Below are 55270 nucleotides of genomic sequence, written 5' to 3'. Positions count from 1 at the left end.
GCTCGCCGTCGAACGCGAGCGTGCCGCGCTCGAACGGGATCGCGTGCCACGTGCCCGGTTCGAGCCGCTCGCAACTGCGCATCACGACGCGGTCGACACGCCCCGGCGCGATCGGCGCGACGAGCGGCGTGCCGGCCGCGTTGCCGGCTTGCGCGAAGCGCATCGCGAGCCCGTGCGGCGCGCTGCGTTCGAGCGGCGCCCACGCGCCGCCGAGCGCGGACAGGCCGATGCCGTCCGGTTCCGCGAACGTCAGGTAGAGCGGATCGATGTCGTCGGAGCCAGAGATCGCGCGTGCGCCGATGAAGCGCTGCCGCGCGGCGCACACGTCGACGAGCGCGATCTCCTCGCGCCCCGGCTGCGCGCCCGCGACGCAGCGCACGACGAGCCGCTTGTTGCGCACGAACGCGACCTCGGCCGGCACGGCGCCGGTCGCGGCAAGCCCTGCGGCAACGCCGGCGACGGTCGCCTCGCGATGTTCGGGAAATGCGTTGTTGGTGCCGGTGGACAGCGCGACGAGCGGCGTCGCGCCGCAATGCGCGGCCACCGCGCGATGGGTGCCGTCGCCACCGAGCACGACGATCAGCGCCACTTCCATCCGGTGCAGATAGGCCGCGCCGGCCTGCGTGTCGGCGACGGAATCGGTGATCGGCAAGTCGACGAATTCGACCTGCGGCCAGCGCTCGTGCGGCGCGACCGCGCGATGCGTGTCGATCGCGCGCAGCAGCAGCGTCGCGATACCCGTGCGGTCGCGCAGCGTCAGCACGCGCTCGACGCCCATCGCGCCAAGGCCGGCCAGCAGGCGCACGATCATGTTCGCCTTCTCCGCGGTCGGGAACACGGATGCATGCGTCGTGAGGCGGCGGATGTCGCGCCCCGAAGCGGGGTTCGCGATCACGCCGACGGTAACGGGCGTCGTCACGGATTTGTCTCCATCCAGTGGGCGGGGCCGGCGCATTGGCGCACGCATCGGCCCTGCCTGTTTCGTCCGCTGCCATCGACGGGCGGCGGATCGTCGTCGCCGACGCGATCGCACCGGCTTGCCCGTCATCTCTGCAAGCGGCGTGCCATCGTGCATGCGATGGCCGCGAAACCCGCGTCAGCATTGGCGCGGCGGGCACACGCGAATTCGGGATGCTTGGCCGTGACGACGCAGCGCACATCGAATTCGCCACGGCGTCTCACGTCGTCGATACGGCGACGCGGTCGTCGCGGCGCCCGCGCATGGCCGGTATTCCGCCCGCCAACTCCGCGTTCGCGCGGCGCCGCGCATGCAGCGCCGCGCCGGCCGAGCGCCGCACGCCACGCATGCGGCCGTCTCAACCGCGCGAGACACGGCGCGACACCGGTGAGACGACCGTCTCACGCGCGCCGCGTGCTGCGATGCAATGTGATCCGCGGGACCGGATGTGCTACAAGAACAGCGACATCCCCGCCGTACGGAACCGGAGCCGACCATGCCCTATGCCGTCCCCCAGGCCCAGCACGCCGATCGTGTCCTCGGCGCGCTCGCCGGACGCCTGCCCGCGCCGGCGGATTCCGCGCGTCTCGTGTCGTCGTGGCAGCGGTCGCTGGAGCGCTACCGTCTCGACCCCGCTTCGTCGATCGGCCCGCGCGTGCTGACCGCGGCCGAACTGCGCGAAGTGCGCGACAAGGAAGAAGCCTTCCTGCGCGCGTCGGGCCAGTGCCTGACGCGGCTGCACGACATGATCCGCGTCGCCGACTACTGCGTGATGCTGACCGACGCGCACGGCGTGACGATCGACTACCGGATCGACCGCGAACGCCGCAACGACTTCCGTCACGCGGGGCTGCACATCGGCTCGTGCTGGTCGGAAAGCGAGGAAGGAACCTGCGGGGTCGCGAGCGTGCTGACCGATCTCGCGCCGATCACCGTGCACAAGACCGATCACTTTCGCGCCGCGTTCACGACGCTCACGTGCAGCGCGGCGCCGATCTTCTCGCCGGGCGGCGAGTTGATCGGCGTGCTCGACGCGTCGGCCGTGCATTCGCCCGACGGCCGCGACAGCCAGCGCCTCGTCTATCAGCTCGTGCGGCAGAGCGCGGCGCTGATCGAGGACGGCTACTTCGTGCACAGCACCGCGCAGCACTGGATATTGTTCGGGCATCCGAACCGTCACTACGTCGAGGCGCAACCGGAGTGGCTGATTGCGTTCGACGAATGCGGCAACATCGTCGCCGCGAACCGGCACGCGCGCGATGCGCTGCCGGCGCTGCGCGAGCCGCGCCATATCGACGAGATCTTCGACGCGACCGAGATGCCGCTGCGCGATGCGGCGCGGCTCGATGCGATCGTCGCGCTGCGGGTGCGCGCGACCGGCGCCCCGCTCTACGCACGGCTGCGTGCGCCGCTACGGCGCGCCGGCCGTGAACCGGCCGCGGCATCGCGCCGCCCGGGCACCACCGCGCCGCGCCACGTCGGCGCGCTGACGCCGTTCCTGCACAGCAGCGACGCGCGCATCGCGCAACAGGCCGAACTCGCGCTGCGCGTCGCGAGCAAGCGGCTGCCGATCCTCGTGCTCGGCGAAACCGGCGCGGGCAAGGAGGTGTTCGCCCGCGCGATCCACGACGCCGGCGCGCGGCGCGCGCGGCCGTTCGTCGCCGTCAACTGCGGCGCGCTGCCGGAGGCGCTGATCGAGAGCGAACTGTTCGGTTATGCGGCCGGCGCGTTCACCGGCGCACGCAAGCACGGCGCGCGCGGCAAGATCGCGCTCGCCGACGGCGGCACGCTGTTTCTCGATGAAATCGGCGACATGCCGCTCGCACTGCAGACGCGCCTGTTGCGCGTCCTGGCCGACGGCGAGGTCGTGCCGCTCGGCAGCGATACACCCGTGCGCGTCGATCTCGACGTGATCTGCGCGACGCACCGCGATCTCGCGCGGATGGTGGCCGACGGCACGTTCCGCGAAGACCTGTACTACCGGCTGAGCGGCGCGACGTTCGACCTGCCGCCGCTGCGCGAACGCGCGGACGTGCGCGACGTGATCGCCGCCGTGTTCGCCGAGGAAGCGCAGGCGACCGGCCACGTGCTCACGCTCGACGCGACGCTCGCCGAACAGCTCGCCGCGTATCCATGGCCGGGCAACGTGCGGCAACTGCGCAACGTGCTGCGCTATGCGTGCGCGGTGTGCGACGCCGCGCGCGTGACGCGGCGCGACCTGCCGGCCGACCTCGCCGCGCAACTCGGCGGCGCGCCGGCAGGCGCACTGCCCGACGACGAACGCAGCCGTATCGTCGCCGCGCTCACCATGCATCGCTGGCGCCCCGACGCGGCCGCCCGGGCGCTCGGCATGTCGCGCGCGACGCTGTACCGGCGCATCGCGAAGTACCGGATCGTCGCGCCGCACCGCGCGTGACGCACGGGCGCATGCCTGGTCATGCGGGCTGCCCGGCCGCTTCGTTCGGGTGGTCCGTCACGCCGGCCGCTTCGTCGCGCCGCGTGAACACCTCGTGCGCGGCGAACAGCGCGTTGAGCGCGGCGGGCATCCCCGCGTACACGGCCATCTGCATGAACACCTCGACGATCTCGTCGCGCGTGCAGCCGACGTTCAGCGCGGCCTCGATATGCACCTTCAGTTGCGGCTGCGCGTTGCCGAGCGCGGCCAGCGCGGCGATCGTCGCGATTTCGCGCGCCTTCAGGTCGAGCTGCGGCCGGCTGTAGATGTCGCCGAAGCTGAATTCGACCAGGAGCCGCGCGAAATCCGGCGCGATCGGCGCCAGCGCCGCGATCACGCGTTCGCCCGCTTCGCCGTCGATTTCCTTCAGTTTGTTCCAGCCGCGCGTGTAGCGATCCTCAACGAGTCGTTCCATCGTGTCCGTCCTGTTCCGATAAAGAGTGAGAAGGTTTCGCCCGTCGTTCCGTTTCCCGTTCCTGCGCCTCGTAGTACGCGATCTTGTCGCCGATCGCGTCGAGGCTCGCCTGCAGCTCCGCGATATGCGCACGCACCGCGTCGCGATGCGCGACCAGCAAGTCGCGCCGCGCGCCGAACGTCGACTCGCCCTGCTCGCGCAGCACCGCGAACGCCTGCATCTGCGCGATCGGCATGCCGGTCGCCTTCAGGCGCATCACGAAGGCCAGCCAGTCAAGGTCGGCCGGCGCATAGAGCCGGTGCCCGGCCGCCGTGCGCGAGATCGCGCGCAGCAGCCCGGCCTGCTCGTAATACCGCAGCGTGTGCGTCGACACGCCCGTCAGTTCGGCGACTTGCCCGATCGTCAGCGGACCGGCGGCGGAGGGTTGGGATACGGTTTTCGACATGGCAGGAACAAGGTTAGGAGTTAGAGTTCACTCTAAGTCAAGCATTGTCTGACGGCCAGTGCGGCGTTTTTCCGCGCGCCCCTCGCAATACGCCGGCGACACCGTAAAGAATCGTCAAAATCGGCGCCCGGCATCGGGTTCGGCCTTTACAGCACCGCAAGCCTTCAGCAAGATTCGGTCAGCCTGTCTCAAAAAGGGCACGCATTTGTCCTATGCTTAACGCGACGCCCGGCCAACTCGCACGTCGCCGTCCGTTGCAACAACCATTCATCCGTCAGAACCAGGGAGCCTTTGCCATGCTGAAAAAGCTGCTGATGCTGTTCGTCGCGCTATCGCTGTCGCTTGCCGCCGGCCTTGCCGCGGCCGTCGAAGTCAACACGGCCGACCAGGCCGCGCTCGAATCCGTGAAGGGGCTCGGGCCCGTGAAGTCGAAGGCGATCATCGACGAACGCACCAAGAACGGCCCGTTCAAGGACGCCGACGATCTCGCGAACCGCGTGAAGGGCCTCGGCACCAAGTCGGTCGGGCATCTCGAGGAAAACGGCCTGACGATCGGCGGCGCGTCGACGCCGCCGAAGGGTGTGAAGCTGTCGAAGCCGGCCGCGACGACGTCCGCGACCACGTCGACCACGACGTCGGCAGGCACCGCCGCGACGTCCACGACCGCGACGGCCGGCACGACGACCGCGGCGCCCGCGCCGGCGGCTAGCGCACCGGACGCGGCCGCCAAGCCGGCCAAGACCAAGCGCGCATCGAAGAAGGAAAAGGCGGCAGCGGCGGCAGCGGCATCCGCCGACGCGGGTGCGAGCGCACCGGCGGCCGCGTCGTCCACGAAGGCAACGAAGGGTTCGAAGAAGAAGAGCAAGAAGGACAAGGCAGCCTCCGCCGCCGCGGCGTCGGGCGCCTGATGTGCGCCGCGCGCGCGACGGCGTGCGCGCGGCATTCGTTCAACGGGCGCCGTCGTCACGGCGCCCTTTTCAGTGAAGGTGAAGAACCATGGGTCTCCTCGACATCGTTGGCGGTCTGATCGGCGGCCAGGCCGGCGGCAACTCGCAAAGCGCGCTGATCACGACCGCGCTCGAATTCATCAACAACCAGCCGGGCGGCCTGAACGGGCTGATCGAGAAGTTCAAGGCCGGCGGCGCCGGCGAGATCATCGGTTCGTGGGTCGGCACCGGCGAAAACCAGCCGATCTCGCCGGACACGCTGCAGAACGTGCTCGGCTCGGACGTCGTCGGCTCGCTCGCGAGCAAGGTCGGCATCGATCCGTCGCAGGCGTCGTCGATCCTCGCGCAGGTGCTGCCGCACGTCGTCAACGGCGCGACGCCGAACGGCGAAGTGCCGGCCAGCGGCCAGGTGGACACGTCGAACGTGCTCGGCACGCTCACGCAGCTTGCCGGCATGTTCGGCGGCAACAAGCAGGCGTAAGCCCGCCGCGCAGCGGCCGGCAGCCCGCATAGCGGTTTCGGCCGCTCCATATGCAAACACCCCGCCGAGGCGGGGTGTTCGTTTTTGTGCCCGGTGCGAACCGGGCACGCTGCCGACGGCAGGCGATCAGTGCACGACGCGGTCGAACACGAACTGGCCGTCGTTGACGTCGACCGGAATCACGTCCTTCGGACCGAAGCGGCCGGCGAGGATCAGCTTCGCGACCGGATTCTCGATCTCCTGCTGGATCGCGCGCTTCAGCGGCCGCGCACCGAACACCGGATCGTAGCCGACCTTCGCGATCTGTTCGAGCGCAGCGGGCGACACGTCGAGCGCCATGTCCAGCTTCGCGAGCCGGTCGTGCAGGCGCGCCAGCTGGATCTTCGCGATCGACTCGATGTTGCTGCGGTCGAGCGCATGGAACACCACGACGTCGTCGATCCGGTTCAGGAACTCGGGGCGGAAATGCTGCTTCACCTCGAGCCACACCGCGTCCTTGATCTCGTCCTGCGGCGCGCCCGTCATCGCCTGGATCACCTGCGAGCCGAGGTTCGACGTCATCACGATGACCGTGTTCTTGAAGTCGACCGTGCGCCCCTGCCCGTCCGTCATGCGGCCGTCGTCGAGCACCTGCAGCAGCACGTTGAACACGTCCGGATGCGCCTTCTCGATCTCGTCGAGCAGGATCACGCTGTACGGCTTGCGACGCACGGCTTCCGTCAGGTAACCGCCTTCCTCGTAGCCGACGTAGCCCGGCGGCGCGCCGATCAACCGCGCGACACTGTGCTTCTCCATGAACTCGCTCATGTCGATGCGGATCAGATGCTCTTCCGAATCGAACAGGAACGACGCCAGCGCCTTGCACAGCTCGGTCTTGCCGACCCCCGTCGGGCCGAGGAACAGGAACGAGCCGTACGGACGGTTCGGATCGGCGAGACCCGCGCGCGAACGACGGATCGCGTCCGCCACCGCGCTGATCGCCTCGTCCTGGCCGACCACGCGCTCGTGCAGCTTTTCCTCGATGTGCAGCAGCTTCTCGCGTTCGCCCTGCATCATCCGCGACACGGGAATGCCCGTCGAACGCGACACGACTTCCGCGATTTCCTCGGCGCCGACCTGCGTGCGCAGCAGGCGCGGACGCGTCGGGTTGTGCTGCTCCTGCTCTTCGGCCTGCGTGACCTGCTTCAGCTGGGCCTCGAGCTGCGGCAGCTTGCCGTACTGCAGCTCGGCGACCTTCTCGAGCTTGCCTTCACGCTGCAGGCGCGCGATATCCGCCCGCACCTTCTCGATCTCTTCCTTGAGCTGCGCGCTGCCCTGCACCGCGGCCTTCTCGGCGGTCCAGATCTCTTCCAGGTCCGAATATTCGCGGCCGAGGCGATCGATTTCTTCCTCGATCAGCTGCAGGCGCTTCTGCGACGCTTCGTCCTGCTCCTTCTTCACGGCTTCGCGCTCGATCTTCAGCTGGATCAGACGACGGTCGAGCTTGTCCATCTCTTCAGGCTTCGAATCGATTTCCATCTTGATCTTCGAAGCGGCTTCGTCGATCAGGTCGATCGCCTTGTCGGGCAGGAAGCGGTCGGTGATGTAGCGATGCGACAGCTCGGCCGCGGCGACGATCGCCGGGTCGGTGATGTCGACACCGTGGTGCAGTTCGTACTTCTCCTGCAGCCCGCGCAGGATCGCGATCGTCGCCTCGACGCTCGGCTCGTCGACGAGCACCTTCTGGAAGCGGCGTTCGAGCGCGGCGTCCTTCTCGATGTACTTGCGGTATTCGTCGAGCGTGGTCGCGCCGATGCAGTGCAGCTCGCCGCGCGACAGCGCCGGCTTCAGCATGTTGCCTGCATCCATCGCGCCTTCGGCCTTGCCCGCGCCGACCATCGTGTGGATTTCGTCGATGAAGACGATCGTCCGGCCTTCGTCCTTCGCGATGTCGTTGAGCACCGCCTTCAGGCGCTCCTCGAACTCGCCGCGATACTTCGCGCCGGCGAGCAGCGCGGCCATGTCGAGCGACAGCACGCGCTTGCCCTTCAGCGTCTCGGGCACTTCGCCGTTGACGATCCGCTGCGCGAGCCCTTCGACGATCGCGGTCTTGCCGACGCCCGGCTCGCCGATCAGCACCGGGTTGTTCTTGGTGCGGCGCTGCAGGATCTGGATCGAGCGGCGGATTTCGTCGTCGCGGCCGATCACCGGATCGAGCTTGCCCGCGCGGGCGCGCTCGGTCAGGTCGACCGTGTATTTCTTCAGTGCCTCGCGCTGGCTTTCCGCATCCTGGCTGTGCACCTGCGAGCCGCCGCGCACCGCGGCGATCGCGGCTTCGAGCGACTTGCGCGTGAGGCCGTGCTGGCGCGCGAGCTTGCCGGCGTCGCCCTTGTCGTCTGACACGGCGAGCAGGAACATCTCGCTCGCGATGAACGTGTCGTTGAGCTTCTGCGCTTCCTTGTCGGCCTGGTTCAGCAGCCCGGCGAGTTCACGGCCGATCTGGATGTCGCCGCCCGTGCCCGTCACTTGCGGCAGGCGCGAAATGGCTTCGTTCAGCGCGCCTTGCAGCGCCTGCACGTGAACGCCCGCGCGCGACATCAGCGAGCGGGCCGAGCCGTCCTGCTGCGCGACCAGCGCCGCGAGCACGTGAACGGGTTCGATGTATTGATTGTCGCGGCCTGCCGCAAGGCTTTGCGCGTCCGCGAGTGCTTCCTGGAACTTGGTGGTGAGCTTGTCGATTCTCATTTAGTCGAGACCTCCAATTTTCGATTAGCACCAAGATGAGGATGGTTATGCGGCTTTCAAGCGAAATTCGGGTTGATTCAGCGCAAAAATTGCCGGATCGCCTGAAAACGGTCCGGAGGGCGCGACGGGATGGGCGCGCGGCGCCCGCGTGTCAGTGGGTCTTGGACGCCGGCTCGGCTGCCGGCGCTTCGTCCTGCACCGGCGCGGCACGCACGAGCACGGCCGGGCGGATGCCGAGCAGCGACGCGAGCGGCGATGCCGGTTCGGCCAGTTCGCCGAGCGTATGACGATCGAGCTCCGCGAAGAAGGCATCGCGCGCGGCCGCCAGCACGCCCTTCAACCGGCACTGCGGCTCGATCACGCAGCCGCGCGACTCGCCGCCGTCCGCCGAAAAGCAGCCGACCAGCGCGAAGTCGTTTTCGGTGGCCCGCACGACCTCGCCGACCGTCAGTTGCAGCGAATCGGCGAACAGCCGCAGCCCGCCGTTGCGGCCGCGCACGGTGTCGACCCAGCCCAGTTCGCCGAGCTGCTGGACGACTTTCATCAGATGGTTCTTCGAGATGCCGTAGGCGTCCGAGATCTCCTGGATCGTCGCGAGCCCTTCGCTGCGCACCGCCAGGTACAGCATCACGCGCAGCGAATAGTCGGTGTAGTCGGTGAGTCTCATGAGCGAATACGGAAAATATCGATCGTATCCCGATTATGTGAACCGGGCCGATCGATGGCGCCGTTGCGCGGCCCCGGGTTGCCGGGATCGCGGGCGCGCAATAAGATGCGTGACATCCACACGTTTTCCAGGGGTTGTTGGACGCTATTTTGCGTCAAAATCCGGCCGGCGTCCTGCTCGTCACCCGCGCCGCCCGCCCCGCTGCTGTCCCGCCGCTGCTCCGATCTACCGGCCCTTTTTGTCATGACTGCCCTGCCCGCCTCGACCGAACCCGCATCGGCCCGCCCCCGCGACGCCGAGCCGACCGAAGACAACATCCGCGATCTCGTCTACGCGTTCTACGACCGCGTGCGCGCCGATCCGCTGCTCGGGCCGGTGTTCGACGCGAAGCTCGCCGGCCGCTGGGACGATCATTTGCCGAAGATGGTGACGTTCTGGTCGAGCCTCGTGCTCGGCACCAAGGGCTATCGCGGCAACGTGCAACAGGCGCACCAGCCGCTCGACGGGGTCGAGCCGGCCCATTTCAGCCGCTGGCTGTCGCTGTTCCTGAAAACGGTCGAAGCGCGCTACGCGCCGCCCGCGGCGATCCGCTTCATGGAGCCCGCGCTGCGGATCGCGCAGAGCCTGCAGTTGAGCCGGTTCGGCTGGGACTACCGGATTCCGCCCGAGCAGCAGGCGCTGCTCGACGCGATCGCGCCGCGCCGCCGCGACGCGGGCGACGACCCGCACGCGTTGCCGTCGCGCGCCCGCGGCGAGCCGTTTCCGACGAAGATCATCGGGCGCGGCGTCGACCCGGACGCGTAACGCCCGTCGTGTGCGGCACCAGCGCGCATGCAGCACATCGCCGCACTGCCCGCGCGCCGCGCTCAGCTCAGCGCAGCGTGTTGCCCGACTCGACGCCCCAGCGCGCGAGCGCGGCGTCGTCGGTACTGCGCGCATCGACCCAGCGCTCGCCGTCCGGCGTCGTTTCCTTCTTCCAGAACGGCGCTTCGGTCTTCAGATAGTCCATCACGAATTCGCACGACGCGAACGCATCGCCACGGTGCGACGCGACCGTCGCGACCATCACGATCTGGTCGAGCGGCAGCAGCCTGCCGACGCGATGCACGATCGCGACGTCGATGCCCGGCCAGCGCCGGCCGGCCTCGGCCGCGATCCGCTCGAGCGCCTTCTCGGTCATGCCGGGATAGTGCTCGAGCTCCATCGCGGCGACCGCATCGCCTTCGTTCAGGTCGCGCACCGTGCCGACGAAGCACGCGACCGCACCGATCTTCGGGTTGCGCGCACGCAATGCCGCCACTTCGGCATTCAGGTCGAAATCGTCGGTCTGGACTCGTATCGTCGCCATGACAGCCGCCTCAACCACCCGTCACCGGCGGAAAGAACGCGACCTCGCAGCCCTCGGTGAGCCGCGTGTCGGGATCGGTCATCTCGTGGTTGCACGCCATGCGCAACGCGCGCCCTTCGGCGAGCGTCTCGGCCCACGCGCCACCGCGCACGCGCAGCCATGCGCGCACGTCGCCGACGGTCGTCACGCTGTCCGGCACGTTGGCTTCTTCGTCGGCCACGCCGAGTGCTTCACGCACGCTTGCAAAAAATTTCAGTTGAATCTTCATGGTTCGGGAAGCCGTCGCGTTACGACAGCAATTCGGAAAACGGGATGAAACGCACGGTCTCGCCTGCGCTGATCACATGCTGCGGCGGATTGTCGATCAGGCCGTCGCCCCAGACCGTCGACGTCAGCACGGCCGAGCTCTGGTTCGGGAACAGGTCGAGACCGCCGGCCGCGTTGACGCGCGCACGCAGGAATTCGTTGCGCCGGTCGCCCTTGCTCTGCGAAAAATCGGCACGCAGCGACAACGCGCGCGGCGCAACGTCGCGCACGCCGGACAGGCGCAGCAGGAACGGCCGCACGAACAGCAGGAACGTGACGAAGCTCGAGACGGGGTTGCCGGGCAGCCCGATGAAATGCGCATCGGCGCGCTCGTCGCCGCGCCGCACCGCGCCGTACGCGAGCGGCTTGCCGGGCTTCATCGCGATCTGCCACAGCGCGAGCCGCCCTTCGGCCTCGACGGCCGGCTTCACGTGATCCTCGTCGCCGACCGACACGCCGCCGCTCGTCAGGATCACGTCGTGATCGCGGGCGGCCGCGCGCAGCGTGTCGCGCGTCGCGGCCAGCGAGTCGGGCACGATCCCGTAGTCGGTCACGTGGCAGCCGAGCCGCTCCAGCAGCCCGCGCAGCGTGAAGCGGTTCGAGTTGTAGATCGCGCCGGGCTTCAGCGGCTCGCCCGGCATCGTCAGTTCGTCGCCGGTGAAGAACACCGCCACGCGAATCCGCCGCGCGACCGACAACTGCGCGCAACCGACCGACGCGGCGAGACCCAGCGCCTGCGGCGTGAGCCGCGTGCCGGCCGGCAGGATCACCGCCCCCTGGCGGATGTCCGCGCCCTGCGCGGTGATCCATTCACCGGCCTTCGGTGTGTGCAGGATCTCGACCGCGTCGCCGTCGGCCGCTGCCTGCTCCTGCATCACGACGGCGTCGGCGCCGGGCGGCACCGTCGCGCCGGTGAAGATCCGCGCGGCCGTGCCGACCGCAAGCGGCTGCGCCGGATGGCCGGCCGGAATGCGCTGCGACACCGGCAACCGTCGATCGCCGTGCAGCAAATCGGCGACGCGCACCGCATAGCCGTCCATCGCGCTGGTATGCATCGGCGGCACGTCGAGCGGCGAGCTCACGTCGGCCGCCAGCACGCGGCCGAGCGCGTCGAGCGTGGCGACGGTTTCGGCGCCGGGCAGCGGCTTCGCGGCGTCGAGCAGCGCGGCGAGCGCCTCGGCGGTCGACAGCATCGGCGCGCGCGGCGCCGCGGGATTCGGGTTCGACATCGATGGAATCGGGGATCGTTGGAATCAATACGTCATTGTAGCGACGCCGTCATGCGGACGCGCGATATGGCGAACATGCGAAGACTGTGATCGGCGCGAACGCACGGGTCTGGCACTTGTTTCGCGCGACGGACGATGGGCGCGTGCCAAACCTGAGTACCAAACGAAACGGCCGGAACCCCGATCCGTTCGACGAATCGGCATTCCGGCCGGCCTGCGCAACCGGGCCCGCGGGCCCGGCCGTGCGTCATGCGCCCGTATGGGCGGCGATGAAGTCCTTCACCTGCTGCGCGTCGGCCTTCACGACCTCGAAGCGCTGCGGCAGCGCCTCGAGCCCGTCGAAGGCGGCCGGCCGCTCGGCTTCGCGATCGAGCGCTTCGCGGATCGTCTCGCCGAACTTGATCGGCTGCGCCGTCTCGAGCACGACCATCGGCACGCCGGCCTCCAGATGCTCGCGCGCGACCTTCACGCCGTCGGCCGTATGCGTATCGATCATCGTGTCGTAGCGCGAGAACACGTCGCGGATCGTCGCGATGCGGTCGGTGTGGCTGCTGCGGCCCGACACGAAACCGAACTCTGCGACGCGCGCGAAATCGCCGCTTGCCGCGAGATCGAAGCCGCCCTTCTCCTCGACGTCGCGGAACAGTTGCATCACGCGCGCCGGATCGCGGCCGAGCAGGTCGAACACGAAGCGCTCGAAGTTCGATGCCTTCGAGATGTCCATGCTCGGGCTGCTCGTGTGATAGGTGTGCTCGGCGCTGCGCACGCGATACGCGCCGGTGCGGAAGAATTCGTCGAGCACGTCGTTCTCGTTGGTCGCGACCACCAGCTTCGCGATCGGCAGCCCCATCATCCGCGCGATGTGGCCCGCGCAGACGTTGCCGAAGTTGCCCGACGGCACCGTGAACGACACGCGCTCGTCGTTGGACTGCGTCGCCGCGAAGTAGCCCTTGAAGTAGTACACGACCTGCGCGACGACGCGCGCCCAGTTGATCGAGTTGACGGTGCCGATCTTCTGCTGCGCCTTGAACGCGTGATCGTTCGACACGGCCTTCACGATGTCCTGGCAGTCGTCGAACACGCCTTCGACCGCGAGGTTGAAGATGTTCGGGTCCTGCAGGCTGAACATCTGCGCCGTCTGGAACGCGCTCATCTTCTTGTGCGGCGACAGCATGAACACGCGCACGCCGGCCTTGCCGCGCATCGCGTATTCGGCCGCGCTGCCGGTGTCGCCGGACGTCGCGCCGAGGATGTTCAGCGCTTCGCCGTGCTTCGCGAGCGTGTACTCGAACAGGTTGCCGAGCAACTGCATCGCCATGTCCTTGAACGCCAGCGTCGGGCCGTTCGACAGTTCGAGCAGCGACAGCGCCGCGCCGTGCTCGGTGCCGAGCGTCTTCAGCGGCGTGATGTCGGACGCGTTCTCGCCGTGGCGCGTGTTGCTGTACACGGCAGCCGTGTAGGTGCGGCGCGTGATCGCGCGCAGGTCGTCGGCCGGCACGTCGTCGCAGAACTTCGACAGGATCTCGAATGCGAGATCCGCGTACGACAGCGTGCGCCAGCGCGCGAGCTCGTCCTCGGACACCTTCGGATACTCGGCCGGCAGGTAGAGGCCGCCGTCCTTCGCGAGACCGCCGAGCAGGATGTCGGAGAACGTATGGCGCTCGCCGATGCCGGCGCCGCGCGTGGAGATGTAGTTCATGTCGTCAGCCTCAGTTCAGCGCTTCCATGCGCAGCTTCGTTACCTTCGAGACCACCGTCGCCAGGCTCTCGATCTGCGCGATCGCCGCGTTGACGTTCTTCTCGACCGTCTCGTGCGTGATCAGGATGATGTCGGTCTCGCCGTTCGCGCCGTCGATCTGCTCCGACTCCTTCTGCAGCAGCGCGTCGATCGAGATGCCCGATTCGGCGAGGATGCGCGTGATCGCGGCGAGCACGCCGGTTTGATCGGCGACGCGCAGGCGCAGGTAGTAGCCGCTCGTCACTTCCTCGATCGGCAAAATCGGCGTGTTCGACAGGCTGTCCGGCTGGAACGCGAGGTGCGGCACGCGATGCTCGGGGTCGGCCGTGTGCAGGCGCGTGACGTCGACCAGATCCGCGACGACCGCCGACGCGGTCGGCTCCGCGCCCGCGCCCTTGCCGTAGTACAGCGTCGTGCCGACTGCATCGCCGTGCACGACGACCGCGTTCATCGCGCCCTCGACGTTCGCGAGCAGGCGCTTTTCCGGGATCAGCGTCGGGTGCACGCGCAGCTCGATGCCGTTGGCGGCGCGGCGCGCGATGCCGAGCAGCTTGATCCGGTAGCCGAGCTCTTCCGCATAGCGGATGTCGGTCGCGTCGAGCTTGCTGATGCCCTCGACGTACGCGCGGTCGAACTGCACCGGCACGCCGAACGCGATCGCGCTCATGATCGTCGCCTTGTGCGCGGCGTCGACGCCTTCGATGTCGAAGGTCGGATCGGCTTCCGCGTAGCCGAGCTCCTGCGCGGCCTTCAGCGCGGTCGCGAAGTCGAGCCCGCGGTCGCGCATTTCCGACAGGATGTAGTTCGTCGTGCCGTTGATGATGCCGGCGATGTACTGGATGCGGTTCGCGGTCAGGCCTTCCCGCAGCGCCTTGATGATCGGGATGCCGCCGGCGACGGCCGCCTCGAACGCGACCATCACGCCCTTCTCTCGTGCGGCTTCGAAGATCTCGGTGCCGTGCACCGCGAGCAGCGCCTTGTTCGCCGTCACGACGTGCTTGCCGTTCGCGATCGCGCGCAGCACGAGCTCGCGCGCGATGCCCGTGCCGCCGATCATCTCGGCGATGATCGCGATCGACGGATCGTCGACGACCGCATTGAAATCGTCGGTGATCTGCGCGGTGCCGGCGTTACCGCCGAGCGCGGCCTGCGCCTTGGCGGGGTTGCGCACGGCAATGCGCGCGACCTCGATGCCGCGCCCCGCGCGTCGTTTGATTTCTTCCTGGTTGCGGTGCAACACCGTGAAGGTGCCGCTGCCGACGGTGCCGAAGCCCAACAGGCCAACTTTGATCGGTTCCATGCTGCGTGTGATCGATGAGTAAGAAGTAGTGAGTGCCGTGTGGCCCTGCCCGCTCAGACCGAATGGCGCTTGCGGTAGCCGTCGAGGAAGCGTGCGATCCGGTTGATCGAATCGGCCAGGTCGTCGAGGTTCGGCAGGAAGACCACGCGGAAGTGGTCCGGCGTCGCCCAGTTGAAACCCGTGCCCTGTACGAGCAGCACGCGCTCCTCGAGCAACAGGTCGAGAATGAACTGCTGGTCGTTCTGGATCGGGTAGAGCTTCGGGTCGAGGCGCGGGAACATGTACAGCGCGGCCTGCGGCTTCACGCAGGTCACGCCCGGGATCGACGTCAGCATGTCATACGCGAGTTCGCGCTGCTTGTACAGGCGCCCGTTCGGCACGATCAGCTCGTTGATGCTCTGGTAGCCGCCGAGCGCCGTCTGGATCGCGAACTGGCCGGGCACGTTCGCGCACAGGCGCATCGACGACAGGATGCCGAGCCCTTCGAGGTAGTCCTTCGCGCGCCGGCGGTTGTCGCCGCCGAGGCCCGACACGGCCATCCAGCCCGCGCGGTAGCCGCACGACCGATAGCTCTTCGACAGGCTGTTGAACGTGACGGTGATCACGTCCTCCGACAGCGAACCCAGCGCCGTGTGCTCGAGGCCGTCGTAGACGATCTTGTCGTAGACCTCGTCGGCGAACACGATCAGCCCGTGCTGGCGCGCGATCTCGAGCAGTTCAAGCAGCAATTCGTCGGAATAAAGCGCACCGGTCGGATTGTTCGGGTTGATCACGACGATCGCCTTCGTGTTCGGCGTGATCTTGCTGCGGATGTCGTCGGGATCGGGCATCCACGCGTTCTGCTCGTCGCACACGTAGTGCACGGGCGTGCCGCCCGACAGGCTCACGGCCGCCGTCCACAGCGGGTAGTCGGGCGCGGGCAGCAGCACTTCGTCGCCGTCGTTCAGCAGCGCCTGGGTCGCCATCACGATCAGCTCGGACGCGCCGTTGCCGATGTAGATGTCGTCGAGGCCGACGCCGACGACGCCCTTTTCCTGCGTGTAGTGCATCACCGCCTTGCGCGCCGAGAACACGCCCTTCGAATCCGAATAGCCGGACGACGCCGGCAGGTTGCGGATCATGTCCTGGATGATCTCGTCGGGCGCGTCGAAACCGAACGGCGCGAGGTTGCCGATGTTCAGCTTGATGATGCGGTGGCCTTCTTCCTCGAGGCGCTTCGCGTGCTCGAGCACCGGGCCACGGATGTCGTAGCAGACGTTGAGCAGCTTGTTCGACTTCTGAATCGGTTTCACGACGACACGGTTCCTGGGTTGGCCTTGCGGCCGGGGGGACGGGATCAAAACTGGAAAGCGGCCGGTCTGTGCGCGCTGTCTAGACTGGGAAAAAGCGGCGGTCGGACGCGGCTTGTGGCGACGCACGACGCAAGTGGCGCCCGGGGGCGACCAAAAAGTTATAATTTAGCGGATTTTGGCCGACTTTCGCAATGCACCATAGCCGCGCCGGGCCCGCGCCGTCAGGCGTCCGCGCGTGCCCCGGCGCGCGAAACCGGCCAGCGGGGCCCCTGCGGCCCGGCCAATCCATTCCCCTACGGAACCGCGGAATACCGATTTGAAACTGCACCAGGACACGAGCGGCGCGCTCAACACCGTCACCGGCTACGGCCCCGATTATGTCGACGTCAATCTCGAACGCCATGAAACGAGCGTCATCGTGCTGCCCGGCGCGCCGGTCCAGGCCTGGCCCGTGTCGTCGTTCGACGCGCTCGCGCCCGAGCATTTCGCGATGCTGCTCGACCCGACGCCCGAACTCGTGATCTTCGGCAGCGGCGCGCGGCTGCGCTTTCCGCACCCGCGCCTCGTCGCGGCGCTCACCGCGAAGCGGATCGGCGTCGAGACGATGGATTTCCAGGCCGCCTGCCGCACCTACAACATCCTGATGGCCGAGGGCCGCAAAGTCGCCGCCGCGCTCTTAATTGAACGTTAATCCCCGATGCGGTAAAACTCGGGCCGGCGCAGCGGGTCGATCCCCCGATCGGCCCGGCCAGGCCGCCCGCCCCGGCGCTGCCCGCCGGCGGCCCCGTCACAACAACCAACAGGCTGAAAACCCATGAACGATACGCCGTCGAGGCTACCGCTCAATCGCATCACGCTCGTCCTCCTGCTCGTCGCGCTCGCGATCGTCTGGTTCGCGCCGCTCGGGCTGCGCCACCTGATCCCGAGCGACGAAGGCCGCTACGCGGAAATGGCGCGCGAGATGTTCGTCACCGGCGACTGGATCACGCCGCGCTACAACGGCTACAAGTATTTCGAGAAGCCGCCGCTGCAGACCTGGCTGAACGCGCTGACGTTCGCGTGGTTCGGTATCGGCGAATGGCAGGCGCGCCTCTACACGGCCGTCGCGAGCTTCGCCGGCGTGCTGCTCGTCGGCTACACCGGCGCGCGCCTGTTCAACCCGCTGTCGGGCTTCCTCGCAGCCGTCGTGCTCGCCAGCGCGCCGTACTGGAACCTGATGGGCCACTTCAACGCGCTCGACATGGGACTCGCGTTCTGGATGGCGCTGTCGCTCTGCTCGCTGCTGCTCGCGCAGCGGCCCGGGCTGCGCCCGGCGGCGGTACGCGGCTGGATGTGGGCGTGCTGGGCCGCGATGGCGTTCGCGGTGCTGTCCAAGGGCCTCGTCGGGCTGATCCTGCCCGGCGCCGTGCTCGTGCTGTATACGCTGATCGCGCGCGACTGGGCGCTGTGGAAGCGCCTGTATCTCGTCAGCGGCCTCGTGATCTTCTTCGCGATCGTCACGCCGTGGTTCGTGCTGGTCCAGCAGCGCAACCCCGAGTTCTTCAACTTCTTCTTCGTCGTCCAGCAGTTCCGCCGGTACCTGACCCCGGAACAGAACCGCCCGGGCCCGCTGTACTACTTCGTGCCCGTGCTGCTGGTCGGCTTCCTGCCGTGGCTGTCGGTCGCGTGGCAGAGCATCCGCCATGCGCTGCGCATGCCGCGCCAGCCGAACGGCTTCTCGCCGATGCTCGTGCTGCTGATCTGGAGCGCGTTCATCTTCCTGTTCTTCAGCGCGTCGCATTCGAAGCTGATCTCGTACGTGCTGCCGGTCGCGCCGGCGCTCGCGCTGATCATCGGCGCTTACCTGCCGCTGATGACGGCCGAGCGCTTCCGTCGCCACCTGCTCGGCTACCTCGTGTTCTTCGTCGCCGCGGCGTTCGGGATCATCTTCCTCGCGTACCAGGGCGACGCCCGCACGCCGAACGCGTTGTACCGGGCGTTCCAGATGTGGCTGTACGCCGGCCTCGCGGTCTCGGCCGCGCTGACGCTCGCGGCCGCCTGGCTGAACCGCCGCGCGGGCGTGGCCGCCGCGCTCGCGGCGTTCGGCGCCGCGTGGCTCGCGTTCGGCACGATCGGCGGGACCGGACACGACGAGTTCGGCCGCTACAGCTCGGGCGCGTTGCTCGCACCGGCCGTGCGCGCCGAACTGGCGAAGCTGCCGCCCGATACGCCGTTCTACTCGATCGAAATGCTCGATCACACGTTCCCGTTCTACATGGGCCACACGACGATCATGGTCCAGCGCCAGGACGAGCTCGCGTTCGGGATCTCGGTCGAGCCGAACAAGTGGGTCCCGACCGTCGGCGAATGGATCACGCGCTGGAAGCAGGACACCCATGCGCTCGCGATCATGCCGCCCGGCCAGTACGACGCGCTGGTCAAGGAAGGCGTGCCGATGCGCGTGATCGCGCGCGACAACCGCCGCGTGATCGTCGAGAAACCGCAATCGTAAGGACGTCGCCCGCATGAACCCCGTTTCGTTCGTCTGCATCGTCACCGGCGTGATGCTCAACGCCTGTGCGCAACTTCTGCTGAAAGCCGGCGTCAACGCCGTTGGACACTTCGAATTCAGCCGTGCGAACATCCTCCCGGTCGGCCTGAAGATCGCGACCCAGCTGCCGATCATCGGCGGCCTCGGCTGCTATGTGCTGAGCGTCGTGGTGTGGATCGTCGGGCTGTCGCGGGTCGACGTGTCGATCGCGTATCCGATGCTGTCGCTCGGCTACGTCGTCAACGCGTTCGCGGCGTGGTACCTGTTCGGCGAGGTGCTGTCGGTCCAGAAGCTCGTCGGCATCGGCATCATCCTGATCGGTGTGCTCGTGCTGGCGCGCAGCTGAGCGCGGCCCGCGCCGTTAAGCGTCCGCCTACAAAAAATCACGGTACGAATCCGCCAACCGGTGTTTAATGCCGGTTTCGGGCGGATCGCCCGACCCTTTTATTACACGCCATTACAGGCCCAACGCGTTCATGAGCCAGACTACCGCTCCGTTTCTGCCGTTCACCCGCCCCGAGATCGATGAGGAAACCATCCAGGGCGTCGTCGACGTGTTGCGCTCGGGCTGGATCACCACCGGCCCGCAGTGCCAGAAATTCGAGGCCGCGCTGTCCGAGTACTGCGGCGGCCGTCCGGTCCGCGCCTTCAATTCGGGCACCTGCACGCTCGAGATCGGCCTGCGCATCGCCGGCGTCGGCCCCGGCGACGAGGTGATCACGACGCCGGCGTCGTGGGTCTCGACCAGCAACGTGATCATCGAGACGGGCGCGACGCCCGTGTTCGCGGACATCGACCCCGTCACGCGCAACATCGACCTCGACAAGCTCGAGCAGGCGATCACGCCGCGCACCAAGGCGATCATCCCGGTGTTCCTGTCCGGCCTGCCGGTCGACATGGACCGCCTGTACGCAATCGCCCGCGCGCACAAGCTGCGCGTGATCGAGGATGCCGCGCAGGCGTTCGGCTCGACGTGGAACGGCAAGCGCATCGGCGCGATCGGCGACATCGTGTCGTTCAGCTTCCACGCGAACAAGAACCTGACGACGATCGAAGGCGGCGCGCTCGTGCTGAACAACGAGGACGAAGCGGCACTTGCGCAGAAGTACCGGCTGCAGGGCATCACGCGCACCGGCTTCGACGGGATGGACTGCGACGTGCTCGGCGGCAAGTACAACCTGACCGACGTCGCCGCGCGCGTCGGCCTCGGCCAGTTGCCGCACCTCGAACGCTTCACCGCGCAGCGCCGTGCGCTCGCCCGTGCGTATTTCGCCGCGTTCGACGGCGGCGCGGCCGTGAAGCTGGGCCTCGGCCTGCCGGTCGCCGAATTCGAGAACGGCAACTGGCACATGTTCCTGGTCACGCTGCCGCTCGAGCGGCTGACGATCACGCGCGCCGAATTCATGGCGCAAATGAAGGAACGCGGCATCGGCACCGGCATCCACTACCCGGCGATCCATCTTTTCACGCTGTACCGTGCGCGCGGCTTCAAGGAGGGCATGTTCCCCCACGCCGAACGGTACGGCGCGTCGACCGTCACGCTGCCGCTGTTCACGCAGATGACGGAAGGCGACGTGCGTCGCGTGGTCGACGCCGTCAATCAGATTTGCGAACAATACGGAAAATAAGCGTACATGAGTCACCTTGAAGCACGCGCCGGGCATCCGGGCGCCGCGCATCTGGACGCCGGCCGGCCCGAAGTGTCGGTCATCATCCCCGTGTACAACGAGGAAGACGGCCTCGCCGCGCTGTTCGCGCGGCTGTATCCGGCGCTCGACGCACTCGACACGTCGTACGAAGTGATCCTGATCAACGACGGCAGCCGCGACCGCTCGGCCGCGATGCTCGCCGATCAGTTCCACGTACGGCCCGACACGACGCGCATCGTGCTGCTCAACGGCAACTACGGCCAGCACATGGCGATCCTCGCGGGCTTCGCGCAGTCGCGCGGCGAGATCGTCATCACGCTCGACGCCGACCTGCAGAACCCGCCCGAGGAAATCGGCAAGCTGATCGCGAAGATGCGCGAGGGCTACGACTACGTCGGCTCGATCCGCAAGCAGCGCCAGGACAGCCTGTGGCGGCGCAAGGCGTCGCAGATGATGAACCGGCTGCGCGAGCGCATCACGCGCATCAAGATGACCGACCAGGGCTGCATGCTGCGCGCGTACAGCCGCCGCATCATCGACACGATCAACGTGTGCGGCGAAGTCAACACGTTCATCCCCGCACTTGCGTACACGTTCGCGCAGAGGCCGACCGAAATCGAGGTCGCACATGAGGAACGCTTCGCGGGCGAATCGAAATATTCGCTGTACAGCCTGATCCGGTTGAACTTCGACCTCGTGACGGGCTTCTCGGTCGTGCCGTTGCAGTGGCTGTCGTTCATCGGCGTGATCCTGTCGCTCGGCTCCGCCGCGCTGTTCGTGTTGCTGCTGGTACGCCGCTTCATCGTCGGCGCGGAAGTGCAAGGCGTGTTCACGCTGTTCGCGATCACGTTCTTCCTGCTCGGCGTGATCATCTTCGCGCTCGGTCTGCTCGGCGAATACGTCGGCCGCATCTACCAGCAGGTGCGCGCGCGTCCCCGCTACCTGATCCAGGCCGTGCTCGAGCAGCACGACGGCGTGCCGCCGGTGCCGGCCGCCGCGAACCGCCCGGGAGCCGTGCAATGAAGCCGCGCGCGGTCGTCTTCGCGTATCACAACGTCGGCGTGCGGTGCCTGCAGGTGCTGCTCGCGCGCGGCGTCGACGTCGCGCTGGTCGTCACGCACGAGGACAATCCGAACGAGAACATCTGGTTCGGCAGCGTCGCATCCGTCGCGGCCGAGCACGGCATTCCGGTCGTCACGCCGGCTGATCCCGCCGATCCGGCGCTGCGCCGCGCGGTGTCCGACGCGCGGCCCGATTTCATCTTCTCGTTCTACTACCGCCACATGCTGCCGGTGGACCTGCTCGCGATCGCGCCGCGCGGCGCGTACAACATGCACGGTTCGCTGCTGCCGAAATACCGGGGTCGGGTACCGACCAACTGGGCCGTGCTGAACGGCGAGACCGAGACCGGCGCGACGCTGCACGAGATGGCCGCCAAGCCCGACGCGGGTGCGATCATCGCCCAGACCGCGGTGCCGATCCTGCCGGACGACACGGCCGCGGAGGTGTTCGACAAGGTCACGGTGGCCGCCGAGCAGACGCTGTGGCGCGTGCTGCCCGCGCTGCTCGCGGGCGAGGCGCCGCACCTGCCGAACGATCTCGCGACCGGCAGCTACTACGGCGGGCGCAAGCCCGAGGACGGCCGCGTCGACTGGTCGAAGCCGGCCGCGCAGGTCTACAACCTGGTGCGCGCGGTCGCGCCCCCGTATCCGGGCGCATTCACGGACGTCGACGGCGCGCGCTTCGTGATCGCGCGGGCGCGCCTCGCGGCGCCCGGCAGCGCGGCAGCGGCCGCCGCAGCAGATTTGCCGCCCGGCCTGCACGTAAGCGATAATGCGCTATTCGGCGTCTGCGGCGACAGCCGCGCCCTATCCATTCTCGAACTCCGGCAGCAGCGCGACGGCAGCGAAACCGTCGTGACGCCCGCGGAATTCGCGCAGTTCATTCATTCTTCCCGTCATTCATGAAAGCAAAAAAAGTCCTGATCCTGGGTGTGAACGGCTTCATCGGCCATCACCTGTCGAAACGCATTCTTGAAACCACCGATTGGGAAGTGTTCGGCATGGACATGCAGACCGACCGGCTGGGCGACCTCGTCAACCACGAGCGGATGCATTTCTTCGAAGGCGACATCACGATCAACAAGGAGTGGGTCGAGTATCACGTGAAGAAGTGCGACGTGATCCTGCCGCTCGTCGCGATCGCCACGCCGGCCACCTACGTCCAGCAGCCGCTGCGCGTGTTCGAGCTCGACTTCGAGGCAAACCTGCCGATCGTGCGCTCGGCCGTCAAGTACGGCAAGCACCTGGTGTTCCCGTCGACCTCCGAGGTCTACGGCATGTGCTCGGACGAGCAGTTCGACCCGGACGCGTCGGCGCTCACCTACGGCCCGATCAACAAGCCGCGCTGGATCTACGCGTGCTCGAAGCAGCTGATGGACCGCGTGATCTGGGGTTACGGGATGGAAGGCCTGAACTTCACGCTGTTCCGTCCGTTCAACTGGATCGGCCCGGGCCTCGACTCGATCTACACGCCGAAGGAAGGCAGCTCGCGCGTGGTCACGCAGTTCCTCGGCCACATCGTGCGCGGCGAGAACATCAGCCTCGTCGACGGCGGCTCGCAGAAGCGCGCGTTCACCGATATCGGCGACGGCATCAGCGCGCTGATGAAGATCATCGAGAACAAGGGCGGCGTCGCATCGGGCAAGATCTACAACATCGGGAATCCGAAGAACAACTTCTCGGTTCGCGAGCTCGCGCACAAGATGCTCGAACTAGCCGCGGAATTCCCCGAGTACGCCGATTCGGCCAAGCAGGTGAAGCTCGTCGAAACGACGTCCGGTGCCTACTACGGCAACGGCTACCAGGACGTGCAGAACCGCGTGCCGAAGATCGACAACACGATGCAGGAGCTCGGCTGGGCGCCGCAGGCGACGTTCGACGACGCGCTGCGCAACATCTTCGAAGCGTATCGCGGCCACGTCGCCGACGCGCGCGCGCTCGTCGAACAGCAAGGCTGACCGGGACGTTCGCTTGGCTCGTATCGTCCTCAAGATCGACGTCGACACGCTGCGCGGCACGCGCGAAGGCGTGCCGAACCTCGCGCGCATCTTCGATCGCTTCAATGCGCGCGCGACCTTCCTCTTCAGCCTCGGCCCGGATCACACCGGCTGGGCGCTGCGGCGCGTGTTCCGCCCGGGCTTCCTGAAGAAGGTGTCGCGCACGTCGGTGGTCGAACACTACGGCGTGAAGCAGCTGATGTACGGCGTGCTGCTGCCCGGCCCCGACATCGGCCGCCGCGCGATCGCCGACATGCGCGCGATTCACGAGGCCGGCTTCGAATGCGGGATCCACACGTGGGATCACGTGTATTGGCAGGACAACGTGCGTGCACGCGACCGCGACTGGACCGCGCGTGAAATGCAGAAGAGTCACGCGCGCTTCATCGAGATCTTCGGCGCGCCGCCCGTCACGCACGGCGCGGCCGGCTGGCAGATGAACGATGCCGCGTTCGAGCAGATCGACGCGTGGGGGATGCGCTACGCATCCGACGGCCGCGGCCACTCGCCGTACCTGCCCGTCGTCGGCGGCCGCACGCTGTCGCATGTGCAGATGCCGACCACGCTGCCGACGCTCGACGAAGTACTCGGCATCGACGGCGTCGACACGCACAACGTCGCCGCGCACATCCTCGCGTTCACCGCAACCAATCCGCACGACCAGGTGTTCACGCTGCATGCGGAGCTGGAAGGCCAGAAGCTCGCGCCCGTGTTCGAGCAACTGCTCGCCGGCTGGCGTGCGCAAGGCCACACGTTCGCGACGATGGGCGACTACCACGCGACGCTGGACCGCGACTCGCTGCCATCGTACCCTGTCACGTGGGGCGAAATCCCCGGCCGCTCCGGCGAACTGATCGTCCAGCCCGACTGAGTTCGCGCGCGAGCCGGCGTCGCCGCTCCGCCCTCGCGGCGCGCTGCCGCGACGCCCCGCCGAACCGCGCCGCCGCGGCGGCGCCCTTCCATAACAACAGGAGAAACACGTGTCTGTCGAAGTTGACCGTCAAGTTCCCGATTTCACCGCACCGGCCACGGGCGGCGACGTTTCGCTGTCCGACCTGAAGGGCAAGAAGCTCGTGCTGTACTTCTATCCGAAGGACAACACGCCGGGCTGCACGACCGAAGGGCTGCAGTTCCGCGATCTCTATCCGAAGTTCAAGAAGGCCGGTGCGGAAGTCATCGGCGTGTCGCGCGACAGCCTGCGCTCGCACGACAATTTCAAGGCCAAGCTCGAGCTGCCGTTCCCGCTGATCTCCGATGCCGACGAAGCACTGTGCGCGCTGTTCGATGTCATCAAGATGAAGAAAATGTATGGCAAGGAAGTGCGCGGAATCGAGCGCTCGACGTTCCTGCTCGACGCCGACGGCGTGCTTCGCCAGGCATGGCGCGGCATCAAGGTACCGGGTCACGTGGACGACGTGCTAAAGGCTGTACAAGCGCTTTGAGGCGCGTTATATTGGGCCGCAATGAATGCCAGTTCGCCCCATATTTCTCGTAGCTGCGCCCGTGCCCGTTGCAATGCTTCCCGGCACCTGACGCGCACGACGGCATCAGCCGAGCCGCATGTCCCTGTCGACGGGGCAGCGGCTTTTTTTATGGAACGCGCGCCGGCCCTCCCCGGTCCGGCCCTTACCGCATCGAGGAGCTGATCGACACTTAGGCGAACCGGCTAGACGAAATTCCTGTGCGCCACCGCGCGCAAACTGCATGCGTCTACGTCACGCAGGATGCGATCAGCGGCGCACGCCATGCGACACGATTCCTCCCGAGGGACACCATGCCTTTGCCTACTCCCCCCAGCAAGCTCGGCAGCCTGCTGCCGCCCGACGAATACAAGGCGAAAGCGCGGCCCGCGAAAGCCGCGAAGAAATCCGCCGAAGGGGACGCATCCACAGCCGGTGACTATGGTCCGGCCAGCGTGGCCCAACCGATGATCGAAGCCGCGAACACGGCCGCGCCGCTGCGCGCCGTCGCGTCTTCGGCGCCCGATGCCGCGAGCGCGCCCGCGCGCGGCCGCAAGACCCGACAGACGGCCGCGCTGCTGCAGCCGCTGCAGGCGCCTGCGGCCCCCGCGGCACCGGTCGTTGCACGCAACGACAAGCCGGCCGCCGGGAAACCGGCCGCCGCGCCCGCTCGCGATGCCGGCGCCGCGACGAAGTCGCGCAGCCGCAAGCCCGCCGAAGTCGAACAGCAGAAACTGTTCGTGCTCGACACCAACGTGCTGATGCACGACCCGAGCAGCCTCTTCCGCTTCGAGGAACACGACGTCTATCTGCCGATGATGACGCTCGAGGAACTCGACAACCATAAGAAGGGGATGTCCGAAGTCGCGCGTAACGCCCGTCAGGTCAGCCGCACGCTCGACGCGCTGGTCGCCGACGGCGGCCCGATCTCGGACGGCATCCCGCTGTCGCGTCTCGGCAGCCGCGAGGCGGTCGGCCGCCTGTACTTCCAGACGAAGCTCGCCGACATCGCGCCGGTCGAAGGCTTGCCCGCAGGCAAGGCCGACAACCAGATCCTCGGCGTCGTGCGCGCGCTGCAGCGCGACCGGCCCGACCGCCAGGTCGTGCTGGTGTCGAAAGACATCAACATGCGGATCAAGGCGCACGCGCTCGGCCTGCCCGCGGAAGACTACTTCAACGACCAGGTCCTCGAGGATTCGGATCTCCTGTACAACGGCGTGCGCGAACTGCCGCAGGACTTCTGGACCAAGCATGCGAAGGGCATGGAGAGCTGGCAGGACACGAAGACGGGCACCACGTACTACCGCGTGACCGGCCCGCTCGTCGCGTCGATGCTCGTCAACGAGTTCGTCTATCTCGAGCCGCAGAACGGCGAGCCGACGTTCCATGCGATCGTCCGCGAGCTGAACGGCAAGACGGCGCTGCTGCAGACGCTGCGCGACTACAGCCACCACAAGAACAACGTGTGGGGCATCACCGCGCGCAACCGCGAGCAGAACTTCGCGCTGAACCTGCTGATGAACCCCGAGATCGACTTCGTCACGCTGCTCGGCCAGGCCGGCACCGGCAAGACGCTCGTCGCGCTCGCGGCCGGCCTCGCGCAGGTGCTCGACGACAAGCGCTACAACGAGATCATCGTGACGCGCGCGACCGTGCCCGTCGGCGAGGACATCGGTTTCCTGCCCGGCACCGAGGAAGAGAAGATGCAGCCGTGGATGGGTGCATTCGACGACAACCTCGAAGTGCTGCAGAAGACCGACGACGCGGCCGGCGAATGGGGCCGTGCCGCGACGCAGGAGTTGATCCGCTCGCGCCTGAAGGTGAAGAGCATGAACTTCATGCGTGGCCGCACGTTCGTCGACAAGTATCTGATCATCGACGAGGCGCAGAACCTGACGCCGAAGCAGATGAAGACGCTCGTCACGCGCGCGGGCCCCGGCACGAAGATCGTGTGCCTCGGCAACATCGCGCAGATCGACACGCCTTATCTGACCGAAGGCAGCTCGGGCCTGACCTACGTCGTCGACCGCTTCAAGGGCTGGGGCCACAGCGGCCACGTGACCCTCGCACGCGGCGAACGCTCGCGGCTCGCCGACTACGCATCGGACATTCTGTAACGCGCACGCCGGCCGATCGGCCGGCTTTCGACGCCACGCGGCGCTCCATTCCCGGAGCGCCGTTTTTATTTGGGGTCGAAAACGAAGGTAACGCCCTGTCACGCAACAACGCAGTTTACGCGCGAAACTTCAAGTAAATTCTCAAGAATGGTTGCTTAAGCCCCGCTGGAGCGTCTACCATCGGGCCTATCTGTTGTCATACGATTCGCGAGCGCGCCGTGCTCGCCCGCCTTGCCATGCTTCGAATCTGGGTCCCCGTCGCCGTCGTTTCCCTGCTTGCGGCCTGCTCCAGCGTGCCGCCGCAGTCGGCATCGCGTTCCGCGTCGGGCATGAAGATCACGACGCCGCGCGCATTCCCCGCGCCCGCCAATTTCCCGAAATTCGTCGACCATAGCGTCGGCCAGGAAGAAATCTCGATCCAGGCGATGAGCCTCGTCGGCGTCCCGTATCGCTGGGGCGGCAACACGCCGACGAGCGGCTTCGACTGCAGCGGACTCGTGCGCTACGTGATCGGCCGCGCGGCCGATGTCAATCTGCCGCGCACGACTGCCGACATGAGCGGCCGCGGCGTATCGGTCGAACCCGACGAGATCGCGCCGGGCGACTTGATTTTCTTCAATACGACCGGACGGCCGCATTCGCACGTCGGCATCTACGTCGGCAAGCTGCGCTTCGTCAACGCGCCGTCGACGGGCGGCACCGTACGGCTCGACTACCTGACGAACCCGTACTGGGCCAAGCGATTCGACGGCATTCGCCGCGTCGCGCCGCCGCGCTCGGCCCCGACGCCGTTCGATGCGCCGACTTACGAGGCCAAGCGCGACGAGCCGCGTAATCCGCCGGCGGTCGCGGCCGCTCCGGTGGTCGTGACGGCTGCCGTCGCACAGCGGCGGCAGCCCGCGTATGCGTCGTCGCAAGCAAGAGCAACGCAGGCACAGGCACCGACCATCCCGAGCACACCGGTCGTGACGGCCGCCGCAGCTGCACCGGCAGCACCGGCCGCCGATCCGTACGAACCGCCGCCACAGAGGATACAGGCGGCCCAGCAGCAAGCCACGTCGGTGAATGACGGCGCAACCGCGATGGCGGCCAATGCAGCCCCGGCGGAGGTCGGCACGCAGATTCCGACGACTGCACTGACGGCCGCCCAGGCTGCCGCCTTCGATGCAGAGCCGCCGCCCGCCACCGCGTCGGCGCCGGCACGCAGTATCGAGCCCGCGCCCGTGCAGGTATTGCGTGCATCGACGCAATCCGCACCCGTCAGCCCGCGCACGAGTACGGCGGACGATCCGATTGCACGGTTTGCGACCGGCAGTTACTGACCGTTTCCGATCGTCACGACGCTGGCGGCACCTGCCACCCTCCACCGCTTCGCCGCAACCTTCCGCCTCCCCAAAAGAAAATGCGCCGCGGCCTTTCGGCTCGCGGCGCATTTCGCGTCGATCAGGCGGCGTCGGCGATCAGAAGATCTGGTGCCCGAGCCACCACCCGCCGGCCGCGAACAGCGCGGCCGCCGGCAGCGTCAGCACCCACGCCCACACGATGTTGCCGGCGACACCCCAGCGCACGGCCGACAGCTTCTGCGTGGCGCCGACGCCGACGATCGCGCCGGTGATCGTGTGCGTGGTCGACACGGGAATGCCGAGGAACGACGCGACGAACAGCGTGATCGCCCCGCCGCTTTCCGCACAGAAACCACCGACCGGCTTGAGCTTCGTGATCTTCTGGCCCATCGTGCGCACGATGCGCCAGCCGCCGAACAGCGTACCAAGGCCCATCGACAGGTAACACGCGCCGATCACCCACGCCGGCGGCGCATCGGCGGTCGCCGACGCGTAGCCGCTCGCGATCAGCAGCATCCAGATGATACCGATCGTCTTCTGTGCGTCGTTGCCGCCGTGGCCCAGGCTGTACAGCCCGGCCGACAGCAGCTGCAGCCGGCGGAAGCGCCGGTCGACCTTGCTGGGCGCGGTACGGAAATACAGCCACGACACGCCGAGCATGAACAGCGAACCGAGGATGAAACCGAGCAGCGGCGAAATGAAGATGAACGCGATCGTCTTCAGCAGCCCGTCGATGTTCAGCGAGCTCCAGCCCGACTTCGCGAGCGCCGCGCCGACGAGGCCGCCGATCAGCGCGTGCGACGAGCTCGACGGAATCCCGTAGTACCAGGTGATCACGTTCCAGCCGATCGCGCCGACCAGCGCGCCGAATATGACGTAATGGTCGACGATGTCGGGGTCGATCGTGCCTTTACCGACGGTCTGCGCGACTTTCAGGTGGAAGATGAAGTACGCGATCACGTTGAACGCGGCCGCGAACACGACGGCCTGCTGGGGCTTCAGCACCCCGGTCGACACGACGGTGGCGATCGAGTTCGCCGCATCGTGAAAGCCGTTCATGAAGTCGAATACGAGCGCGACGAGCACCAGTGCCGCGACCATCCATAGGGCGAGTTGTATCGAATGCATCGTGGTCCGCTCAGGCGTTTTCCAGCACGATGCCTTCGATGATGTTCGCGACGTCCTCGCACTTGTCGGTGATCTCTTCGAGCAGCTCGTAGATCGCCTTCAGCTTGATGAGCGTCTTCACGTCGTCTTCCTCGCGGAACAGCTTCGACATCGCCGCGCGCAGCACGCGGTCGGCTTCCGATTCCCAGCGATCGATTTCCTCGCATTGCTTGAGGATCTGCGCCGACTGTTTCATGTCGGACAGCAAACCGACGGCTTGCTGCACGTGTTGCGCCGACTGGGTGACGATGTGCGCGAGCTGGCTCGCCTCGGACGTGACGGACTGCACGTCGTACAGCGACACGGCCGTCGCGACGTCTTCCATCAGGTCGAGGATGTCGTCCATCGTCGTGATCAGCTTGTGGATCTCGTCGCGATCGAGCGGCGTGATGAAGGTCTTGTGCAGCAGATCGATCGCCTCGTGCGTGAGCTTGTCGGCGGCCTTCTCGGCGATTTGCACGTTTTGCTTGTGAATCTCGGCGTCGGCGAGATTGTCGATCAGCAGTTCGAGCTCGCGGCCACCGGAAACGATGTGCTTCGCGTGCGCGTTGAAGAGTTCAAAGAACTTGCCCTCGGTGGGCATGAATCGACCGAACATGGGATTCCTGAGAGATTGTCAAACTACTGTCACGAAAACGGGCGACATTGTACCGGTTTCGGTCGCGACGCGACGTGCGCATATGCGCACGCCGGGATTGGATACAACATTTGGCGAAATAGGTGTTTACAACCGGCTTTACTCGCCGTAGAAGGTCTGCGCCCCGGCAAAATTGTCGAACTTCGTGTATTGCCCCAGGAACGTGAGCCGAACGGGCCCGATCGGACCGTTACGCTGCTTGCCGATGATGATTTCGGCCGTCCCCTTGTCAGGGCTGTCCGGATTGTAGACCTCATCGCGATAAATGAACAGGATCACGTCCGCATCCTGTTCGATTGCGCCCGATTCGCGCAAATCCGACATCACCGGACGCTTGTTCGGGCGCTGTTCGAGGCCGCGGTTCAACTGCGACAGCGCGATCACCGGCACGTCGAGTTCCTTCGCGAGGCTCTTCAGCGATCGCGAGATTTCGGAAATTTCGGTCGCGCGGTTCTCGCCCTGCGACGAACCCGACATCAGCTGCAGGTAGTCGACGATGATCAGGCCGAGCTTGCCGCACTGCCGCGCCAGACGCCGCGCGCGCGAGCGCAATTCCATCGGGTTCAGGCCGCCCGTCTCGTCGATGAAGAGCTGCGCCTCGCTCATCTTCTGCACCGCGTGCGTCAGCTTCGGCCAGTCCTCGTCCGTCAGGCGGCCCGTGCGCATCCGGTGCTGGTCGAGCCGGCCGATCGAGCCGAGCATACGCATCACGAGCTGGGTGCCCGGCATTTCCATCGAGAACACCGCGACCGGCAATCCATACTCGACCGCGACGTATTCGCCGATGTTCATCGAGAACGCCGTTTTACCCATCGACGGGCGCCCCGCGACGATGATCAGTTCGCCGCCGTGCATCCCGGACGTCATCCGGTCGAGGTCGACGAAGCCCGTCGGCGTGCCGGTGACGTCGCTCGGGTTCGCGGTGTGGTACAGCGTGTCGATGCGCTCGACCACCTGCGTGAGCAGCGGGCCGATCTCGAGGAAGCCCTGGTTGCCGCGCGCGCCCTCTTCGGCGATCGAGAACACCTTCGACTCGGCCTCGTCGAGCAGCTGGCGGACTTCCTTGCCCTGCGGATTGAAGGCGTCGGCCGAGATCTCGTCGGCGACCGACACGAGCCGGCGCAGCACCGCGCGATCACGCACGATTTCCGCGTAGCGGCGGATGTTCGCCGCGCTCGGCGTGTTCTGCGCGAGCGCGTTCAGGTACGCGAGCCCGCCGACGTCGTCGGCCTTGCCGGACGTGGTCAGCGCTTCGTACACGGTCACGACGTCGGCCGGGCGCGTCGACGCGATCAGGCGGCCGATGTGCTCGTAGATGATCCGGTGGTCGTAGCGGTAGAAGTCGCCCTGCGACAGGAAGTCGGCAATCCGGTCCCATGCCGCGTTGTCGAGCAACAGGCCGCCGAGCACCGACTGCTCGGCTTCGACCGAATGCGGCGGGACTTTCAGCGATTCGATTTGGGGATCTTGCGGCGCGTTCATGGGTTGGGATTATCGCGAATAGATGGCGGCAGCGCTACCACCGCTTGCCGGCGAGCGGGCAATAAAAAAGGCAGGCCCCGGTTACCCGGGCGCCTGCCCTTGTCCGGACGGCGGAAGCCGCCCGGCAAGCTTGCGTCTACGCTTACGCGTGGTCGCCGATCACGTTGATCGTGACGTCGACGACGACGTCCGTGTGCAGCGCGACTTGCACGTTGTGCTCGCCAATCATCTTCAGCGGGCCTTCCGGCATGCGCACTTGCAGCTTCTCGACTTCGTAGCCTGCCTTCTTCAGCAGTTCAGCGACGTCGCCGTTCGTGACCGAGCCGAACAGACGGCCGTCGACGCCCGACTTCTGCGTGATTTCGAACGACTGGCCGTTCAGCTTCTCGCCGACTGCCTGCGATGCGGCCAGCTTTTCAGCGGCGATCTTTTCGAGTTCAGCGCGGCGCACTTCGAATTCGGCGATCGCTTCCTTCGTTGCACGGCGAGCCTTGCGGTTCGGGATCAGGAAGTTGCGAGCGTAACCGTCCTTGACCTTGACGATATCGCCGAGGTTACCCAGATTGGCGACTTTTTCCAACAGAATGATTTGCATTCGAATTCTCCTTATTGCGTCGCCTGATTACGCCTTGTGCTGATCGGTGTACGGCAGCAGCGCGAGGAAACGCGCACGCTTGATGGCCGTATCCAGCTGACGCTGATAGTGCGCCTTCGTACCCGTCAGACGAGCCGGCGTGATCTTGCCGTTTTCGCCGATGAAGTCCTTCAGCGTTTCCGTGTCCTTGTAGTCGATCTGCTCGACGCCTGCAGCCGTGAAACGGCAGAACTTCTTGCGCTTGAAGAGCGGGTTTTGTTGCTGACGACGCTTGTCGAATTTCTTACCAGTCGGGCGGGGCATGATTTCAGTCCTTTCCAATGTCCTGCAATGCTGTGATGTGAAACACCAAGGTTCTCGCGTTGCGGCTTTTCTTTGCCAGGAAGCCCGTGAACAGCGTTTCGACGCCCATTTCACGACTTTCCAGCTTGCCGCTCGCCTCACCGGCCGCCACCGCCTCGATCGTCATTTCGACCTGACGGGGAATGCCTGCTTCGACGACTTCCGTGCGGTGATGCAATGTGGCGCTTGCGATCGGAACACCGGCCGGCGTATATCGCACCGGTGCGCGTTCGACGACGCTCGCCGTCAATTGCAACCTGTTCACGTGAGTGGCGCGCTCCTTGATGGCTTAATGAGTGACGAACTTAAGCCTGCGCTTCGGCCGGCTGAGCTGCAGCCGCCTTCTTGGCTTCTTCGCGCTGAACTTCCTTCATCATCGGCGACGGGCCGGTTTCGGCCTTCTTCATCTTGACGATGAGGTGACGCAGCACGGCGTCGTTGAACTTGAACGCGTGTTCGAGTTCGTCGAGCGTCGTCTGGTCGCACTCGATGTTCATGCAGACGTAGTGAGCCTTCGCGAGTTTCTCGATCATGTAGGCCAGTTGGCGACGGCCCCAGTCTTCGACACGGTGGATCTGACCGCCGTGCGACGTGATCGTGGACTTGTAACGCTCGATCATCGCGGGCACTTGCTCGCTTTGATCGGGGTGCACGATGAATACGATTTCGTAATGACGCATTACACACTCCTTGTGGATTAAAGCCACCCGGGCGTCTGAACCGGTGTGGCAAGTGAGAAGCCGAAGATTCTAACCCGGTTACGGGGCGCATGCAAGGCCAATCGACGATTGGTCACCGGATTCGGCCGTGTTTTCAAAGACTTGAACGGGTCCGTCGGGCCACGCACCCTCCGCTCGGCCTCTCGGCAGCCGGGGTCGGAACGCCCACGCGCCCGCCCGCCGCCGCGGTCATTCGCCGGGCGTGCTGGCAAGTCGCGCGTCGAGCGCCGTCCGGAACGCCGCGAGCGCCGCCGGCTCGGCGTCGGTCACGGCCCACCACGTCATCCCGGCCGCGTTCCAGCGGTCGAGCGCATAGCCCTGCGACACGGTCGTGTACGGGGCCGCCGGCCGCTCCCCGGCCGGCTGCACGTAGACGTCGACCACGTGTTGCCGGTGGCGGTAGACGAGCACCGCGACGCGGCGCCGCCCGACGTAGTCGAGCCGGCCGCCGACCAGCGCGAAGCCGCTCTTGGCGAGATCCTCGACCGGCGGCGCATAGTCGAGCCGGCCGTTGAACCACGGCTTGACCGTGTGCTGGTCGGTCGAGATCACGTCGATGTCGCGCGCCGACAAGTCGGCCCGCACGTGGCTCGCGACCAGTTCGTCGACCGTCCGGTCGGTGTCGGCGTGACGGGTGGACCACGCCATGCCGCCCGCCGCCGCGACCGCCATCAGCAACGCGACGCCCCAACCGAGGCCCGGCAACGCGGCCACGCGCGGCCTGGTGCCGATGCCGGCCGGCCCCGGTCGGGCCGCCCCGCCGCGCCCGGTCAGCCAGGAAAACCAGTCGCGGCCGCGCGGCCGCCGCGGCTCAGCCCGCGACGGCTCGTGAGCAGGCGCGTCGGCCGCTGCCGGCAGGCTCGCGAGGATGCTCGCCCGCAGCGCGTCCGGCGCGCGGTGATAATCGGCCTGCCGTACGGCCTGCGCCAGCGTGACGATCCGCGCGCGTTCGCGGCGGCACGCGTCGCACCCTTCGACATGCAGCTGGACCCGCAACGCATCGGGCGCCGACAGCTCGCGGTCGACGTCCGCGTCCAGCAACGCTCGCGCTTCGTTACAGTCCATCGATAGCCTCCGATGCGGTTCCGCCCGCCGGCGCTCGGCCCGGCCGGCCTTCGGTCGCCGACGACGGCACGCCGCCCAGCAGCGCGGCGAGCTTGCGCCGGCCGCGCGCGAGCCGCGACATCACCGTGCCGACCGGCACGTCCGCGATCGCCGCAATCTCGCGGTAGCTCAGGTCCTCCATCTCGCGCAGCACGAGCACCTCGCGGTATTCGGGCGGCAGCTTCGCGAGCGCCGCATTCACGAGCCGCACGTTCTCGCCGCGCAGCAGGTGCGCGAGCGGGTCCTCCGTCGCCGGCTGCCAGTCATCGGGGACGTCGGCATCGTCGAGCGTGTCGGGCAGCGCGACCTCGTGCGCATGCGTGCGCCGCCGCCATTCGGTGTACCAGGTGTGGCGCACGATCGTCAGCAACCACGGCCGCGCGTTGTCGCCGCGACACGAATCGACGAAGCGCAGTGCGCGCATGCACGCATCCTGGACGACGTCGTCCGCATCGCCGGCGCTGCCGCTCAGCCAGCGCGCGAGGTTGTAGGCGGCGTCGAGATGCGGCAGCACGAGCGCGCGAAACCGCTCGCCGCGCGCGAGCGCATCGTCCGCCGCCCGTTCATCGACCGCCTGTCCGGCTTGCCCCACATGGCCTCCCTGGTCCCGGCGGCCCACGCCGCGCCCGTTCCGCGCACGGCGCCCGGACAGACCGGCAACGTGCGCGCTCGATGACCTTACCGCCGCTGCGTCGAGTTTATTCCCGCGCGGCACGCATGAAGCGTAAAAAAATCGCCGGACGGCCAGGCGGGCCGCCCGTTACGGCGTGGTGCTCCAGTAGCCGGGGCGCGCATACGCTTCGCGCAGGTAGTCGATGAAGTAGCGCACGCGCGCCGGCACGTAGCGCTGCTGCGGGTAGACCGCGAGGATGTCGTAGTCAGGCAGCGCATAGTCGTCGAGTACGGTCTCGAGCTCGCCCGTTTCGAGTTGCGCGGCGATTTCCCACGTCGAACGCCAGCCGAGCCCGAGCCCCTCGGCCACCCAGCGGTGCAGCAACTCGCCGTCGTTGCAGTCGAGATTGCCGGTCACCCGCATCGTCGCGATCTTGCCGTGACGCTGGAAGTACCAGCCGCGGTTCTGCCCGCCCTGCAGGTTGAACGCCAGGCAGTTGTGCTTCAGCAGGTCGTCGAGCGACTTCGGCCGACCGTGCAGGCGGAAATAATCGGGCGTGCCACACACCACGCGCCGGTTCGACGCGAGCTTCACCGCGACGAAATTCGGATCGACCGCGCCGCCGATCCGGATCGACAGGTCATAGCCCTCGCGCACGAGATCGACGACACGGTCGGTCAGGTTGAACGACAGCTGCATCTCCGGCTTGTCGGCGAGGAAGCCCGGCGCGTGCGGCGCGACGTGCTTGCGCCCGAACGCGGCCGGCGCCGACACGATCAGGTGGCCGCTGACCGCGCGCCGGCCGGCGGCCAGCTCGTTCTCGGCCTGATCCCATTCGGACAGCAGCCCGCGACAGCGCTCGAGGAACGCGGCGCCCTCCTCGCTGACGACCAGCCGCCGCGTCGAGCGGTACATCAGCTTCACGCCGAGGCGCTTCTCCAGCGCGTCGATGCGCCGCCCGAGCACCACCGGCGACACACCTTCCTCCAACGCCGCCGCCGCGAGGCTGCCGGCATCGGCCACCCGCACGAACGTCTCGATCTGCTTGAAACGATCCATCTCCTGTCTCCGTCCCGGCTCCGACACCGGCGGGAAGCCCCGTCCGGCCGTCATTCCATACTTTTAGTTTCGAAATAAGCGACTTCGGCTGATCTTATCAAACCTTTCCTGCATCCCTAAAGTGTCCTCAACAGACCGATTCGCAAGATTCCACCATTCAAGGAGACATTCATGGCCAAGATGAGAGCCGTCGACGCAGCCGTACTCGTGCTCGAGAAGGAAGGCATCCAGACCGCGTTCGGCGTGCCGGGCGCCGCGATCAATCCGTTCTACTCGGCCATGCGCAAGTCGGGCGGCATCAGCCACGTGCTGGCGCGCCACGTCGAAGGCGCATCGCACATGGCCGAAGGCTTCACGCGTGCCGCCCCCGGCAACATCGGCGTGTGCATCGGCACGTCGGGCCCCGCCGGCACCGACATGATCACCGGACTCTACTCCGCGTCCGCCGACTCGATTCCGATCCTCGCGATCACCGGCCAGGCACCGCGCGCGCGTCTCTACAAGGAAGACTTCCAGGCCGTCGACATCGAATCGATCGCGAAGCCGGTCACGAAGTGGGCCGTCACCGTGCGCGAACCGGCGCTCGTGCCGCGCGTGTTCCAGCAGGCGTTCCACCTGATGCGCTCGGGCCGCCCGGGCCCCGTGCTGGTCGACCTGCCGATCGACGTGCAGCTCGCCGAAATCGAATTCGACATCGACACGTACGAACCGCTGCCGGTCTACAAGCCCGCGGCCACCCGCGCGCAGATCGAGAAGGCGCTCGCGATGCTCAACGACGCGGACAAGCCGCTGATCGTGTCGGGCGGCGGCGTGCTCAACGCGGCAGCCGAAGACCTGCTCGTGCAGTTCGCCGAAACGGTCGGCGTGCCGGTGATCCCGACGCTGATGTCGTGGGGCGCGATTGCCGACGACCACCCGCTGATGGCCGGCATGGTCGGCCTGCAGACGTCGCACCGCTACGGCAACGCGACGCTGCTCGCATCCGACTTCGTGCTCGGCATCGGCAACCGCTGGGCGAACCGCCACACGGGCAGCGTCGAGGTCTATACCAAGGGCCGCAAGTTCGTGCACGTCGATATCGAGCCGACGCAGATCGGCCGCGTGTTCGGCCCGGATCTCGGCATCGTGTCCGACGCGAAGGCGGCACTCGAACTGTTCGTCGCGGTCGCGCGGGAATGGAAGGCCGCCGGCAAGCTCAAGGACCGCAGCGCGTGGGTCGCCGACTGCCAGGCACGCAAGCGCACGCTGCAGCGCAAGACGCACTTCGACAACGTGCCGGTCAAGCCGCAACGCGTGTACGAAGAGATGAACAAGGTGTTCGGCCGCGATACCTGCTACGTCAGCACGATCGGCCTGTCGCAGATCGCCGCCGCGCAGTTCCTGCACGTGTTCAAGGCACGCAACTGGATCAACTGCGGCCAGGCCGGCCCGCTCGGCTGGACGATCCCCGCGGCGCTCGGCGTGCGCGCGGCCGACCCGAGCCGCCCGATCGTCGCGCTGTCCGGCGACTACGACTTCCAGTTCATGATCGAGGAGCTGGCGGCCGGCGCGCAATTCAAGCTGCCGTACGTGCACGTCGTCGTGAACAACTCGTACCTCGGGCTGATCCGCCAGGCGCAGCGCGCGTTCGACATGGACTACTGCGTGCAGCTCGCGTTCGACAACGTGAACGCGCCGGAACTGAACGGTTACGGCGTCGACCACGTGGCCGTCGCGGAAGGCCTCGGCTGCAAGGCGCTGCGCGTGTTCAAGCCGGAAGAGATCGAGCCGGCGCTGCGCCAGGCGCAAACGCTCGCGGAAGAGTTCAGCGTGCCGGTGGTCGTCGAAGTGATCCTCGAGCGCGTGACGAACATCTCGATGGGCACCGAAATCGACGCGATCAACGAGTTCGAGGATCTCGCCGAGAAGGCCGAGCACGCCCCGACCGCGATCTCGATGCTCGACTGAACCGACTGAACCGACTGAACCGCAAGACTTTTTTGACTGACCGACCGAAGAGGCTTAGCTCATGCCGAAGTTTGCTGCAAACCTGACCATGCTGTTCAACGAAGTGCCGTTCCTCGACCGCTTCAAGGCGGCCGCGGACGCGGGCTTCGACGCCGTCGAGTTCCTGTTCCCGTACCCGTACGCGAAAGAAGAACTCGCCGAGCGGCTCGAGACGCACCGCCTGCGCCTCGTGCTGCACAACCTGCCCGCCGGCAACTGGGACCAGGGCGAGCGCGGCATCGCGTGCCTGCCCGATCGCGTCGGCGAATTCCAGGAAGGCGTCGGCCGTGCGATCGAGTACGCGAAGGCGCTGAAGGTGCCGCAGCTGAACTGCCTCGTCGGCATCCCGTCGGCGAGCACGGCGCGCGACAAGACGTTCGTGACGATCGTCGACAACCTGCGCTTCGCCGCCGACGCACTGAAGCGCGAAGGCATCCGCCTGCTCGTCGAGCCGTGCAACAGCTTCGACATCCCGGGCTTCGCGCTGAACCGCTCGTCGGAAGGGCTCGACGTGATCCGCGCGGTCGGCTCGGACAACCTGTTCCTGCAGTACGACATCTATCACATGCAACGCATGGAAGGCGAACTGGCCGCGACGATCGAACGCAATCTCGCGTCGATCGGCCACGTCCAGCTCGCGGACAACCCGGGCCGCAACGAGCCGGGCACCGGCGAGATCAACTATGCGTTCCTGTTCGCGCTGCTCGACCGGCTCGGCTATGCCGGCTACGTCGGCTGCGAATACAAGCCCCGTACCACCACGACGGAAGGCCTCAGCTGGCTGCAAAGCGTGGCCGGCTGCGCACCGGCCTCGGCGCGTCGCGCCGCCTGAATCGCACCCTTCCCGTTTTCAGCCCCATAGGAGACTTTCACATGGCAACCATCGGTTTCATCGGCCTCGGCATCATGGGCGCGCACATGGCGCGCAACCTGCTCAAGGGCGATCATCAACTCGTCGTGAACGGCGCGTTCCCGGTCCCGGACGACCTGCGCGCGAGCGCCAAGGTCGTCGCGAACTCGACCGAAGTCGCGCAGCACGCGGACATCATCATCTCGATGGTGCCGGACACGCCGGACGTGCGTAACGTGCTGTTCGCCGACGACGGCGTCGCGAAGGGCCTGACGGCCGGCAAGCTCGTGATCGACATGAGCTCGATCTCGCCGCTCGACACGCAGGCGTTCGCGAAGCAGATCAACGCGCTCGGCTGCGACTACCTCGACGCGCCGGTGTCCGGCGGCGAAGTCGGCGCCCGCGAAGCGACGCTGACGATCATGGTCGGCGGCCCGGAGAAGGCGTTCGAACGAGCGAAGCCGCTGTTCGAGAAGATGGGCAAGAACATCACGCTCGTCGGCGACAACGGCGCGGGCCAGACCTGCAAGGTCGCGAACCAGATCATCGTCGCGCTGAACATTGAGGCGGTCGGCGAAGCGCTGCTGTTCGCCGCCCGCTCGGGCGCCGATCCGGAGCGCGTGCGCCAGGCGCTGATGGGCGGCTTCGCCGCGTCGCGCATCCTCGAAGTACACGGTGCACGGATGACCAAGCGCACGTTCGATCCGGGCTTCCGCATCGAGCTGCACCAGAAGGACCTGAACCTCGCGCTCGACGGCGCGCGCAAGCTCGGCCTCGCGCTGCCGCACACCGCGAGCGCGCAGCAGCTGTTCAGCGTGTGCGCATCGCACGGCGGCAAGGCATGGGATCACTCGGCGCTCGTGCGCGCGCTCGAGATCATGTCGAACTTCGAGATCGGCCAGACGCCGGCCGCGTAACGCGGATGCCGCAACGCGCGTTTGTGCTGCGATCGCGGACGCGCGCGACGCATACACGCGATTCGGCCGCGGCCGGTCGCATCGATGCGCGACGCACGCGCGCATCACGGTGGGGCGCCCCGCCCCGCATCGCCAACGGCATGCGGGACGGGGCGAAAAACGCCGCTCTGGGCTGAGAGCGGCGTGGTGGGGTCCGCAGCGGCACCCGGCGGCGCCGGGGAAGCCTTGGTCGGTCAGACGTCGTCGTCGGGTGTCCGCCTGTCGGATTTCGCGTATTACATTTCTTTACGTTCGAGCGTGCGATTTTTCATGCAATCGTCGCGTTGAACGCCTACACTTTCGCCACGCCTTTCGAGAAAACCGCCGCGCCTGCGCGCCCCTTCCCGGGCCCGCACCCAGCGCGGTGTTTTTTTCGCCACTTCACGGCGCGTTTTCTTTTCAACCACCTAAGGAGTGCAACGATGGGTCTTCTTTCGTTTATTAAAGAGGCGGGTGAAAAACTGCTGGGTCACGCCGATGCGCAAGCAGCGGAAGATCCGAATGCCGCGAACCAGACTGCGGCCGACGCAATCAAGAATTACATCAGCTCGCAAGGTCTCGACACGTCGAACCTGACCGTCGCGTTCGACGGCGCATCGCGCACCGTCACGCTGTCGGGCAGCGTCGCCGATCTCGACACGAAGGCGAAGGTCAAGGTCGCGGCCGGCAACGTGCAGGGTGTCGCGGGCGTCAACGACGACGATCTGCAGCCGGACGATCCGGAAGTGCAGTACCACGACGTGAAGCCGGGCGACACGCTGTCGGCGATCGCCAAGGAAGTGTACGGCGATGCGAACAAGTATCCGGCGATCTTCGAAGCGAACAAGCCGATGCTGTCGAGCCCGGACCGGATCTACCCAGGCCAGAAGCTCGTGATTCCGCCGCAGTCCTGAGCATTCGCGCAGCACTGGCGCAAAAATGGCAGGCCGTTGGCCTGCCATTTTATTATGCCTTCTACGCGCCGCCCGAGCGGCGCGCCATCGGTCACAGCGTGTCGAATGCGCGTTGCAATGCGTCGCGCTCGCGAATGCCGTTCGCGAGCGCGAGCATCAGCAGCACGCGCGCCTTGAACGGGTGCAGCGAGCCCGCGCTCACGAACCCGAGCGCATCGTCGCTCGCGGCGCCGTTGCGCATCACATGCCCCGAACCGACGCGCGACGCACGAACCACCGCCACGCCCGCGTTCACCGCATCGGCGAGCGCCGTCTGCAGCGTCGCATGGATCGACCCGTTGCCGGTGCCCGCGACGACGAGGCCGCGCACGCCGGCCGCGACGAGCGCATCGACGGCCGTGCGCGTCACGCCCGCATAGCTCGCGACGACTTCGACCGGCGGCCAGGTCGGCGCGATCGCCAGCTGCGTGTCGCGCGTGCGCGTGACACGGCGGGCGAATTCGACGCGGCCGTCCTGCACCCAGCCGAGTGCGCCAAGCTCCGGCGACTGGAACGCGTCGACCGCATAGGTGCTCGTCTTCACGACGTCGCGCGCGCCGTGGATCCGGTTGTTGAACGCGACCAGCACGCCCTGCCCGCGCGCGGCCGGATGGGCGGCCACCGTCACCGCGTTCAGCAGGTTCAGCGGGCCGTCGGACGACAGCGCGGTCGCCGGCCGCATCGCGGCCGTCAGCACGACCGGCTTGTCGCCCCGAACGACCAGATGCAGTGCATACGCGGTTTCCTCAAGCGTATCGGTGCCGTGGGTGATCACGATGCCGTCGATCGCCGGGTCGGCCATCAGCGCGTCGATCCGCGCGGCGAGCGTGTTCCACAGCGGCAGCGCGAGATCCTTGCTGTCGATGCTGGCGACCTGCTCCGCGTCGATGCGCGCGACCGACGCAAGCGCCGGTACGGCGTCGACCAGGAAATTGACGCCGAGCGCGCCGGCCTGGTAGCCGGCTGTGCTGGCCGCGTCGGGCGCGGCGCCGGCGATCGTGCCGCCGGTGGCGAGTACGGCGATGCGCGGCAGCGCCGGCGCGGACGAAGGGGATGCGGTGTTCGGTGTATTCATGGCCGCGATTGTAATGGCTCGCGGCCGGCGTCCGGTAGGTCCGGCGCGAACACGCGCGGCGCGACCCCGTGTCATGGTTTGTCCCGATCGCCGGCGCGTGCACGCCGTCAACGGCCATGCCGCCGACTGCGTTATAGAAATGCCGTTTTGGTGTTTTCACATTGATTTGCCATAATCGGAGCGCGCGGCGCGATGCGACCCTGTTCACGTCGCGCCGGGCTTCGTGACGGCGTCGATATAAAACGCAATTCACCCCATGGGAGTGTCGAAATGAAAATCCAATCGCTCGTAGCCGCAGTGCTTCTCGGCGGCATGCTGGCTTCCCCCGCATTCGCGGCGAACAGCCAGCAGGACAAGATGAAGGCCTGTAACACCCAGGCAGCCGGCAAGACGGGCGATGAACGCAAGGCGTTCATGAAGGACTGCCTGTCGGCGAAGCCCGCGAAGGCGATGACGCAGCAGGAAAAGATGAAGGCGTGCAACACGCAGGCCACCGGCAAGAAGGGCGACGATCGCAAGGCGTTCATGAAGAGCTGCCTGAGCAACCAGCCGGCCGCCTGAGTTCGGCGCTCCCGCCTCGAATGCCGCGCCCCGCTTCGGCGGGCGCGGCATTTTCGTTTTCGTTGCACGCGCATCGACACGCGCCTGCCAGCCGCATGTCCGCCCGCATGCCCGCCTTTTCCCGCCCCGTTTTTCCGGCCCGCCACTCCGGTGCCGCCACATGGTGCGGCAATTCGCCGCGTTTTCTTCTATGATGGCTGCAACGCGGCCCACCCAAGACCAAGAAGCGCCATCGGGCCGCCCTCGAGACGGACGCGCACGCGCGTCAAACGGAGGCTTGGATGGCATGGAGACAACACCGCTGGTTCCGCCGCTGGCTGATCGTGATCGTGTTCTGGGCGGTGCCCGTCGCGATCATCGCCGTGCGCGAGATCCGCGAGGAAATGGCCTACAACAAGGCGGACCTGCAACTCGCGCTGACCACCTGGCAGCTCACCGACGCGCAGCAGGCCGCCGGCGCCGCCGCGAAGTGCCACGGGGACCCTGACGAGGCGCGCGCGACCGGCTGCCCGGCCGACGTGCTCGCCGCCAACGCGCCGCGCCAGCAAGCGGCCCGCGACGAATACGTGGTGCGCCGCAATACGCTCGCCGGCTATCTGTGGCATGCGTTCGTCGGCTACTGGGTCGTTCCGGCCGCGTTCCTGTTCGCATGCGGCGTCGTGATCGCGCTGATCCGCCGCGCGCTGCGCCGCCCGCCGATCAAGCCGCCCCTTCCCCCCGTCACACACTGACACCGGCGCACGCCGCAGGCGCCGCCGCCCGCTGCTCGAGCGCCGCGTTCCCCGCACGCCGACCACGCGCGACGCGCGCCTGGCGCGTGCGCGACATTTCATCCGTTGGCGCGCCGCGACACCCTTGCGCGATTTGACGCTTTTTCACGCGCCAACGAAAAGAGCCCCTGATCCGCTGTGATATAACTGCCGACGTGATCCGCTCCCTGAGCGAGACTCACTCCGAACATCATCCGATGGAGAACAACGATGCAAAAACGGAATCTTGTGCTGAAAGCCGCCGCTGCGCTCATCGTCGGTAGCCTCGCGCTCACCGGTTGCACCACCACGCCGGACAAGCCGGACAACGCCGCGACCAACGCGTCGAAGCGTCAGTCGATCGACGCGAGCGTCGACGCCACGCTGTCGCGCATGTACTCCACCGTCAAGGGTTCGCGCGAGCTCGTCGCGAAATCGCGCGGCGTGCTGGTCTTCCCCGAAGTGCTCCAGGCCGGCTTCATCGTCGGCGGCCAGTCGGGCAACGGCGCGCTGCGCGTCGGCGGCAGCACGGTCGGCTACTACAACACGTCGTCGCTGTCGGTCGGCCTGCAGGCCGGTGCGCAGTCGAAGGCGATCGTGTTCCTGTTCATGACGCAGCAGGCGCTCGACGAATTCCGCGGCTCGGACGGCTGGGCCGCCGGCGCCGGCGCATCGGTCGCACTCGTGAAGATGGGCGCGAACGGCGCGGTCGACTCCAACACGGCCACCGCGCCGATCCAGGTCGTCGTGCTGACCAACGCCGGCCTGATGGGCGACGTGTCGATCAACGGCACGAAGGTCACGAAGCTCAAGATCTGACGTTGACGCACTGCCCGCGCGCTGCGCGCGGGCCATGCGCAAACGGCGATGTCCTTGCGGGCATCGCCGTTTTTTTATCCGCCGCCCTTCTGCATCGGGACGATCAGGTCGTCGAATCGATCACCTTGAAGCGCGAGCGCTTCTGCGCGCGGATCACCGACTGGTACACGTCCACGTACTGCTGCGCCATCCGGCGCGACGTGAAGCGCTCCTCGAAGCGCTGCCGCACGCGCGCCCGCGGCAGCAGGTGCAGCCGGTTCACGGCGGCCACCGCACTGATTTCATCCTCGACGATGAAGCCCGACACGCCCTCGTCCACCACTTCGGGCACCGCGCCGCGGTTGAACGCGATCACCGGCGTGCCGCACGACATCGCCTCGATCATCACCAGGCCGAACGGCTCCGGCCAGTCGATCGGAAACAGCAGCGCATGCGCGCCCGACAGGAATTCGGCCTTCTCGTGATCGGCGATCTCGCCGATGTATTCGACGTGTGGCAACGCGAAAAGCGGCTTGATCTCGCGGTCGAAGTATTCCTGGTCGGCCGCGTCGATCTTCGCGGCGATCCGGATCGGCAGCCCGCACTGGCGGGCGATGCGGATCGCGGTATCGACGCGTTTTTCCGGCGAGATGCGGCCGAGGAACGCGAGATAGCGCGGCTCGACGGGCTGCGGCATGTACAGCGTATCGGGCAGCCCGTGATAGACGGTCGTCAGCCATTTCGCCTGCGGCAACGGCTGGCGCTGCGCATTGGAAATCGAGATCACCGGCGCCGTATTGAACGTGTCGAACACCGGTTGCTGCTCGGGCAGGTCGAGCCGGCCGTGCAGCGTCGTCACGTAAGGCGTTTCCTGCCGGTTGAAGACCGAGAACGAGTAGTAGTCCATGTGGAAATGGAGCACGTCGAAATCCTTCGCGCGGCGCGCGACCGTCTCCATCAGCAGCATGTGCGGCGCCACCCGGTCGCGGATCGACGAATCGAGCCGCAGCGCCCGCGGCCACACGGGCTCGAGCTTCGCCCGCGTCGTCGAATCGCCGCTCGCGAACAGCGTCACGTCGTGGCCGAGGTCGACGAGCGCCTCGGTGATGTAGGACACGACGCGCTCCGTGCCGCCGTACAGTTTCGGGGGCACGGATTCGGTCAGCGGGGCGATCTGGGCAATTCTCATGGTCCACGTCTCCTGTGTCCTGTCCGTTGCGGCGCGGCGGCGGAGCACTCGCTCATGCGAGCCCGCCCTGCGTCCATGCAGCGCCGGCCGGCATGGCATCCGCCGGATATCTCATTATTATTCGCGATCCCGATGAGCGGAACCGCAGGTCTTTCATTTTTTGGGGGTTGTTACAGACCGGATACATTCGGCCGATCGAGCGCGGACGCCTCGTCTCGCGCCCGGCCGGCCCCATTCGGCGCCGCCTGGCGCCGCTCACGGCCTCGAGCACGCAATCAGGCGGTCAACGCGACGGCCACTTCCAGGGCGGCAGGTCGCGCGAATCGGCATCGACGAGCGCGGTCGCGCCGAGCTGCTTGTCGAGCACCAGCGATTCGCAGCCGGCCTCGCGCTCGAGCGTCGCGATGAGCCGCGCCGCGTGCGACACGACTAGCACCTGCGAATGCCGGGCGGCCTGCGCGATCAGGCGACCGAGCGCCGGCAGCAGATCGGGATGCAGGCTCGTCTCCGGTTCGTTCAGCACCATCAGCGCCGGCGGCCGCGGCGTCAGCAGCGCGGCCGCAAGCAGCAGGTAGCGCAGCGTGCCGTCCGACAGCTCGGCCGCCGCCAGCGGCCGCAGCAGGCCCGGCTGGCGCATCGATACGTCGAAGCGGCCGCGGCCGCCCGGGTTGTCGATCTCGACCGACGCGCCGGGAAACGCGTCGTCGATCGCCGCGTCGAGCGCCGCCGCGTCGCCGATTTCGCGGATCGTCTGCAGCGCGGCGGCCAGGTCGGCCCCGTCGTCCGCGAGCACCGGCGTATGGGTGCCGATGTGCGACTGGCGCGCCGGCGCCTGCGCATCGGTCCGGAAATGGTCGTAGAAGCGCCACGAGCGAATCCGTTCGCGCACCGCGATCATCTCGGGTGCCCCGGTCGGATCGGCGAACTCGGTCATCATGCTGTCGAAGCTCGCGACCGGCTGCGGAATCGTCCGCCAGTCGCCCGACGCGGTACGCGCACGGATCTGCGCGCCCTGCCGGTCGACCAGCAGCGTGGACGGGCGCAGCAACGCGCCGCCCCAGATGCATTCGCGCTTGACCACCGGATCGAGCGCGAACTGTGAGCGGCTCGGCAGCGGCAGGCCGAGATCGATCGCATAGCCGAAATCGTCGCACGCGAAGCCGAGCTTCAGGCTCACCGGCCCCTTACGCACGGTGCCCGTCACCGGCACGTCGCCCGCCAGCATCGCGCGCGAGAAGCGCTCGGGGCCGGCCCACAACGTCGACGGCAAGCCGCCCTCGCGCGCGAGCGACGGGATCACGCGGCCCTGCGCGGTGTCGGCGAGCAGCCGCAGCGCGCGATACACGCTCGACTTGCCGCTGCCGTTCGGCCCCGTCACGACGTTGAGCGCCGCGAGCGGCACGATCAGCTCGCGCAGCGAGCGGTAATTGGCGATGGCGAGCGTCTTCAGCGCGGTCATGACAATGGGAAACAGGGAATGGCAGCAGGCGGCGGCCCGCGTTCAGCGGCCGTCGACGGCCTGCGGGTCGGCTGCGGTGTTGGCCGCCGTGCTGGCGGCGGGCGACCGCGCGTGCGGCCGTTCGGGATTCGGCGCGTCCGGCGCGGATTCGTGCGGATACAGTTCCATCCGGCTGCGCGGCAGGCACTGCGGATAGCGGTGCTGCAGATACGCGATCAACCCTTCGCGCACGCGGCAGCGCAGATCCCAGCACGACGACGAATCGGCCGCGCTGACGAGCGCGCGCAACTGCATCGTGCGTTCCGTCGCATCGGTCACCTGCAGCACCTGCACGCGACCGTCCCACTCGGGCGCGGCGTGGACGAGCCGCGCGAGTTCCTCGCGCAGCGGCGCGAGCGGCGTCCGGTAATCGACCGACAGGTAGACGGTGCCGATGATCTCCGCGCTGCTGCGCGTCCAGTTCGTGAACGGGTTCTCGATGATCCACTGCAGCGGCACGACGAGGCGCCGCTGGTCCCACAGCCGCACCGACACGAACGAGCCGGTGATTTCCTCGATGCGCCCCCACTCGCCCTGGATCACGACCACGTCGTCGAGCCGGATCGGCTGCGTGAGCGCGATCTGCAACCCGGCGATCAGGTTGCCGAGCACCGGCCGCGCGGCGATACCGGCGACCAGCCCTGCCACACCGGCCGATGCCAGCAGGCTCGCGCCGACCTGGCGCACGTTGGGGAACGTCATCAGCGCGGCGCCGGTGCCGATGATCACGATCAGCACCATCACGGTCCGCACGAGCACCTTGGCCTGTGTATGGACACGCCGTGCCTGAAGGTTGTCGGCCGTGTCGATCGGATGGGCCTGGATGATCGCGTCGCCGACGCCGGCCGCGAGCCGTACCAGCAGCCACGTGAGCGACACGATCGAGCCGACCGCGGCCGCGGTGCGCATGCCGCGCACGAACGACATGCCGTCGTCCGCCTGGACCCACACGAATTCGAGCGCCAGCAGCGCCAGCACGACGAGCGACGGCTTGTCGATGTAGCGCAGGATCGCGCTCATCAGCGGATACGGCTGCGCGATGCGCTTGACGATACGTGCGCCGAGGCGGTGCACGACCGCAACGACCAGTATGACGATGACCGACACGCCCAGCGTGCCGAGCCACGAATGCAACGGCGCATCGGCGATGCGCTGCAGTTCCTCGATTGAAATCATCGGCGCCCTCGAGTGATGAAGCGCACAGGCTTCGTCCTGGATGCGTCGGCGACGTCCGGGCCATGCATGCGCCCGGACACGGCGTCAGATCAGTTGCCGTTCCTGCAGGGAAACGCCTTGCCGAGACCGAGCGACACCGCGGTGCTCGCGTTGTAGTCGGCCAGCTTTGGATTCTCGGCGATGTACTTGCGCACCGCGTCCGTCATCTGTTGCGCCCGGATGTCGGGCGGCAGGCAGAAGTACTGGCCGACGCGCGGCCCCGTGGTGCCGCCGATCGCATCGATCGTGTTGTAGACGCCGTCGGCGGCGCCTTCGATATAGGCCGCGCACGACGCCCGCGACTTGACGTCCGTCTTCGCGCACAGCCGGTCGAGATCCGCGCCCGTGAAAGCCGCCGCCGACAACGGCACGGCAAACGCCGCGGCACAAAACATTGCGCGCAACATGGTGTTCCTTCTTATGTCAATGCGGCCCGAGACCGCCCGCTGCCCTGGCTGGTGCGGCGCCGGATGCCCGGCGCCGGCCGGAAGCCGGCCCGGCGGACAGGCGCCGCCGCACCAAAAAACGTTATTTTGCACTCTTTTGCGCATCTGCCGGCGTCGCCGCACCGATACGCGTCGTCCGCTTGCTCAGGATCTCGATCGCGTCCGGCGCGTTGTAGTGCTTCGCGAACTCGAGCGCGGTGATGCCGAGCTGGTTCTTCACCTGCGGATCGGCGCCCTGGTCGAGCAGCAGCGTGACCGTCGACGCGTGGTTGCCGCGCGCGGCCATCATCAGCGGCGTCGTGCCGTTCGGCGATGCGGTGTCGATGTACGCGTCGTGGTCGAGCAACACCTTGACGACCGCGTCCTGGCCGTTGGTCGCCGCGTAATGCAGCGGCGCCCAGCCCTTCTTGCTGACTTCCGCACCCTTGTCGATCAGCAGCTTGACGAGCCCGAGGTCGCCGTTCAGCGACGCGAGCATCAGCGCGTTTTCGCCGGCCTTGTCTTCCTTCTCGAGATCGACGTTCGGCGTCGTGGCGATCGCGGCCGCGACCTTGTCGGATTTCTCGCGCGCGGCGATCACGAGGATCGGGTCGCCGTTCGGCGCGAGCGTGTTCGGATCGAGCTTGCCGCTCTTGAGCTGCTTGCCGATATCGGCGATGTCGTCGAACTTGACGGCCTTGACGATCGCGTCGAGCGACTCGGCGTGCGCGCCGGCGGCGGCGAACAGCCCGCTCGCGACGAATGCGGCGGCAACGAGTGCGCGTTTGGGCAGATGGTTGGTCGGCTTCGTCATTGTTGTGGGCTCCTTCCCTGGGTTGTCGGCTGCGCGCCCGTCGTTAGCGGGCGATCTTGAACAGCCGGAAAAAGTTCTGCGTCGTCGCATCGGCGAGCGCCTCGACGGCGACACCGCGCTCGGATGCGATAAAGCGTCCGACATGGCTGACGTACGCAGGTTCATTCGGCTTGCCGCGATACGGCACCGGCGCGAGGTACGGCGAGTCGGTCTCGATCAGCAGCCGGTCGAGCGGCACGCGCCGCGCGACGTCCTGCACGTCGGTCGCGTTCTTGAACGTGACGATTCCCGACAGCGAGATATGGAAGTTCTGCGCGAGCGCCTGCTCGGCGACCGGCCACGGCTCGGTGAAGCAGTGCATCACGCCGCCCGGCACGTCCGCGCGCTCCTCGGCCATGATCCGCAGCGTGTCCTCCGACGACGAACGCGTGTGGATGATCAGCGGCTTCATCGTCGCGGTCGCCGCGCGAATGTGCGTGCGAAAACGTTCGCGCTGCCATTCCATGTCGGCGATCGAGCGGCCTTCGAGACGATAGTAGTCGAGGCCGGTTTCGCCGATCGCGACGACCTTCGGGTGCGCGGCCAGCTCGACCAGCTCCGCGAGCGTCGGCTCGCGCATGTCCTCGTGATCGGGATGCACGCCGACCGATGCGTACACGTTGTCGTGCGCTTCGGCGATCGCGAGCACCTCGGGCAGCGTCTCGAGATCAACCGACACGCACAGCGCATGCGTGACGTCGTGCTCGCGCATGTTCTCGAGAACGGCCGGCAAGCGGTCGGCCAGGCCCTTGAAATTGATGTGGCAGTGAGAGTCGACGAACATCGTGTTTCCTGAATACGTGAGACGGGCGCTCATGCGCCCGCCGGCATGCGGCACCGGGCAAGGTGGGCGGGCCGGCCGGCCACGGTCGCGCCCCCGCGTGATCCGCTCATCGTTTCGCAACCCATTGGAAACAATGCCGGATCAAGCGAATATTTCCCGATATCCGAGAAACAATTCCTCGAATACGAGCCGCGCGTTGAGCGGATGGTTCTCGACCGTCCGCTGCCGCGTCACGGCTTTCATGAAGCGCGCGAATGCGTTCGCGTCGACCGCTTCCGCGCAGCGCGCCAGGGCCGCCGCGTGCGTCGGGAAGTAGCGCGGCGCGCCGGCCATCCGCTGCGCGAGCAGATCGTACAGCCAGCGCTGCAGCCAGCCGAGCACCAGCGGCACCGGCAGCTTCTGCAGCGTCTCGCCGCAGGCGAACGGATCGCAGGCCGCACCGGCGGCCAGTTGCCCGAGCGTGTAGTCGCGCAGCGGGCGGTTCTCGTCGCTCGCGAGCGCCAGCGCGGCGAGCGGCGCGCCACCGGCTTCGGCGAGCAGCGCGCTGGCGTGGTCGACACCCTGCGCCGCGAGCCACGCGGCGGCGGCCTCCGGCGCCGGCACCGTCATCGGCCACTGACGGCAGCGGCTGATGATCGTCGGCAACAGGCGGTCGATGCGCGCCGACACGAGCAGGAACACGACGCCGGCCGGCGGCTCCTCCAGCGTTTTCAGCAACGCGTTCGATGCAGCGACGTTGAGCGCCTCGGCCGGATACAGCACGACGACGCGCGCGCCGCCGCGGTGCGAACCGACCCCGCAGAAGTCGAGCAGCGCACGCACCTGCTCGATCTTGATTTCCTTGCTCGGCGCACGGGTCTTCTTGCCGCCTTCGTCCGCGTCGGCCGGTTTCGCGTCATCGGCCGCGCCCGGCGCCTCGCCCGCCAGCGCCTCGGGCAGCACGATCCGGTAATCGGGATGGTTGCCCTGCGAGAACCAGTTGCAGGCCGCGCAGGCGCCGCACGGCTCGCCGTTCGGCTGCGGCGATTCGCACAGGAAACCCTGCGCGAGATGCTGCGCGAACTGCAGCTTGCCGATCCCGGCCTGACCGTGCAGCAGCAGCGCATGCGGCCATTGCGCGCGCAGTTGCTGCAGGCGGTTCCAGTCGTCGGTTTGCCACGGATAGATCATGTGGTGCGTTCCTTGCGGGTTACAGCGCGGCGAGCACGCGTTCGAGCTGCTGGCGGATCTCGGGAATCGATCGCGTCGCGTCGACGATCGCGAAGCGGTGCGGCGCCTCTTCCGCGCGCCGCAGGTATTCGGCCCGTGTACGCGAGAAGAACGCGTCGGACTCGCTTTCGAACTTGTCGGGCATGCGCGCGGCGCCGCGGCGCTCGCTCGCGACTTGCGGCGCGACGTCGAACAGCACCGTGAGGTCGGGCTGGAACCCGCCCTGCACCCAGCGCTCGAGCGTCTCGAGCTTGTCGCGCGGCAGCCCGCGGCCGCCCCCCTGGTACGCGAACGTCGCGTCGGTGAAACGGTCGGACACGACCCAGTCGCCGCGCGCGAGCGCCGGCTCGATCACGAGCGCGAGGTGCTCGCGCCGCGCGGCGAACATCAGCAGCGCCTCCGTTTCGAGATCCATCGGCTGGTTCAGCAGGATTTCGCGCAGTTTCTCGCCGAGCTGCGTGCCGCCCGGCTCGCGGGTGACGACCACTTGCCGGCCGGCCGCCGCCAGCCGGCCCTGGAGACGTTCGCAGAACCATTGCAGGTGGGTGGTCTTCCCCGCCCCGTCGATGCCTTCGAACGTGATGAATTTACCGCTCGCCATTATTGACCTCGTATGTATTTATCCACGGCCTTGTTGTGGTCGCCGAGCGTATCCGAGAACACGCTCGTGCCGTCGCCCTTCGCGACGAAATAGAGCGCGCTCGTCGGGGCCGGATTGATCGCCGCCTGCAGCGCGGCGATACCCGGCAACGCGATCGGCGTGGGCGGCAGCCCGCGTCGGGTGTAGGTATTGTAAGGAGTGTCGGCCTGCAGGTCGCGCTTGCGCAGCCGGCCGTCGTACGCGTCGCCGAGCCCGTAGATCACCGACGGATCGGTCTGCAGCGGCATGCCGATGCGCAGCCGGTTCGCGAACACGGCCGCGACGAACGCGCGGTCCGCCGCGTGGCCGGTTTCCTTCTCGACGATCGACGCGATCGTCAGCATTTCGTAAGGCGTCTTGTACGGCAGCCCCGGCGTGCGCGCGGCCCACGCCTCGTCGATGCGCGTCTGCATCAGGCGGTACGCGCGCCGGTAGATGTTCAGGTCGCTCGTGCCCTTGTCGAACAGGTAGGTATCGGGGAAGAACAACCCCTCGCCGCTGCCGCGCTGCACGGCGCCGTCCGACGCGCCGATCGCGCGCAGCAGCTCGGCGTCGCTCATGCCGGCCGTCGCGTGCGCCAGATCGGGGTTCGCGTCGAGCTCGGCGCGCATCCGCTTGAAGGTCCAGCCCTCGATGACCGTCGCGACGTACTCGTTCACGTCGCCGCGCGCGATCTTCTGCAGCACGTCGTACGGCGTGATGCCGGTCTTGAATTCGTAGTTGCCCGATTTGAGCCGGCTCGACAGCCCGAGCACGCGCGTCATCGCGACGAACGCGAACGGCTCGACCGGCACGCCGCCGCGCTTGAGCTGCAGCGCGACGCTCTTCACGCTGCTGCGCGGCTTGATCGTGACGTCGAGCGATGCCGAGCCCAGCAACAGCGGCCGGGTTGCCCAGTAATACCCGCCGCCCGCGCCGGCAGCGGCCACGACGACGGCCAGCGCCACGATCGTCGCGGCGCATTTCTTCAGTAGGGACATGGAAACGTGACTCAGGTAAGACCCATATAATACTTGCTCGCCTCCGTCAAAGTCAGGGTTGACTGTTCCCTCATTCCATGAGCACACCGTTCGCTTCACCGGCTGCCCAGGCCGCATCTGCCTCGCTCCCCGTTTTCCCCCGCCCGTCCGCCGCCGATTTCGATGCGCCGGCCGCCTGCATGCCGCTGCCGCAGTTCGGCGTGATCGACGTGGCCGGCGACGATGCCGCGACGTTCCTGCACAGCCAGCTCACCAACGACATCGAGCATCTCGATGCCGGCAGCGCCCGGCTGTCCGGGTACTGCTCGCCGAAGGGCCGCCTGCTCGCGTCGTTCCTCACGTGGCGCGCCGGCCACGATGTGCGCCTGCTCGTGTCGAAGGACGTGCAGCCGGCCGTGCAGAAGCGGCTGTCGATGTTCGTGCTGCGCGCGAAGGCGAAGCTGACGGACGCGAGCGACACGCTCGCGGTGGCCGGCTTCGCGGGCGACGTGCGCGACGCGCTGTCCGGCATCTTCGATGCGCTGCCCGACGGCGTGCACGTAAAGGTCGACGGCCCGGCCGGCGCGCTGATCCGCGTGCCCGATGCGGCCGGCCGCAAGCGCTATCTGTGGATCGGCCCGCGCGCCGAGGTCGACGCGCGCCTCGCCGCGCTGGCCGGCACGCTGCCGGTCGTGTCGCCCGCCGTGTGGGACTGGCTCGACGTTCGCGCGGGCGAGCCGCGCATCACGCAGCCGGCCGTCGAACAGTTCGTACCGCAAATGGTCAACTTCGACGTGATCGGTGCCGTTAACTTCAGGAAAGGGTGCTACCCGGGCCAGGAAGTGGTGGCGCGCAGCCAATACCGCGGCACGATCAAGCGCCGCACCGCGCTCGCGCACGTCGCGGGCGAAACCGATACCGTGCATGCCGGCGTCGAGTTGTTCCACAGCGACGACCCCGGCCAGCCGTGCGGGATGATCGTCAACGCGGCAGCCGCGCCGGCGGGCGGCGTCGACGCGCTCGTCGAGATCAAGCTCGCCGCGCTCGATGGCGGCACGGTGCACCTCGGTTCGGCCGACGGCCCGGCGCTCGCGTTCGACGCGCTGCCGTACGCGTGGCCGACCGAAGTCTGATGCACTGACAACCCGTTCGGGCGCCGGCTCGCGAGTCGCAGCCGGCGCCCGACGTTTCCTGCGAGAGATTCGCCCGATGTGTCTGATTGCCTTCGACTGGCAGCCCGATGCCGCCGCCGGTCCCGTCTTTACCCTCGTCGCGAATCGTGACGAGTTCTTTCGCCGGACCAGCGCGCCGCTCTCGTGGTGGGAGGACGTGCCGGGCGTACTGGCCGGCCGCGATCTCGAAGCGGGCGGCACGTGGCTCGGCGTCTCGCGCGACGGCCGTTTCGCCGCGCTGACCAACTACCGCGCGCCGTTCGACATCCGCGCGGGCGCACCGACCCGCGGCAAACTGGTCTCCGACTTTCTCGGCGGTACGCCTGTCGCGCCGCTCGACTATCTCGCGCAGCTCGCCGAGCATGCGGCCGTGTACAACGGCTTCAACCTGCTCGTCGGCGACTGGCGCCGCCGCGAACTCGCGTGGTTCTGCAACCGCGCCCCCGAGGGCGAAAGCCGTGTCGCCGCGCCCGTGGCGATCGCGCCGGGCGTGCATGCGCTGTCGAATGCACGGCTCGATACGCCCTGGCCGAAAGTGGTGCGCAAGCGCGCGGAGCTCGGCACGCTGCTGACCGACAACCCGACCCCGTCGCTCGACGAACTGATCGCGCTGCTGCGCGACCCGCACGTCGCGGACGACGATGCATTGCCGCACACGGGCATTCCGATCGAGCGCGAGCGCGCGTTGTCGGCCGCGTTCATCGAGACGCCTGAATACGGCACGCGCGGCACCACCGCGCTGCGCGTCACGATGAAGGAAGGCGTGCGGCTGACGGTGGAGGTCAAGGAGCGCAGCGACGACGACGGCTCGCACCGCACCGTCCGCCCGGGCGCGTTCGAGCGCGCGTTCACGTTCGATATCGACGCGGCGCGGCCGCGCTGAGCGCACACGTGGCGCGCTACGGCGCGCGCGCCATCTCGACGTGCGGCACGCCGGCTTCGACGAACGGTTCGCCGACCGCCGCGAAACCGTGCCGTAGATAGAACGACACCGCCGAATCCTGTGCGTACAGCCGCACGACGGCTTCGCCGCGGCGGCGCGCGGCGTCCAGCAGCGCATTCAGCACGGCCGACCCGACGCCCTGCCCGCGCATGTCGGCCAACACCGCGACGCGGCCGATCGTGCCGGACGGCAGCAGCCGCCCCGTCGCGACCGCGCGGCGCAGGCCGGTCGCCGCGTCGGTCCGGTAAGCGACCGCATGCAGCGACAGCGGATCGTCGTCGTCGAGCTCCCATTCC

At 67.4% G+C, this 55270-nt stretch carries 56 protein-coding genes and 1 pseudogene (2 of these 57 only partly in view); 24 read left to right on the top strand and 33 right to left on the bottom strand.

The genetic code is table 11. The features are described 5' to 3' along the window. Nucleotides 1-919, bottom strand: the 5' portion of a protein-coding gene (locus tag BLS50_RS15740) for an ATP-NAD kinase family protein (protein WP_074802582.1). Its footprint begins 140 nt before the window's first position; only the first 919 of its 1059 coding nucleotides appear in the window; its start codon is at nt 917-919; its stop codon lies off the left edge, out of view. A 535-nt stretch (nt 920-1454) separates the two neighbouring features. Between BLS50_RS15740 and BLS50_RS15735 the strand changes: the two genes are divergently transcribed. Beyond that, complete coding sequence (locus BLS50_RS15735) at nt 1455-3374, top strand: sigma-54-dependent Fis family transcriptional regulator (protein WP_074802581.1); 1920 nt, start codon at nt 1455-1457, stop codon at nt 3372-3374. Nucleotides 3375-3393: 19 nt separating this feature from the next. On the opposite strand, the gene BLS50_RS15730 is transcribed toward BLS50_RS15735, so the two are convergent. Continuing rightward, the gene (locus BLS50_RS15730; RefSeq protein ID WP_027810524.1) at nt 3394-3828 is read right to left on the bottom strand and encodes a carboxymuconolactone decarboxylase family protein; all 435 of its coding nucleotides are present in this window, start codon (nt 3826-3828) and stop codon (nt 3394-3396) included. Then, entirely contained in the window at nt 3812-4273 is a 462-nt protein-coding gene (locus BLS50_RS15725) for a MerR family transcriptional regulator (RefSeq protein WP_074802580.1), read from the bottom strand. The genes BLS50_RS15730 and BLS50_RS15725 overlap by 17 nt, the downstream gene beginning before the upstream one ends. Before the next feature lie 296 nt (nt 4274-4569). On the opposite strand from BLS50_RS15725, the gene BLS50_RS15720 reads away from it, so the two are divergent. Together BLS50_RS15720 and BLS50_RS15715 are read left to right on the top strand one after the other, a co-directional pair. Next, a complete protein-coding gene (locus BLS50_RS15720; RefSeq protein WP_011549666.1) occupies nt 4570-5181 on the top strand; it encodes a ComEA family DNA-binding protein in 612 nt (203 codons plus the stop codon). A gap of 88 nt (nt 5182-5269) precedes the next feature. After that, nucleotides 5270-5701: a YidB family protein gene (locus BLS50_RS15715; protein WP_006478647.1), complete on the top strand. Its 432-nt coding sequence runs from the start codon at nt 5270-5272 to the stop codon at nt 5699-5701. A 126-nt stretch (nt 5702-5827) separates the two neighbouring features. Here BLS50_RS15715 and clpB read toward each other — a convergent pair whose 3' ends face one another. Further along, on the bottom strand, nt 5828-8425 hold the full coding sequence (gene clpB / locus BLS50_RS15710) for an ATP-dependent chaperone ClpB (protein ID WP_074802579.1): 2598 nt from the start codon (nt 8423-8425) through the stop codon (nt 5828-5830). A 151-nt stretch (nt 8426-8576) separates the two neighbouring features. Beyond that, nucleotides 8577-9092: an Rrf2 family transcriptional regulator gene (locus BLS50_RS15705; protein ID WP_074802578.1), complete on the bottom strand. Its 516-nt coding sequence runs from the start codon at nt 9090-9092 to the stop codon at nt 8577-8579. Between the two features lie 243 nt (nt 9093-9335). Between BLS50_RS15705 and BLS50_RS15700 the strand changes: the two genes are divergently transcribed. Beyond that, nucleotides 9336-9896 (top strand): group III truncated hemoglobin, encoded by a 561-nt coding sequence (locus BLS50_RS15700; RefSeq protein WP_069232728.1) that lies wholly within the window; start codon nt 9336-9338, stop codon nt 9894-9896. A gap of 67 nt (nt 9897-9963) precedes the next feature. Here the strand turns inward: BLS50_RS15700 and BLS50_RS15695 are convergent, their stop codons facing one another. From BLS50_RS15695 to BLS50_RS15670, 6 genes are all read right to left on the bottom strand, one after another. Then, on the bottom strand, nt 9964-10440 hold the full coding sequence (locus BLS50_RS15695) for a molybdenum cofactor biosynthesis protein MoaE (RefSeq protein ID WP_074802577.1): 477 nt from the start codon (nt 10438-10440) through the stop codon (nt 9964-9966). A 10-nt stretch (nt 10441-10450) separates the two neighbouring features. Next, nucleotides 10451-10708, bottom strand: coding sequence for a molybdopterin converting factor subunit 1 (moaD, locus tag BLS50_RS15690; protein WP_012328655.1), 258 nt, complete (start codon nt 10706-10708; stop codon nt 10451-10453). A gap of 19 nt (nt 10709-10727) precedes the next feature. Next, nucleotides 10728-11975 carry a molybdopterin molybdotransferase MoeA gene (locus tag BLS50_RS15685; protein ID WP_074802576.1) on the bottom strand — a complete coding sequence of 416 codons (1248 nt, stop codon included), beginning with the start codon at nt 11973-11975 and terminating at the stop codon, nt 10728-10730. Between the two features lie 247 nt (nt 11976-12222). Continuing rightward, a complete protein-coding gene (gene thrC, locus BLS50_RS15680) occupies nt 12223-13674 on the bottom strand; it encodes a threonine synthase (RefSeq protein ID WP_074802575.1) in 1452 nt (483 codons plus the stop codon). A gap of 10 nt (nt 13675-13684) precedes the next feature. Beyond that, a complete protein-coding gene (locus BLS50_RS15675) occupies nt 13685-15013 on the bottom strand; it encodes a homoserine dehydrogenase (RefSeq protein WP_006478639.1) in 1329 nt (442 codons plus the stop codon). 53 nt (nt 15014-15066) lie between these two features. Next, on the bottom strand, nt 15067-16305 hold the full coding sequence (locus BLS50_RS15670) for a pyridoxal phosphate-dependent aminotransferase (RefSeq protein WP_053525238.1): 1239 nt from the start codon (nt 16303-16305) through the stop codon (nt 15067-15069). Between the two features lie 316 nt (nt 16306-16621). Here BLS50_RS15670 and BLS50_RS15665 point away from each other — a divergent pair, with 316 nt between their 5' ends. The 9 genes from BLS50_RS15665 (at nt 16622) to BLS50_RS15625 (ending at nt 24984) form a co-directional block, all read left to right on the top strand. After that, nucleotides 16622-16996, top strand: a complete 375-nt coding sequence (locus BLS50_RS15665; protein ID WP_012328660.1) for an Mth938-like domain-containing protein — start codon at nt 16622-16624, stop codon at nt 16994-16996. A gap of 123 nt (nt 16997-17119) precedes the next feature. Continuing rightward, nucleotides 17120-18796 carry a glycosyltransferase family 39 protein gene (locus BLS50_RS15660; RefSeq protein ID WP_011549657.1) on the top strand — a complete coding sequence of 559 codons (1677 nt, stop codon included), beginning with the start codon at nt 17120-17122 and terminating at the stop codon, nt 18794-18796. 13 nt (nt 18797-18809) lie between these two features. Next, nucleotides 18810-19181, top strand: a complete 372-nt coding sequence (locus tag BLS50_RS15655) for an EamA family transporter (RefSeq protein ID WP_006478635.1) — start codon at nt 18810-18812, stop codon at nt 19179-19181. Nucleotides 19182-19311: 130 nt separating this feature from the next. After that, the gene (locus BLS50_RS15650; protein WP_027809479.1) at nt 19312-20463 is read left to right on the top strand and encodes a DegT/DnrJ/EryC1/StrS family aminotransferase; all 1152 of its coding nucleotides are present in this window, start codon (nt 19312-19314) and stop codon (nt 20461-20463) included. Between the two features lie 6 nt (nt 20464-20469). Then, nucleotides 20470-21507: a glycosyltransferase gene (locus BLS50_RS15645; protein ID WP_012328662.1), complete on the top strand. Its 1038-nt coding sequence runs from the start codon at nt 20470-20472 to the stop codon at nt 21505-21507. Next, nucleotides 21504-22451: a formyltransferase gene (locus BLS50_RS15640; RefSeq protein ID WP_074802574.1), complete on the top strand. Its 948-nt coding sequence runs from the start codon at nt 21504-21506 to the stop codon at nt 22449-22451. The genes BLS50_RS15645 and BLS50_RS15640 overlap by 4 nt, the downstream gene beginning before the upstream one ends. Beyond that, nucleotides 22448-23503: a bifunctional UDP-4-keto-pentose/UDP-xylose synthase gene (locus BLS50_RS15635; RefSeq protein ID WP_006478632.1), complete on the top strand. Its 1056-nt coding sequence runs from the start codon at nt 22448-22450 to the stop codon at nt 23501-23503. Before BLS50_RS15640 ends, BLS50_RS15635 begins: the two co-directional genes overlap by 4 nt. Nucleotides 23504-23516: 13 nt before the next feature. Next, entirely contained in the window at nt 23517-24413 is an 897-nt protein-coding gene (locus BLS50_RS15630; RefSeq protein ID WP_027813611.1) for a polysaccharide deacetylase family protein, read from the top strand. Between the two features lie 109 nt (nt 24414-24522). Next, nucleotides 24523-24984, top strand: a complete 462-nt coding sequence (locus BLS50_RS15625) for a peroxiredoxin (protein ID WP_011549652.1) — start codon at nt 24523-24525, stop codon at nt 24982-24984. A gap of 195 nt (nt 24985-25179) precedes the next feature. Here BLS50_RS15625 and BLS50_RS36340 read toward each other — a convergent pair. Then, nucleotides 25180-25421, bottom strand: a pseudogene (locus BLS50_RS36340) (hypothetical protein); the annotation flags it as partial. On the opposite strand from BLS50_RS36340, the gene BLS50_RS15620 reads away from it, so the two are divergent. Next, nucleotides 25317-27119: a PhoH family protein gene (locus BLS50_RS15620; protein WP_012328664.1), complete on the top strand. Its 1803-nt coding sequence runs from the start codon at nt 25317-25319 to the stop codon at nt 27117-27119. The pseudogene BLS50_RS36340 and the gene BLS50_RS15620 sit on opposite strands and share 105 nt — an antisense overlap. Before the next feature lie 236 nt (nt 27120-27355). After that, nucleotides 27356-28441 carry a C40 family peptidase gene (locus BLS50_RS15615; protein WP_074802573.1) on the top strand — a complete coding sequence of 362 codons (1086 nt, stop codon included), beginning with the start codon at nt 27356-27358 and terminating at the stop codon, nt 28439-28441. Between the two features lie 138 nt (nt 28442-28579). Here the strand turns inward: BLS50_RS15615 and BLS50_RS15610 are convergent, their stop codons facing one another. The 10 genes from BLS50_RS15610 to BLS50_RS15565 all read right to left on the bottom strand — a co-directional run bounded on the left by BLS50_RS15610 (nt 28580) and on the right by BLS50_RS15565 (nt 36180). Next, on the bottom strand, nt 28580-29590 hold the full coding sequence (locus tag BLS50_RS15610) for an inorganic phosphate transporter (protein ID WP_006478628.1): 1011 nt from the start codon (nt 29588-29590) through the stop codon (nt 28580-28582). A gap of 10 nt (nt 29591-29600) precedes the next feature. Then, entirely contained in the window at nt 29601-30227 is a 627-nt protein-coding gene (locus BLS50_RS15605; RefSeq protein WP_006478627.1) for a DUF47 domain-containing protein, read from the bottom strand. A 138-nt stretch (nt 30228-30365) separates the two neighbouring features. After that, nucleotides 30366-31748, bottom strand: coding sequence for a replicative DNA helicase (locus BLS50_RS15600; RefSeq protein WP_006486249.1), 1383 nt, complete (start codon nt 31746-31748; stop codon nt 30366-30368). 142 nt (nt 31749-31890) lie between these two features. Next, on the bottom strand, nt 31891-32343 hold the full coding sequence (gene rplI / locus BLS50_RS15595; protein ID WP_006486256.1) for a 50S ribosomal protein L9: 453 nt from the start codon (nt 32341-32343) through the stop codon (nt 31891-31893). Between the two features lie 27 nt (nt 32344-32370). Next, the gene (gene rpsR / locus BLS50_RS15590) at nt 32371-32646 is read right to left on the bottom strand and encodes a 30S ribosomal protein S18 (RefSeq protein ID WP_006486248.1); all 276 of its coding nucleotides are present in this window, start codon (nt 32644-32646) and stop codon (nt 32371-32373) included. 4 nt (nt 32647-32650) lie between these two features. Next, entirely contained in the window at nt 32651-32950 is a 300-nt protein-coding gene (gene priB / locus BLS50_RS15585) for a primosomal replication protein N (protein WP_006486250.1), read from the bottom strand. 40 nt (nt 32951-32990) lie between these two features. Next, nucleotides 32991-33365, bottom strand: a complete 375-nt coding sequence (rpsF, locus tag BLS50_RS15580; RefSeq protein ID WP_006486255.1) for a 30S ribosomal protein S6 — start codon at nt 33363-33365, stop codon at nt 32991-32993. Between the two features lie 228 nt (nt 33366-33593). Continuing rightward, nucleotides 33594-34469: an anti-sigma factor family protein gene (locus BLS50_RS15575; RefSeq protein WP_074802572.1), complete on the bottom strand. Its 876-nt coding sequence runs from the start codon at nt 34467-34469 to the stop codon at nt 33594-33596. Then, nucleotides 34459-35100 carry an RNA polymerase sigma factor gene (locus BLS50_RS15570; protein ID WP_027813615.1) on the bottom strand — a complete coding sequence of 214 codons (642 nt, stop codon included), beginning with the start codon at nt 35098-35100 and terminating at the stop codon, nt 34459-34461. Before BLS50_RS15570 ends, BLS50_RS15575 begins: the two co-directional genes overlap by 11 nt. A 168-nt stretch (nt 35101-35268) precedes the next feature. After that, entirely contained in the window at nt 35269-36180 is a 912-nt protein-coding gene (locus BLS50_RS15565; protein WP_006478620.1) for a LysR family transcriptional regulator, read from the bottom strand. Between the two features lie 171 nt (nt 36181-36351). On the opposite strand from BLS50_RS15565, the gene gcl reads away from it, so the two are divergent. The 4 genes from gcl to lysM all read left to right on the top strand — a co-directional run bounded on the left by gcl (nt 36352) and on the right by lysM (nt 40865). Next, nucleotides 36352-38127, top strand: a complete 1776-nt coding sequence (gene gcl / locus BLS50_RS15560; protein WP_006478619.1) for a glyoxylate carboligase — start codon at nt 36352-36354, stop codon at nt 38125-38127. A 61-nt stretch (nt 38128-38188) separates the two neighbouring features. Next, the gene (gene hyi / locus BLS50_RS15555; RefSeq protein ID WP_074802571.1) at nt 38189-38998 is read left to right on the top strand and encodes a hydroxypyruvate isomerase; all 810 of its coding nucleotides are present in this window, start codon (nt 38189-38191) and stop codon (nt 38996-38998) included. Nucleotides 38999-39039: 41 nt separating this feature from the next. Then, nucleotides 39040-39933: a 2-hydroxy-3-oxopropionate reductase gene (locus tag BLS50_RS15550; protein ID WP_027813618.1), complete on the top strand. Its 894-nt coding sequence runs from the start codon at nt 39040-39042 to the stop codon at nt 39931-39933. Nucleotides 39934-40394: 461 nt separating this feature from the next. Continuing rightward, on the top strand, nt 40395-40865 hold the full coding sequence (lysM, locus tag BLS50_RS15545; protein WP_027807606.1) for a peptidoglycan-binding protein LysM: 471 nt from the start codon (nt 40395-40397) through the stop codon (nt 40863-40865). A 91-nt stretch (nt 40866-40956) separates the two neighbouring features. Here the strand turns inward: lysM and BLS50_RS15540 are convergent, their stop codons facing one another. Further along, complete coding sequence (locus BLS50_RS15540) at nt 40957-41979, bottom strand: asparaginase (protein WP_041489546.1); 1023 nt, start codon at nt 41977-41979, stop codon at nt 40957-40959. A gap of 270 nt (nt 41980-42249) precedes the next feature. Here BLS50_RS15540 and BLS50_RS15535 point away from each other — a divergent pair, with 270 nt between their 5' ends. The 3 genes from BLS50_RS15535 (at nt 42250) to BLS50_RS15525 (ending at nt 44108) form a co-directional block, all read left to right on the top strand. Beyond that, the gene (locus BLS50_RS15535; RefSeq protein WP_011549641.1) at nt 42250-42540 is read left to right on the top strand and encodes a PsiF family protein; all 291 of its coding nucleotides are present in this window, start codon (nt 42250-42252) and stop codon (nt 42538-42540) included. 281 nt (nt 42541-42821) lie between these two features. After that, nucleotides 42822-43271 carry a hypothetical protein gene (locus BLS50_RS15530; protein ID WP_074802570.1) on the top strand — a complete coding sequence of 150 codons (450 nt, stop codon included), beginning with the start codon at nt 42822-42824 and terminating at the stop codon, nt 43269-43271. Between the two features lie 249 nt (nt 43272-43520). Then, nucleotides 43521-44108 carry a BPSL1445 family SYLF domain-containing lipoprotein gene (locus BLS50_RS15525; protein ID WP_006478613.1) on the top strand — a complete coding sequence of 196 codons (588 nt, stop codon included), beginning with the start codon at nt 43521-43523 and terminating at the stop codon, nt 44106-44108. A gap of 103 nt (nt 44109-44211) precedes the next feature. On the opposite strand, the gene BLS50_RS15520 is transcribed toward BLS50_RS15525, so the two are convergent. From BLS50_RS15520 to mltG, 9 genes are all read right to left on the bottom strand, one after another. Next, the gene (locus tag BLS50_RS15520) at nt 44212-45276 is read right to left on the bottom strand and encodes a glycosyltransferase family 4 protein (protein ID WP_023475621.1); all 1065 of its coding nucleotides are present in this window, start codon (nt 45274-45276) and stop codon (nt 44212-44214) included. 283 nt (nt 45277-45559) lie between these two features. After that, a complete protein-coding gene (locus BLS50_RS15515) occupies nt 45560-46735 on the bottom strand; it encodes an AAA family ATPase (protein WP_074802569.1) in 1176 nt (391 codons plus the stop codon). Nucleotides 46736-46777: 42 nt separating this feature from the next. Next, entirely contained in the window at nt 46778-47950 is a 1173-nt protein-coding gene (locus BLS50_RS15510) for a mechanosensitive ion channel family protein (RefSeq protein WP_006478610.1), read from the bottom strand. A gap of 89 nt (nt 47951-48039) precedes the next feature. Then, a complete protein-coding gene (locus BLS50_RS15505) occupies nt 48040-48396 on the bottom strand; it encodes a Rap1a/Tai family immunity protein (protein WP_011549636.1) in 357 nt (118 codons plus the stop codon). A 121-nt stretch (nt 48397-48517) separates the two neighbouring features. Then, complete coding sequence (locus BLS50_RS15500) at nt 48518-49228, bottom strand: ankyrin repeat domain-containing protein (protein ID WP_006478608.1); 711 nt, start codon at nt 49226-49228, stop codon at nt 48518-48520. Between the two features lie 43 nt (nt 49229-49271). Then, nucleotides 49272-50051 carry a TatD family hydrolase gene (locus BLS50_RS15495; protein WP_006478607.1) on the bottom strand — a complete coding sequence of 260 codons (780 nt, stop codon included), beginning with the start codon at nt 50049-50051 and terminating at the stop codon, nt 49272-49274. Nucleotides 50052-50192: 141 nt separating this feature from the next. Then, nucleotides 50193-51221 (bottom strand): DNA polymerase III subunit delta', encoded by a 1029-nt coding sequence (locus BLS50_RS15490; protein ID WP_027808042.1) that lies wholly within the window; start codon nt 51219-51221, stop codon nt 50193-50195. A 19-nt stretch (nt 51222-51240) separates the two neighbouring features. Next, on the bottom strand, nt 51241-51861 hold the full coding sequence (gene tmk, locus BLS50_RS15485; protein WP_006478605.1) for a dTMP kinase: 621 nt from the start codon (nt 51859-51861) through the stop codon (nt 51241-51243). Next, nucleotides 51861-52880, bottom strand: a complete 1020-nt coding sequence (mltG, locus tag BLS50_RS15480) for an endolytic transglycosylase MltG (protein WP_074802568.1) — start codon at nt 52878-52880, stop codon at nt 51861-51863. Before mltG ends, tmk begins: the two co-directional genes overlap by 1 nt. Nucleotides 52881-52957: 77 nt before the next feature. On the opposite strand from mltG, the gene ygfZ reads away from it, so the two are divergent. Then, nucleotides 52958-53992, top strand: a complete 1035-nt coding sequence (gene ygfZ, locus BLS50_RS15475) for a CAF17-like 4Fe-4S cluster assembly/insertion protein YgfZ (protein ID WP_011694302.1) — start codon at nt 52958-52960, stop codon at nt 53990-53992. A gap of 76 nt (nt 53993-54068) precedes the next feature. Then, nucleotides 54069-54914: an NRDE family protein gene (locus BLS50_RS15470; RefSeq protein ID WP_006478602.1), complete on the top strand. Its 846-nt coding sequence runs from the start codon at nt 54069-54071 to the stop codon at nt 54912-54914. A gap of 16 nt (nt 54915-54930) precedes the next feature. Here the strand turns inward: BLS50_RS15470 and BLS50_RS15465 are convergent, their stop codons facing one another. Beyond that, a protein-coding gene (locus tag BLS50_RS15465; protein WP_074802818.1) for a GNAT family N-acetyltransferase crosses the window boundary here: on the bottom strand, nt 54931-55270 show its 3' portion. The gene runs 107 nt beyond the window's last position; only the last 340 of its 447 coding nucleotides appear in the window; its start codon lies beyond the right edge, outside the window; it ends in the stop codon at nt 54931-54933.

The organism is Burkholderia orbicola (assembly GCF_900100915.1).
Taxonomy (GTDB): domain Bacteria; phylum Pseudomonadota; class Gammaproteobacteria; order Burkholderiales; family Burkholderiaceae; genus Burkholderia; species Burkholderia orbicola.
Note: the sequence above shows the minus strand (reverse complement) of the source record. Positions and strands in the feature narration are given on the sequence as shown.

What these genes read in the sequence shown, in the direction of transcription:
- BLS50_RS15735 (WP_074802581.1), top strand. Translation starts at nt 1,455, where the DNA reads ATGCCCTATGCCGTCCCCCAGGCCCAGCACGCCGATCGTGTCCTCGGC.
- BLS50_RS15730 (WP_027810524.1), bottom strand. Translation starts at nt 3,828, where the DNA reads ATGGAACGACTCGTTGAGGATCGCTACACGCGCGGCTGGAACAAACTG.
- BLS50_RS15725 (WP_074802580.1), bottom strand. Translation starts at nt 4,273, where the DNA reads ATGTCGAAAACCGTATCCCAACCCTCCGCCGCCGGTCCGCTGACGATC.
- BLS50_RS15720 (WP_011549666.1), top strand. Translation starts at nt 4,570, where the DNA reads ATGCTGAAAAAGCTGCTGATGCTGTTCGTCGCGCTATCGCTGTCGCTT.
- BLS50_RS15715 (WP_006478647.1), top strand. Translation starts at nt 5,270, where the DNA reads ATGGGTCTCCTCGACATCGTTGGCGGTCTGATCGGCGGCCAGGCCGGC.
- clpB (WP_074802579.1), bottom strand. Translation starts at nt 8,425, where the DNA reads ATGAGAATCGACAAGCTCACCACCAAGTTCCAGGAAGCACTCGCGGAC.
- BLS50_RS15705 (WP_074802578.1), bottom strand. Translation starts at nt 9,092, where the DNA reads ATGAGACTCACCGACTACACCGACTATTCGCTGCGCGTGATGCTGTAC.
- BLS50_RS15700 (WP_069232728.1), top strand. Translation starts at nt 9,336, where the DNA reads ATGACTGCCCTGCCCGCCTCGACCGAACCCGCATCGGCCCGCCCCCGC.
- BLS50_RS15695 (WP_074802577.1), bottom strand. Translation starts at nt 10,440, where the DNA reads ATGGCGACGATACGAGTCCAGACCGACGATTTCGACCTGAATGCCGAA.
- moaD (WP_012328655.1), bottom strand. Translation starts at nt 10,708, where the DNA reads ATGAAGATTCAACTGAAATTTTTTGCAAGCGTGCGTGAAGCACTCGGC.
- BLS50_RS15685 (WP_074802576.1), bottom strand. Translation starts at nt 11,975, where the DNA reads ATGTCGAACCCGAATCCCGCGGCGCCGCGCGCGCCGATGCTGTCGACC.
- thrC (WP_074802575.1), bottom strand. Translation starts at nt 13,674, where the DNA reads ATGAACTACATCTCCACGCGCGGCGCCGGCATCGGCGAGCGCCATACG.
- BLS50_RS15675 (WP_006478639.1), bottom strand. Translation starts at nt 15,013, where the DNA reads ATGGAACCGATCAAAGTTGGCCTGTTGGGCTTCGGCACCGTCGGCAGC.
- BLS50_RS15660 (WP_011549657.1), top strand. Translation starts at nt 17,120, where the DNA reads ATGAACGATACGCCGTCGAGGCTACCGCTCAATCGCATCACGCTCGTC.
- BLS50_RS15655 (WP_006478635.1), top strand. Translation starts at nt 18,810, where the DNA reads ATGAACCCCGTTTCGTTCGTCTGCATCGTCACCGGCGTGATGCTCAAC.
- BLS50_RS15650 (WP_027809479.1), top strand. Translation starts at nt 19,312, where the DNA reads ATGAGCCAGACTACCGCTCCGTTTCTGCCGTTCACCCGCCCCGAGATC.
- BLS50_RS15645 (WP_012328662.1), top strand. Translation starts at nt 20,470, where the DNA reads ATGAGTCACCTTGAAGCACGCGCCGGGCATCCGGGCGCCGCGCATCTG.
- BLS50_RS15640 (WP_074802574.1), top strand. Translation starts at nt 21,504, where the DNA reads ATGAAGCCGCGCGCGGTCGTCTTCGCGTATCACAACGTCGGCGTGCGG.
- BLS50_RS15635 (WP_006478632.1), top strand. Translation starts at nt 22,448, where the DNA reads ATGAAAGCAAAAAAAGTCCTGATCCTGGGTGTGAACGGCTTCATCGGC.
- BLS50_RS15620 (WP_012328664.1), top strand. Translation starts at nt 25,317, where the DNA reads ATGCCTTTGCCTACTCCCCCCAGCAAGCTCGGCAGCCTGCTGCCGCCC.
- BLS50_RS15615 (WP_074802573.1), top strand. Translation starts at nt 27,356, where the DNA reads ATGCTTCGAATCTGGGTCCCCGTCGCCGTCGTTTCCCTGCTTGCGGCC.
- BLS50_RS15610 (WP_006478628.1), bottom strand. Translation starts at nt 29,590, where the DNA reads ATGCATTCGATACAACTCGCCCTATGGATGGTCGCGGCACTGGTGCTC.
- BLS50_RS15605 (WP_006478627.1), bottom strand. Translation starts at nt 30,227, where the DNA reads ATGTTCGGTCGATTCATGCCCACCGAGGGCAAGTTCTTTGAACTCTTC.
- BLS50_RS15600 (WP_006486249.1), bottom strand. Translation starts at nt 31,748, where the DNA reads ATGAACGCGCCGCAAGATCCCCAAATCGAATCGCTGAAAGTCCCGCCG.
- rplI (WP_006486256.1), bottom strand. Translation starts at nt 32,343, where the DNA reads ATGCAAATCATTCTGTTGGAAAAAGTCGCCAATCTGGGTAACCTCGGC.
- rpsR (WP_006486248.1), bottom strand. Translation starts at nt 32,646, where the DNA reads ATGCCCCGCCCGACTGGTAAGAAATTCGACAAGCGTCGTCAGCAACAA.
- rpsF (WP_006486255.1), bottom strand. Translation starts at nt 33,365, where the DNA reads ATGCGTCATTACGAAATCGTATTCATCGTGCACCCCGATCAAAGCGAG.
- BLS50_RS15575 (WP_074802572.1), bottom strand. Translation starts at nt 34,469, where the DNA reads ATGGACTGTAACGAAGCGCGAGCGTTGCTGGACGCGGACGTCGACCGC.
- BLS50_RS15565 (WP_006478620.1), bottom strand. Translation starts at nt 36,180, where the DNA reads ATGGATCGTTTCAAGCAGATCGAGACGTTCGTGCGGGTGGCCGATGCC.
- gcl (WP_006478619.1), top strand. Translation starts at nt 36,352, where the DNA reads ATGGCCAAGATGAGAGCCGTCGACGCAGCCGTACTCGTGCTCGAGAAG.
- hyi (WP_074802571.1), top strand. Translation starts at nt 38,189, where the DNA reads ATGCCGAAGTTTGCTGCAAACCTGACCATGCTGTTCAACGAAGTGCCG.
- BLS50_RS15550 (WP_027813618.1), top strand. Translation starts at nt 39,040, where the DNA reads ATGGCAACCATCGGTTTCATCGGCCTCGGCATCATGGGCGCGCACATG.
- lysM (WP_027807606.1), top strand. Translation starts at nt 40,395, where the DNA reads ATGGGTCTTCTTTCGTTTATTAAAGAGGCGGGTGAAAAACTGCTGGGT.
- BLS50_RS15540 (WP_041489546.1), bottom strand. Translation starts at nt 41,979, where the DNA reads ATGAATACACCGAACACCGCATCCCCTTCGTCCGCGCCGGCGCTGCCG.
- BLS50_RS15535 (WP_011549641.1), top strand. Translation starts at nt 42,250, where the DNA reads ATGAAAATCCAATCGCTCGTAGCCGCAGTGCTTCTCGGCGGCATGCTG.
- BLS50_RS15530 (WP_074802570.1), top strand. Translation starts at nt 42,822, where the DNA reads ATGGCATGGAGACAACACCGCTGGTTCCGCCGCTGGCTGATCGTGATC.
- BLS50_RS15525 (WP_006478613.1), top strand. Translation starts at nt 43,521, where the DNA reads ATGCAAAAACGGAATCTTGTGCTGAAAGCCGCCGCTGCGCTCATCGTC.
- BLS50_RS15520 (WP_023475621.1), bottom strand. Translation starts at nt 45,276, where the DNA reads ATGAGAATTGCCCAGATCGCCCCGCTGACCGAATCCGTGCCCCCGAAA.
- BLS50_RS15515 (WP_074802569.1), bottom strand. Translation starts at nt 46,735, where the DNA reads ATGACCGCGCTGAAGACGCTCGCCATCGCCAATTACCGCTCGCTGCGC.
- BLS50_RS15510 (WP_006478610.1), bottom strand. Translation starts at nt 47,950, where the DNA reads ATGATTTCAATCGAGGAACTGCAGCGCATCGCCGATGCGCCGTTGCAT.
- BLS50_RS15505 (WP_011549636.1), bottom strand. Translation starts at nt 48,396, where the DNA reads ATGTTGCGCGCAATGTTTTGTGCCGCGGCGTTTGCCGTGCCGTTGTCG.
- BLS50_RS15500 (WP_006478608.1), bottom strand. Translation starts at nt 49,228, where the DNA reads ATGACGAAGCCGACCAACCATCTGCCCAAACGCGCACTCGTTGCCGCC.
- BLS50_RS15495 (WP_006478607.1), bottom strand. Translation starts at nt 50,051, where the DNA reads ATGTTCGTCGACTCTCACTGCCACATCAATTTCAAGGGCCTGGCCGAC.
- BLS50_RS15490 (WP_027808042.1), bottom strand. Translation starts at nt 51,221, where the DNA reads ATGATCTATCCGTGGCAAACCGACGACTGGAACCGCCTGCAGCAACTG.
- tmk (WP_006478605.1), bottom strand. Translation starts at nt 51,861, where the DNA reads ATGGCGAGCGGTAAATTCATCACGTTCGAAGGCATCGACGGGGCGGGG.
- mltG (WP_074802568.1), bottom strand. Translation starts at nt 52,880, where the DNA reads ATGTCCCTACTGAAGAAATGCGCCGCGACGATCGTGGCGCTGGCCGTC.
- ygfZ (WP_011694302.1), top strand. Translation starts at nt 52,958, where the DNA reads ATGAGCACACCGTTCGCTTCACCGGCTGCCCAGGCCGCATCTGCCTCG.
- BLS50_RS15470 (WP_006478602.1), top strand. Translation starts at nt 54,069, where the DNA reads ATGTGTCTGATTGCCTTCGACTGGCAGCCCGATGCCGCCGCCGGTCCC.